60 protein-coding genes (1 of these 60 only partly in view) are annotated in these 57,291 nt (G+C 48.1%); 37 read left to right on the top strand and 23 right to left on the bottom strand.

Features of this window, described 5'->3' with window-relative positions; translation table 11 throughout:
- The 7 genes from priA to rraA all read left to right on the top strand — a co-directional run.
- Positions 1–1,444: the 3' portion of a primosomal protein N' gene (gene priA, locus L4D06_RS15110; protein ID WP_429740305.1), read on the top strand. 752 nt of this gene lie to the left of the window's left edge; 1,444 of the gene's 2,196 nt are visible here — the last part of the coding sequence; the start codon falls outside the window, past its left edge; the stop codon is at positions 1,442–1,444.
- Between the two features lie 154 nt (positions 1,445–1,598).
- A complete protein-coding gene (cytR, locus tag L4D06_RS15105; RefSeq protein ID WP_274164498.1) occupies positions 1,599–2,627 on the top strand; it encodes a DNA-binding transcriptional regulator CytR in 1,029 nt (342 codons plus the stop codon).
- Positions 2,628–2,708: 81 nt separating this feature from the next.
- Positions 2,709–3,284 (top strand): SPOR domain-containing protein, encoded by a 576-nt coding sequence (locus tag L4D06_RS15100; RefSeq protein WP_274164483.1) that lies wholly within the window; start codon positions 2,709–2,711, stop codon positions 3,282–3,284.
- 134 nt (positions 3,285–3,418) lie between these two features.
- Positions 3,419–3,943, top strand: a complete 525-nt coding sequence (gene hslV / locus L4D06_RS15095) for an ATP-dependent protease subunit HslV (protein ID WP_017009572.1) — start codon at positions 3,419–3,421, stop codon at positions 3,941–3,943.
- Between the two features lie 13 nt (positions 3,944–3,956).
- Positions 3,957–5,291, top strand: a complete 1,335-nt coding sequence (hslU, locus tag L4D06_RS15090; RefSeq protein WP_274164482.1) for an ATP-dependent protease ATPase subunit HslU — start codon at positions 3,957–3,959, stop codon at positions 5,289–5,291.
- 180 nt (positions 5,292–5,471) lie between these two features.
- Complete coding sequence (locus L4D06_RS15085; RefSeq protein WP_429740341.1) at positions 5,472–6,377, top strand: 1,4-dihydroxy-2-naphthoate polyprenyltransferase; 906 nt, start codon at positions 5,472–5,474, stop codon at positions 6,375–6,377.
- Between the two features lie 155 nt (positions 6,378–6,532).
- Entirely contained in the window at positions 6,533–7,030 is a 498-nt protein-coding gene (rraA, locus tag L4D06_RS15080; protein ID WP_274164481.1) for a ribonuclease E activity regulator RraA, read from the top strand.
- A gap of 129 nt (positions 7,031–7,159) precedes the next feature.
- On the opposite strand, the gene zapB is transcribed toward rraA, so the two are convergent.
- A complete protein-coding gene (gene zapB / locus L4D06_RS15075) occupies positions 7,160–7,402 on the bottom strand; it encodes a cell division protein ZapB (RefSeq protein WP_274164480.1) in 243 nt (80 codons plus the stop codon).
- Between the two features lie 655 nt (positions 7,403–8,057).
- On the opposite strand from zapB, the gene glpK reads away from it, so the two are divergent.
- Both glpK and glpX read left to right on the top strand, forming a co-directional pair.
- Entirely contained in the window at positions 8,058–9,563 is a 1,506-nt protein-coding gene (glpK, locus tag L4D06_RS15070; RefSeq protein ID WP_429740302.1) for a glycerol kinase GlpK, read from the top strand.
- Positions 9,564–9,738: 175 nt separating this feature from the next.
- Positions 9,739–10,746, top strand: a complete 1,008-nt coding sequence (gene glpX / locus L4D06_RS15065; protein ID WP_429740300.1) for a class II fructose-bisphosphatase — start codon at positions 9,739–9,741, stop codon at positions 10,744–10,746.
- Positions 10,747–10,848: 102 nt separating this feature from the next.
- Here the strand turns inward: glpX and L4D06_RS15060 are convergent, their stop codons facing one another.
- Positions 10,849–12,333 carry a DHA2 family efflux MFS transporter permease subunit gene (locus L4D06_RS15060; protein ID WP_274164496.1) on the bottom strand — a complete coding sequence of 495 codons (1,485 nt, stop codon included), beginning with the start codon at positions 12,331–12,333 and terminating at the stop codon, positions 10,849–10,851.
- A gap of 88 nt (positions 12,334–12,421) precedes the next feature.
- Positions 12,422–13,453, bottom strand: a complete 1,032-nt coding sequence (locus tag L4D06_RS15055; protein WP_274164477.1) for an HlyD family secretion protein — start codon at positions 13,451–13,453, stop codon at positions 12,422–12,424.
- 305 nt (positions 13,454–13,758) lie between these two features.
- Between L4D06_RS15055 and L4D06_RS15050 the strand changes: the two genes are divergently transcribed.
- From L4D06_RS15050 to L4D06_RS15040, 3 genes are all read left to right on the top strand, one after another.
- Positions 13,759–14,379, top strand: a complete 621-nt coding sequence (locus L4D06_RS15050; protein WP_274164476.1) for a helix-turn-helix transcriptional regulator — start codon at positions 13,759–13,761, stop codon at positions 14,377–14,379.
- A 40-nt stretch (positions 14,380–14,419) separates the two neighbouring features.
- Complete coding sequence (locus L4D06_RS15045; protein WP_429740297.1) at positions 14,420–15,163, top strand: ferredoxin--NADP reductase; 744 nt, start codon at positions 14,420–14,422, stop codon at positions 15,161–15,163.
- Between the two features lie 338 nt (positions 15,164–15,501).
- A complete protein-coding gene (locus L4D06_RS15040) occupies positions 15,502–15,840 on the top strand; it encodes a DUF3135 domain-containing protein (RefSeq protein WP_274164474.1) in 339 nt (112 codons plus the stop codon).
- A gap of 101 nt (positions 15,841–15,941) precedes the next feature.
- Here L4D06_RS15040 and L4D06_RS15035 read toward each other — a convergent pair whose 3' ends face one another.
- Complete coding sequence (locus L4D06_RS15035; RefSeq protein WP_274164473.1) at positions 15,942–16,292, bottom strand: 5-carboxymethyl-2-hydroxymuconate Delta-isomerase; 351 nt, start codon at positions 16,290–16,292, stop codon at positions 15,942–15,944.
- Positions 16,293–16,570: 278 nt separating this feature from the next.
- Between L4D06_RS15035 and tpiA the strand changes: the two genes are divergently transcribed.
- Positions 16,571–17,341: a triose-phosphate isomerase gene (gene tpiA, locus L4D06_RS15030; RefSeq protein WP_274164472.1), complete on the top strand. Its 771-nt coding sequence runs from the start codon at positions 16,571–16,573 to the stop codon at positions 17,339–17,341.
- Between the two features lie 128 nt (positions 17,342–17,469).
- The gene (locus tag L4D06_RS15025; RefSeq protein WP_274164471.1) at positions 17,470–17,964 is read left to right on the top strand and encodes a tRNA (cytidine(34)-2'-O)-methyltransferase; all 495 of its coding nucleotides are present in this window, start codon (positions 17,470–17,472) and stop codon (positions 17,962–17,964) included.
- A gap of 86 nt (positions 17,965–18,050) precedes the next feature.
- Here L4D06_RS15025 and L4D06_RS15020 read toward each other — a convergent pair whose 3' ends face one another.
- From L4D06_RS15020 to L4D06_RS15010, 3 genes are all read right to left on the bottom strand, one after another.
- Positions 18,051–19,721, bottom strand: a complete 1,671-nt coding sequence (locus L4D06_RS15020; RefSeq protein ID WP_429740294.1) for a methyl-accepting chemotaxis protein — start codon at positions 19,719–19,721, stop codon at positions 18,051–18,053.
- Between the two features lie 155 nt (positions 19,722–19,876).
- Complete coding sequence (cpxA, locus tag L4D06_RS15015) at positions 19,877–21,250, bottom strand: envelope stress sensor histidine kinase CpxA (RefSeq protein ID WP_429740292.1); 1,374 nt, start codon at positions 21,248–21,250, stop codon at positions 19,877–19,879.
- Entirely contained in the window at positions 21,250–21,945 is a 696-nt protein-coding gene (locus tag L4D06_RS15010; RefSeq protein WP_274164468.1) for a response regulator, read from the bottom strand. The genes cpxA and L4D06_RS15010 overlap by 1 nt, the downstream gene beginning before the upstream one ends.
- 216 nt (positions 21,946–22,161) lie before the next feature.
- On the opposite strand from L4D06_RS15010, the gene L4D06_RS15005 reads away from it, so the two are divergent.
- The 3 genes from L4D06_RS15005 to pfkA all read left to right on the top strand — a co-directional run bounded on the left by L4D06_RS15005 (position 22,162) and on the right by pfkA (position 24,906).
- Entirely contained in the window at positions 22,162–22,644 is a 483-nt protein-coding gene (locus L4D06_RS15005) for a CpxP family protein (protein WP_274164467.1), read from the top strand.
- A 141-nt stretch (positions 22,645–22,785) separates the two neighbouring features.
- Positions 22,786–23,682, top strand: coding sequence for a CDF family cation-efflux transporter FieF (gene fieF / locus L4D06_RS15000; protein WP_274164466.1), 897 nt, complete (start codon positions 22,786–22,788; stop codon positions 23,680–23,682).
- Between the two features lie 261 nt (positions 23,683–23,943).
- Positions 23,944–24,906: a 6-phosphofructokinase gene (gene pfkA, locus L4D06_RS14995; RefSeq protein ID WP_017009551.1), complete on the top strand. Its 963-nt coding sequence runs from the start codon at positions 23,944–23,946 to the stop codon at positions 24,904–24,906.
- A 105-nt stretch (positions 24,907–25,011) separates the two neighbouring features.
- Here the strand turns inward: pfkA and cysE are convergent, their stop codons facing one another.
- The 4 genes from cysE to L4D06_RS14975 form a co-directional block, all read right to left on the bottom strand.
- Positions 25,012–25,854, bottom strand: a complete 843-nt coding sequence (gene cysE / locus L4D06_RS14990; RefSeq protein ID WP_429740289.1) for a serine O-acetyltransferase — start codon at positions 25,852–25,854, stop codon at positions 25,012–25,014.
- Between the two features lie 223 nt (positions 25,855–26,077).
- Positions 26,078–27,109 (bottom strand): NAD(P)H-dependent glycerol-3-phosphate dehydrogenase, encoded by a 1,032-nt coding sequence (gene gpsA, locus L4D06_RS14985; protein ID WP_429740287.1) that lies wholly within the window; start codon positions 27,107–27,109, stop codon positions 26,078–26,080.
- A gap of 24 nt (positions 27,110–27,133) precedes the next feature.
- The gene (gene secB / locus L4D06_RS14980) at positions 27,134–27,601 is read right to left on the bottom strand and encodes a protein-export chaperone SecB (protein WP_274164463.1); all 468 of its coding nucleotides are present in this window, start codon (positions 27,599–27,601) and stop codon (positions 27,134–27,136) included.
- 99 nt (positions 27,602–27,700) lie between these two features.
- Positions 27,701–28,141: a rhodanese-like domain-containing protein gene (locus L4D06_RS14975; RefSeq protein WP_274164462.1), complete on the bottom strand. Its 441-nt coding sequence runs from the start codon at positions 28,139–28,141 to the stop codon at positions 27,701–27,703.
- A 441-nt stretch (positions 28,142–28,582) separates the two neighbouring features.
- Here L4D06_RS14975 and gpmM point away from each other — a divergent pair, with 441 nt between their 5' ends.
- From gpmM to L4D06_RS14960, 3 genes are all read left to right on the top strand, one after another.
- The gene (gene gpmM / locus L4D06_RS14970) at positions 28,583–30,121 is read left to right on the top strand and encodes a 2,3-bisphosphoglycerate-independent phosphoglycerate mutase (RefSeq protein WP_429740285.1); all 1,539 of its coding nucleotides are present in this window, start codon (positions 28,583–28,585) and stop codon (positions 30,119–30,121) included.
- 238 nt (positions 30,122–30,359) lie between these two features.
- Positions 30,360–31,523: a peptidoglycan DD-metalloendopeptidase family protein gene (locus tag L4D06_RS14965; RefSeq protein ID WP_429740283.1), complete on the top strand. Its 1,164-nt coding sequence runs from the start codon at positions 30,360–30,362 to the stop codon at positions 31,521–31,523.
- Between the two features lie 16 nt (positions 31,524–31,539).
- A complete protein-coding gene (locus L4D06_RS14960; RefSeq protein ID WP_429740281.1) occupies positions 31,540–32,259 on the top strand; it encodes a divergent polysaccharide deacetylase family protein in 720 nt (239 codons plus the stop codon).
- A gap of 49 nt (positions 32,260–32,308) precedes the next feature.
- Here L4D06_RS14960 and tdh read toward each other — a convergent pair whose 3' ends face one another.
- The 3 genes from tdh to L4D06_RS14945 form a co-directional block, all read right to left on the bottom strand.
- Positions 32,309–33,349, bottom strand: a complete 1,041-nt coding sequence (gene tdh / locus L4D06_RS14955) for an L-threonine 3-dehydrogenase (RefSeq protein ID WP_028025850.1) — start codon at positions 33,347–33,349, stop codon at positions 32,309–32,311.
- Between the two features lie 7 nt (positions 33,350–33,356).
- Positions 33,357–34,553 carry a glycine C-acetyltransferase gene (locus L4D06_RS14950; RefSeq protein ID WP_429740279.1) on the bottom strand — a complete coding sequence of 399 codons (1,197 nt, stop codon included), beginning with the start codon at positions 34,551–34,553 and terminating at the stop codon, positions 33,357–33,359.
- A gap of 203 nt (positions 34,554–34,756) precedes the next feature.
- A complete protein-coding gene (locus tag L4D06_RS14945; RefSeq protein WP_274164456.1) occupies positions 34,757–35,404 on the bottom strand; it encodes a TetR/AcrR family transcriptional regulator in 648 nt (215 codons plus the stop codon).
- 104 nt (positions 35,405–35,508) lie between these two features.
- Between L4D06_RS14945 and rfaD the strand changes: the two genes are divergently transcribed.
- From rfaD to waaA, 10 genes are all read left to right on the top strand, one after another.
- On the top strand, positions 35,509–36,453 hold the full coding sequence (gene rfaD / locus L4D06_RS14940; RefSeq protein WP_274164455.1) for an ADP-glyceromanno-heptose 6-epimerase: 945 nt from the start codon (positions 35,509–35,511) through the stop codon (positions 36,451–36,453).
- A gap of 66 nt (positions 36,454–36,519) precedes the next feature.
- The gene (gene lpxM / locus L4D06_RS14935; RefSeq protein ID WP_429740276.1) at positions 36,520–37,461 is read left to right on the top strand and encodes a lauroyl-Kdo(2)-lipid IV(A) myristoyltransferase; all 942 of its coding nucleotides are present in this window, start codon (positions 36,520–36,522) and stop codon (positions 37,459–37,461) included.
- Positions 37,442–38,056 carry an acyltransferase gene (locus L4D06_RS14930; protein WP_274164453.1) on the top strand — a complete coding sequence of 205 codons (615 nt, stop codon included), beginning with the start codon at positions 37,442–37,444 and terminating at the stop codon, positions 38,054–38,056. The genes lpxM and L4D06_RS14930 overlap by 20 nt, the downstream gene beginning before the upstream one ends.
- A gap of 2 nt (positions 38,057–38,058) precedes the next feature.
- Entirely contained in the window at positions 38,059–39,114 is a 1,056-nt protein-coding gene (gene waaF / locus L4D06_RS14925; RefSeq protein ID WP_274164452.1) for a lipopolysaccharide heptosyltransferase II, read from the top strand.
- Positions 39,104–40,156, top strand: coding sequence for a glycosyltransferase family 9 protein (locus L4D06_RS14920; protein ID WP_274164451.1), 1,053 nt, complete (start codon positions 39,104–39,106; stop codon positions 40,154–40,156). Before waaF ends, L4D06_RS14920 begins: the two co-directional genes overlap by 11 nt.
- A gap of 84 nt (positions 40,157–40,240) precedes the next feature.
- Positions 40,241–41,119, top strand: coding sequence for a hypothetical protein (locus L4D06_RS14915; protein ID WP_429740273.1), 879 nt, complete (start codon positions 40,241–40,243; stop codon positions 41,117–41,119).
- Positions 41,120–41,189: 70 nt separating this feature from the next.
- Positions 41,190–42,140 (top strand): glycosyltransferase, encoded by a 951-nt coding sequence (locus L4D06_RS14910; protein WP_274164449.1) that lies wholly within the window; start codon positions 41,190–41,192, stop codon positions 42,138–42,140.
- Positions 42,140–42,541 carry a GtrA family protein gene (locus L4D06_RS14905; RefSeq protein WP_429740271.1) on the top strand — a complete coding sequence of 134 codons (402 nt, stop codon included), beginning with the start codon at positions 42,140–42,142 and terminating at the stop codon, positions 42,539–42,541. The genes L4D06_RS14910 and L4D06_RS14905 overlap by 1 nt, the downstream gene beginning before the upstream one ends.
- Positions 42,542–42,557: 16 nt before the next feature.
- Entirely contained in the window at positions 42,558–43,853 is a 1,296-nt protein-coding gene (locus L4D06_RS14900) for a 3-deoxy-D-manno-octulosonic acid transferase (protein ID WP_429740269.1), read from the top strand.
- A gap of 78 nt (positions 43,854–43,931) precedes the next feature.
- The gene (waaA, locus tag L4D06_RS14895) at positions 43,932–45,206 is read left to right on the top strand and encodes a lipid IV(A) 3-deoxy-D-manno-octulosonic acid transferase (protein ID WP_429740267.1); all 1,275 of its coding nucleotides are present in this window, start codon (positions 43,932–43,934) and stop codon (positions 45,204–45,206) included.
- Positions 45,207–45,228: 22 nt separating this feature from the next.
- Here the strand turns inward: waaA and L4D06_RS14890 are convergent, their stop codons facing one another.
- Positions 45,229–45,942 carry a 3-deoxy-D-manno-octulosonic acid kinase gene (locus L4D06_RS14890; protein ID WP_429740265.1) on the bottom strand — a complete coding sequence of 238 codons (714 nt, stop codon included), beginning with the start codon at positions 45,940–45,942 and terminating at the stop codon, positions 45,229–45,231.
- 130 nt (positions 45,943–46,072) lie between these two features.
- On the opposite strand from L4D06_RS14890, the gene L4D06_RS14885 reads away from it, so the two are divergent.
- Together L4D06_RS14885 and L4D06_RS14880 are read left to right on the top strand one after the other, a co-directional pair.
- Entirely contained in the window at positions 46,073–47,131 is a 1,059-nt protein-coding gene (locus tag L4D06_RS14885) for a glycosyltransferase family 9 protein (RefSeq protein WP_429740263.1), read from the top strand.
- Entirely contained in the window at positions 47,128–47,910 is a 783-nt protein-coding gene (locus L4D06_RS14880; RefSeq protein ID WP_429740261.1) for a glycosyltransferase family 2 protein, read from the top strand. The genes L4D06_RS14885 and L4D06_RS14880 overlap by 4 nt, the downstream gene beginning before the upstream one ends.
- A 2-nt stretch (positions 47,911–47,912) precedes the next feature.
- Here L4D06_RS14880 and L4D06_RS14875 read toward each other — a convergent pair whose 3' ends face one another.
- Positions 47,913–48,950, bottom strand: a complete 1,038-nt coding sequence (locus tag L4D06_RS14875; RefSeq protein ID WP_429740259.1) for a glycosyltransferase family 9 protein — start codon at positions 48,948–48,950, stop codon at positions 47,913–47,915.
- Positions 48,951–49,130: 180 nt separating this feature from the next.
- On the opposite strand from L4D06_RS14875, the gene coaD reads away from it, so the two are divergent.
- A complete protein-coding gene (coaD, locus tag L4D06_RS14870) occupies positions 49,131–49,631 on the top strand; it encodes a pantetheine-phosphate adenylyltransferase (protein WP_274164441.1) in 501 nt (166 codons plus the stop codon).
- A 72-nt stretch (positions 49,632–49,703) separates the two neighbouring features.
- On the opposite strand, the gene mutM is transcribed toward coaD, so the two are convergent.
- The 5 genes from mutM to radC form a co-directional block, all read right to left on the bottom strand.
- A complete protein-coding gene (mutM, locus tag L4D06_RS14865) occupies positions 49,704–50,516 on the bottom strand; it encodes a bifunctional DNA-formamidopyrimidine glycosylase/DNA-(apurinic or apyrimidinic site) lyase (protein ID WP_429740257.1) in 813 nt (270 codons plus the stop codon).
- 1 nt (position 50,517) lies between these two features.
- Positions 50,518–51,027 (bottom strand): hypothetical protein, encoded by a 510-nt coding sequence (locus L4D06_RS14860; protein WP_429740256.1) that lies wholly within the window; start codon positions 51,025–51,027, stop codon positions 50,518–50,520.
- 155 nt (positions 51,028–51,182) lie between these two features.
- The gene (rpmG, locus tag L4D06_RS14855) at positions 51,183–51,350 is read right to left on the bottom strand and encodes a 50S ribosomal protein L33 (protein WP_002535344.1); all 168 of its coding nucleotides are present in this window, start codon (positions 51,348–51,350) and stop codon (positions 51,183–51,185) included.
- A gap of 13 nt (positions 51,351–51,363) precedes the next feature.
- Positions 51,364–51,600, bottom strand: coding sequence for a 50S ribosomal protein L28 (rpmB, locus tag L4D06_RS14850; protein WP_016961892.1), 237 nt, complete (start codon positions 51,598–51,600; stop codon positions 51,364–51,366).
- A 187-nt stretch (positions 51,601–51,787) separates the two neighbouring features.
- A complete protein-coding gene (gene radC / locus L4D06_RS14845) occupies positions 51,788–52,462 on the bottom strand; it encodes a RadC family protein (protein ID WP_274164438.1) in 675 nt (224 codons plus the stop codon).
- Positions 52,463–52,686: 224 nt separating this feature from the next.
- Between radC and coaBC the strand changes: the two genes are divergently transcribed.
- The 3 genes from coaBC to slmA all read left to right on the top strand — a co-directional run bounded on the left by coaBC (position 52,687) and on the right by slmA (position 55,198).
- Entirely contained in the window at positions 52,687–53,913 is a 1,227-nt protein-coding gene (coaBC, locus tag L4D06_RS14840) for a bifunctional phosphopantothenoylcysteine decarboxylase/phosphopantothenate--cysteine ligase CoaBC (RefSeq protein ID WP_429740236.1), read from the top strand.
- 31 nt (positions 53,914–53,944) lie between these two features.
- A complete protein-coding gene (dut, locus tag L4D06_RS14835; protein WP_274164436.1) occupies positions 53,945–54,400 on the top strand; it encodes a dUTP diphosphatase in 456 nt (151 codons plus the stop codon).
- Between the two features lie 207 nt (positions 54,401–54,607).
- Complete coding sequence (gene slmA / locus L4D06_RS14830) at positions 54,608–55,198, top strand: nucleoid occlusion factor SlmA (RefSeq protein WP_274164435.1); 591 nt, start codon at positions 54,608–54,610, stop codon at positions 55,196–55,198.
- 68 nt (positions 55,199–55,266) lie between these two features.
- Here the strand turns inward: slmA and pyrE are convergent, their stop codons facing one another.
- Both pyrE and rph read right to left on the bottom strand, forming a co-directional pair.
- Positions 55,267–55,908: an orotate phosphoribosyltransferase gene (gene pyrE, locus L4D06_RS14825; protein WP_429740233.1), complete on the bottom strand. Its 642-nt coding sequence runs from the start codon at positions 55,906–55,908 to the stop codon at positions 55,267–55,269.
- An 89-nt stretch (positions 55,909–55,997) separates the two neighbouring features.
- Complete coding sequence (rph, locus tag L4D06_RS14820; RefSeq protein WP_274164433.1) at positions 55,998–56,714, bottom strand: ribonuclease PH; 717 nt, start codon at positions 56,712–56,714, stop codon at positions 55,998–56,000.
- A gap of 235 nt (positions 56,715–56,949) precedes the next feature.
- On the opposite strand from rph, the gene L4D06_RS14815 reads away from it, so the two are divergent.
- The coding region (locus L4D06_RS14815) for a YicC/YloC family endoribonuclease (RefSeq protein ID WP_429740232.1) at positions 56,950–57,291 on the top strand (342 nt) is incomplete at its 3' end.

Genomic DNA, 57,291 nt, shown 5'->3' with positions numbered 1-57,291 from the left:
TGAAATCGGGTTAACACCACAAACCATCAACCGATTCAAACGTCGCTTTAATGTGCCCGTTGAAGTGATGCACTCAGCGCTTAATGACACTGAGCGACTCAATGCATGGCTGGCAGCCCGAGACAATGAAGCGGCCATTATCATTGGTACGCGTTCGGCCTTGTTTTCACCGTTTAAATCACTCGGCATTATTATTGTCGACGAAGAACACGATGCGTCTTATAAGCAACAAGACTCTTTTCGTTATCACGCCCGCGATCTTGCAGTGATGCGTGCACATGAAGAAAACGTGCCAGTGTTACTTGGCTCCGCCACGCCATGCTTAGAAAGCTTACACAACGCAAAGACAGGTAAATATCACCACCTCACGTTATCCAAACGTGCGGGTAACGCTATTAAAGCGAAACATGGCGTACTCGATATTCGTGGGCTGTATTTAGAGGCGGGATTATCTGCACCGCTGATTGCTGAAATGCGAAAGCACCTTTCTGAAGGCAATCAGGTGATGCTCTTTTTAAATCGTCGCGGCTATGCGCCTGCGCTCATGTGCCATGAGTGTGGTTGGCTGGCTGAATGTAAACGCTGTGACGCGTTTTATACACTGCACCAACAGAGCAGCGAATTGCGTTGCCACCATTGTGGAACGCAGCGCCCTATCCCCCATCAATGTGGCAGTTGTGGGTCAACACAGCTGATCAGCGTCGGCGTCGGCACTGAGCAACTCGAAGCGCAGCTAGAAAGTCTCTTTCCTGAGTTCAAAACCATTCGGATTGACCGTGATAACACCCGCCGAAAAGGGTCACTAGAAGCCTACCTTGATGCCATTCACAACAAGGACTACCAAATCCTCATTGGCACACAGATGTTGGCCAAAGGGCACCACTTCCCCGATGTCACTCTCGTGGCATTGGTGGATGTAGACAGTGCGTTGTTCAGTAATGATTTTCGTGCGCCAGAGCGCCTCGCTCAATTGTTTGTGCAGGTCGCAGGGCGTGCGGGACGCGCAAGTAAACCCGGCTTTGTTTTGTTGCAAACGCATCACCCAGAACATGCCTTGCTGCAGTCGCTCATTCATAAGGGGTATGACAGTTTTGCCACCGAAGCGTTGACTGAGCGACAGCAAGCCAATCTGCCCCCATACAGCTTCTTTGCTCTATTTCGTGCAGAGGCCAACCAAAGTGAGCATGTCGAGCAGTTTCTGCAGCAAATCAGAACCATACTGGATGCGTCCCCCATACCCAATGATGAATGCGCAGCAATGGGCCCCGCGCCTGCGCCGCTTCCACGCCGTGCAGGACGCTATCGCTGGCAATTGATTTTTCAAGCACCAAATCGGCGGATATTACAACAAAGATTGTCTGCCGCATTGCCTGCCATTCGTCAGCTTCCTTTGTCGAAAAAGGTGCGTTGGTCTTTGGATATCGAGCCTCAAGATATGAGCTGAACAAGTTTCATTCACTTAAGCCGACTAAGATCACAGTATTCTTGTAATAACTGTTAACATGACCATGTTTAATACATCGTCATCAGATTAAGATATGACCTGTTAACAAAAAGTCTTATTGCTGAAGGTCCCTAATCGGGAAGCATTGCCATACATTACGAGCAAGAGGAAAAGCACTATGGCGACAATGAAGGATGTTGCCCATCTGGCTGGCGTCTCTACGGCGACAGTATCGCGTGCGTTGATGAACCCGGAGAAGGTATCAGCGTCGACCCGCAAAAAAGTCGAGCAGGCGGTGATGGAATCAGGGTACAGCCCTAACTCGCTCGCAAGAAATCTTCGTCGCAATGAGTCAAAAACCATTGTGGTGATCGTTCCCGATATTTGTGATCCCTACTTTACAGAGATCATTCGTGGTATCGAAGAAGCTGCCATGGAGCACGGTTACTTAGTGCTGCTTGGAGACAGTGGACAGCAAGCAAGCCGAGAAAGCTCATTTGTGAACTTAGTTTTCACGAAACAAGCTGACGGCATGCTCCTTTTAGGGACCGATCTTCCGTTCGATGTCAGCAAACCCGAGCAAAAGAACCTGCCACCTCTTGTGATGGCTTGTGAATATGCTCCAGAGCTCGAATTGCCAACGGTGCACATTGATAACCTTACTGCTGCATTTGAAGCCGTGAACTACCTCACTCAGGTAGGCCACAAGCAGATCGCGCAGATCACAGGGGATCCGAATGCAGCATTGACGCAATTTCGCGTTCAAGGCTACCAGCAGGCACTTCGTCGCGGCGGAGTGACCGTTAATCCGGCCTATACCGTTGCAGGTGATTTCACCTTTGCAGCTGGCGCTCGAGCAATGACGACCCTGTTGTCTCTGCCGACACCGCCAACCGCGGTATTCTGTCACTCTGATGTGATGGCCATCGGTGCACTTCAGCAAGCTAAACGTTTAGGCTTTCGTGTTCCGCACGATATCTCTATCGTCGGTTTCGATGACATCCAGTTTGCAGAGTATTGCGACCCAGCACTGACCACGGTTTCTCAACCTCGCTATGACATTGGTCGTCAAGCCATGCTCATGTTGTTGAAGATACTGAAAGGCAATGATGTTCAAGCTGGTTCACGTTTACTCGATGCACAATTGGTGATCAGAGAAAGTGTGGCACCACCATCACGCTAAACTGATAAGCTAGGTACTGGCGCGCTTTCGAGCAAGCCAGTACCATATAGCCCCAACTCGCAGAAAAAGATATCCGAATCAGTGGCAACCCGAGATTATGTCAAACGCGGAAAAGCACCGCGAAAACCCACCAGAAACAGCAAAAAGCCGCCTCCAAAGTCGGGCTTCCCGATTAAATGGGCGCTGATAGCGTTAGTCTTGGTGGCAAGCTTTGGCTATGGTCTCTATTTTCTAACCACCAGCGAACCACCTGCACAGCCTGAGCCTAAAGAGGCAGTAACCAAACCTGTCAATAAGCCATCAAAACCGCAGAAGAAAGAGGAAAAAGTCATTCCTCCGAAACCTGAGGAGCAGTGGAGCTATATTGAAGAGCTGGAAAATAAAGAAGTGCAGGTTGAAGCGAATGAACAAGAGCTTTCTAGCCGACCTTATTTGATGCAGTGCGGCGCCTATCGCAGTGCCAGCCAAGCGGACGAACGTAAAGCGATGATCGCGTTTCAAGGCTTAGAAAGTCACATCAAAACCAGTCAAGGTGAGAAAGGCATTTGGTATCGCGTTGTCATGGGGCCTTATCCTTTGAAGCGAGAAGCCGAGCGCGACCGAAACCTTTTACGCCGTGCAGGCATAGAGCCTTGCGCTATCTGGTACTGGAACTAATCCGCCTCAATATAAAATCAGGGTAAAGACCGAGTTCTCACTCTCTTTGCCCTTGAATTTATCTTTTCTCATCCCCACTTCCTGCTTAACAACCCATACTGGCTATAGCCAGAGAGCAAAGAAGAGGTTCTTCCGTGACGACTATCGTTTCTGTTCGCCGCAACGGCAAAGTAGTAATCGCCGGTGATGGCCAAGTGTCACTGGGTAATACCGTAATGAAAGGCAATGCCCGCAAAGTTCGCCGCCTTTACAACAATAAAGTATTGGCAGGCTTCGCTGGCGGTACCGCCGATGCCTTCACCCTATTCGAACGTTTCGAGCGTAAGCTGGAAATGCACCAAGGTCATCTGACCAAAGCCGCGGTTGAACTCGCTAAAGATTGGCGTTCTGATCGTGCACTGCGCAAACTAGAAGCCCTGCTTTGTGTGGCTGATGAAACCGCCTCTCTGATCATCACTGGTAACGGCGATGTGGTTCAGCCAGAGCACGATATGATTGCTATTGGCTCAGGCGGTAACTTCGCACAAGCTGCTGCTATTGCTCTGCTTGAAAACACCGAGCTAGATGCACGCGAAATCGCGGTAAAATCTCTGACCATCGCTGGCGACATCTGTGTCTTCACCAACCAGCACCACACCATTGAAGAACTTGATTACTAAGCAGGATCCCAGCATGTCTGAAATGACCCCACGCGAAATCGTGTCTGAACTAGACCGTCACATTATCGGTCAAACTAAAGCCAAACGTGCCGTTGCTATCGCGCTGCGTAACCGTTGGCGTCGTATGCAGCTTAACGAAGATCTGCGTGCCGAAGTTACCCCTAAGAACATCCTAATGATCGGTCCTACCGGTGTTGGTAAAACCGAGATCGCTCGTCGTCTAGCCAAACTGGCCAACGCACCGTTCATCAAAGTCGAAGCCACCAAATTCACCGAAGTGGGTTATGTGGGCAAAGAAGTGGAAACCATTATTCGTGACCTCACTGACGTCGCGGTGAAAATGACCCACCAGCAAGCAGTGGAAAAAGTGAAATTCCGCGCTGAAGAATTGGCTGAAGAACGCATTCTGGATGTCCTACTGCCGCCACCGCGCGATGCATGGGGACAATCAGAAGAGCCAAAGCCCGATTCGAACACGCGTCAAAGCTTCCGTAAGAAAATCCGCGAAGGCAAATTGGACGATAAAGAAATCGAAATCGATGTCGCAGCTCCGCAAATGAGCATGGAAATCATGGCCCCTCCGGGCATGGAAGAAATGACCAACCAGTTGCAGGGCATGTTCCAAAACCTCGGTGGCGGCAATACGTCTAAAAAGCGCAAAATGAAGCTTAAAGACGCGCTAAAAGCCGTGACGGAAGAAGAAGCGGCGAAACTGGTTAATCAAGAAGAATTGAAAGACCAGGCAATCCACATGGTAGAGAACAACGGTATCGTCTTCATCGATGAAATCGACAAGATCTGTAAGCGTGGTGAAAGCTCAGGCCCAGATGTATCTCGTGAAGGTGTTCAACGTGACCTGCTTCCACTGATTGAAGGCAGCACGGTTTCTACTAAACACGGCATGGTCCGTACTGACCACATCCTGTTTATCGCATCAGGCGCATTCCAAGTGGCAAGCCCGTCTGATTTGATCCCAGAACTGCAAGGTCGTCTGCCGATCCGTGTTGAACTGGAAGCGCTATCTGCTGCTGATTTCCAACGTATCCTTGTTGAGCCTAATGCTTCGTTGACTGAGCAATACTCAGCGCTGATGGGAACTGAGCAATTCAATCTGACCTTCACGCCGGATGGCATTGAAGAGATCGCTAACGCAGCGTGGCGTGTCAACGAGCGTACTGAAAACATCGGAGCTCGTCGTCTACACACTGTGATGGAGCGTTTGGTTGATGAGGTTTCATTCGACGCGAGCGAGCGTGGTGGTGAGTCTGTTGAAATCAACGCAGAATACGTGCGTAGCTGTCTAGAAGAGTTGGTTGACGACGAAGATCTCAGCCGCTTTATTCTGTAATCACACAGCATCAATCAAAATCGGGTGGCTTAGGCTGCCCTTTTTTATTACCTTTGCTTTGCCTTTGCCCTGTTTGCTGGTTTTATTTTGCCATCAAATTCAGTTAATCCTGCGCTTTCATTGCCCAACGAAGTAAAAAAACCAATAATGAAGCCAGTTATCACACACGCTTTTTTGGTTATGTCCTCATCCACATTCAAAACTTGGCTTGATGCCGCACGCCCCAAAACGTTGCCATTGGCTGTTGCATGCATATTGTGTGGCAGTGCCGTTGCCGCCAAAACGGGACATTTTTCGATATTGCTCACGGCACTCGCGCTCATCACAGCCCTGCTTTTACAGATCTTATCTAACCTTGCGAATGATTATGGTGATGCCGTAAAAGGCACAGATAATGATGCACGTCTTGGTCCCAAACGCGCGATACAGCAAGGTCTTGTTACGCCACAAACCATGAAAAAAGCCATGGCATTAAACGTGTGCTTGATAGTCACCGTGGGAGCCGCATTGGTCCTCAGTGCGTTTGATAATGCCACGGATATCGTCAGTTTCATTGGACTTGGAGCACTCGCGATTCTTGCCGCCATTTGCTACACCGTGGGTAACAAGCCCTATGGCTATCAAGGTCTTGGTGACCTTTCAGTATTGATTTTCTTTGGTTGGCTCGGCGTGGCAGGAACATATTACCTGCAAGCGGGCACCTTGGATTCCGCCGTACTTCTGCCCGCGACCGCATGCGGTTTACTTGCCGTCGGCGTGCTCAACATCAACAACCTTCGAGATATCGACAACGACCAAGCCTGCGGAAAGTTCACCTTGGTCGTGCGCATGGGCGCTGAATGGGGTCGCACTTATCACCTCGTGCTCTTGATAACCGCCTACCTTTGTTTTGCCTTATTCGCCCTGCTTGAGCACACGGGTATCACCGGTTGGCTATTCACACTATCACTGCCGCTGGCCGTTAAACACGGCAGCGCCGTATTCGCCTCGCAGGACGGTGAATCACTTCGCCCAATGATGGGAGATATGGTCAAAGTTGCGCTCTTAACCAACGTGCTGTTTGCGGCTGGTATCCTACTTCATTGATACACATCAGAAGTGCCTTAATGAATTATGGCGTCAGTCATTGCAATGCCCTACCGTGTCGTTATACTTTTTTGCATAGGGTGGCGTCTGACATCCCTCGGATTGCCACAAATTTGCCAACTCGGCACCGTTAAACCCAAAGAAGAAGTCTGATTATGGAATACAATACCTCAGAGTTGTGCGACACATACTTGGAGCAGGTTGATGTACTGGAACCTATGATGAGCTCTTACGGTGGTCGTAGTTCATTCGGTGGTCAAATCACAATCATCAAGTGTTTTGAAAACAACAGCCTGATCCGTGAAGTTGCGGAGCAAAACGGTATCGGTCGTGTGATGCTAATCGATGGTGGTGGCTCATTGCGTCGTGCACTTATTGACGCTGAAATTGCCACAACAGCAGCAGAAAATGGCTGGGAAGGTTTAGTGGTTTACGGCTGCGTTCGCGATGTCGACTCGCTAGATGAAATTGATATTGGCATTCAAGCTTTGGCGTCATTCCCTGTTGGCGCTGAGAGTTCAGACACCGGAATGGGCGTGGGTGAATCTGATGTACCCGTCAACTTTGGCGGCGTTACCTTCATTCCTGAAGATCACCTCTACGCCGATAATACGGGCGTTATATTGTCTCAAGAGCCCATAGATATCGAGTGAATTGATTAAGTAATAAGACTTATTGACGCTATTGTTGTTGCGCCAATAAACCTTGTGAAATATGTCACCACCCTAAGGTGGAATAGACAATGAGTACATAGAAAAACAGAGCCCATCGGCTCTGTTTTATTATTCTACTTCTTCAATCTTGCCAAGCAGACTACGAATGCGTTGTTGCCATGCGTCTTGGTCGGCACGTAGGCGGGTGTTTTCCTGCTCCAATGCGTCACGATTTTCACGCACAGACTCTGATTCACGACCTAGTGCTTCGTTTTGTTCTTTCAGTTCTTCAAGTTCCATCTGAAGCAGAGAAATGGTATCTACTGCCATTTGAACTTTGGCTTCAAGCTGCTCTAAAATTTCCAATGACATCAAGGCCACCTATGTTTTCCAACGTCTAAGCGCAAATGCGCAATCTTCGTCAAGGCTTGCCCTATAAGGCTTTTCTACCTTGCACGTCCCAGAAAACCTATTCTAACGGGGCATTGCGTCAGTCGCACCTTTCTAATCCACTTTTGGATCACAAGCGAACAAAAAATCACCAATTAACGCCTTTTCACTGCCTTTTAATGCCTAACGCAGAACCAGCCACTTACCTCTAAAACACCAAAATGACTAAAAATGCGACATAATTCAATTTATATTCACTCGTTGCGTGATAGGTTAATAAGGATCGTATCTCTCTTGGAATACTCCAAGACTTGCCGACATCGGCTGGGCTGACACTTCTGTTGTCAGCCTTTTTCTTTTCTACCGACTTTTCACCATTCACATTCGAATACTCATACACTCTGCAATTTGAGACGCTAAATGTTCGAATTCACCCATATAATGCGCAATTAATGAGCGAACGCACATTTTGCAACGCATAGACTTCACGAAAACCGTTTCGCCATTAGAGTAAGTAAAGCGAGCTTGGCGCAAACATCAGAGCAAATCAGCATTCAAGAAACAATGACACACCACCTTGCCTAACACTGACCAAGTCGCACTATGCTTTTTAAAAAGGACCAATAGAGGACGCACCATGAGCACCGAGCAAAAATACGTTGTCGCATTAGATCAAGGAACCACCAGTTCTCGAGCCGTGATCCTTGACCACGACGCAAACATTGTCACGGTCGTCCAGCGGGAATTCCCTCAAATCTATCCTCAGTCAGGCTGGGTTGAACACGATCCGCTAGAAATATATGCCACACAAATGTCCACCTTGGTCGAAGCCGTCGGTAAAATGGGTATCCGCTCAGATGAAATTGCAGCCCTCGGCATCACTAACCAGCGTGAAACCACCATTGTGTGGAACCGTCATACTGGAAAACCCATCTACAATGCGATTGTCTGGCAGTGTCGCCGCACTGCACCTATCTGCGAACAGTTGAAATCCGATGGTTTTGAAGACTATATCCGAGAGAACACGGGCTTAGTGGTCGACCCCTACTTTTCAGGCACAAAAATCAAATGGATTTTGGATCATGTAGAGGGCGCCTATGAATTGGCTGAGAAGGGTGACCTGCTATTCGGTACCGTCGATACATGGCTGATTTGGAAAATGACCCAAGGCAAGGTACACGTTACCGACTATACCAACGCAAGTCGCACCATGCTGTTTAACATCAACACACTCGAATGGGATGAAACACTACTCAAAGCGCTAGGGATCCCTCGCGCCATGATGCCTGAAGTCAAATCCTCTTCTGAGGTATACGGCAAAGCCAACCTCGGCGGAAAAGGCGGCACACGAGTCCCAATAGCGGGTATTGCTGGCGATCAACAAGCCGCATTGTTTGGCCAAATGTGCGTAGAAGCCGGCCAGGCAAAAAACACCTACGGGACGGGCTGCTTTTTGCTCATGAATACCGGCAAAGAAAAAGTGACGTCTCACAATGGCCTCCTAACGACTCTCGCCTGTGGCCCCAAAGGTGACGTGGCCTACGCACTAGAAGGTGCTGTGTTTATGGGCGGCGCGTCGATTCAATGGCTACGTGATGAAATGCACTTAATCAAAGATGCCAAAGACTCCGAATACTTTGCCACCTCAGTGGATACCAGTAATGGCGTCTACGTCGTGCCCGCCTTCACGGGGCTCGGTGCACCGCATTGGGACCCTTATGCTCGAGGCACCATTGTTGGTATCACGCGTGGCGTCAATGCCAACCATATTATTCGCGCAACACTCGAAGGCATCGCCTACCAATCGCTAGATGTATTAACCGCAATGGAAGCCGATTCAGGCATCAAACTCGATTTTCTCAAAGTCGATGGTGGTGCAGTGGCCAACAACTTCCTTATGCAGTTCCAGTCTGACGTGCTTAACACCGAGGTACATCGCCCTAAAGTGACCGAAGTCACCGCATTAGGTTCAGCCTACTTAGCAGGTCTTGCCGTGGGGTTCTGGGGCAGCATTGACGAACTAAAAAACAAAGCAGAAATTGATCGATGCTTTAGCCCAAGTGATGACGACGGAAAACGAGATCGCCGACATCGCGGTTGGAAGCGTGCTGTTGAGTGCTCAAAAGGTTGGGAAGTCGACTAATCCCCACGCTAATGGTCTGACTTTGCATTGAAAAGGGGGCTTGCCCCTTTTTTCTTGCCACAAAAACGCAAACGTTTCCTTTTTGCATATGGTAGAATCCGCGCCGAGTTTTTTCGCTATCAGACAACGATGCTGATGGCTTTTGATTCCACAAAATAATGACACTGGAGATCGGATGAAACGCGATTTAGCGATGGCTTTTTCACGCGTCACAGAGGGCGCGGCACTGGCGGGTTACAAGTGGCTTGGCCGCGGTGACAAGAACGCAGCAGACGGTGCAGCAGTAGAAGTAATGCGTATTCTTCTGAACAAAACCGAAATCGAAGGTGAAATTGTTATTGGTGAAGGCGAGATCGACGATGCACCGATGCTATTCATTGGTGAAAAAGTCGGTTTAGGCGGTGATGCGGTTGATATTGCCGTCGATCCTATCGAAGGCACACGTATGACCGCGATGGGCCAATCCAATGCGCTAGCTGTGCTCGCAGCCGCCGAGAAAGGCAGCTTCTTAAAAGCACCAGACATGTACATGGAAAAACTGTGTGTGGGTCCTGAAGCAAAAGGCATCATCAACCTTGACCTGCCACTGCGTGACAACCTAATCAATGTTGCTAAGGCTTTGGGTAAATCACTGGATGAGCTGGTTGTAACTACGCTGGCAAAACCCCGCCACGATGACACCATCCGCGAAATGCAGGAAATGGGCGTGCGCGTTTTTGCCATCCCTGATGGTGACGTTGCTGCGTCTATCCTGACCTGTATGCCTGACAGCGAAGTTGACCTCATGTACGGCATTGGCGGCGCACCTGAGGGTGTTGTTTCTGCCGCGGTAATTCGCGCTTTAGGCGGTGACATGAATGGTCGTCTACTGCCACGCCACGAAGTGAAAGAAAACAACGAAGAAAACCGCCGCATGGGCGAGATTGAAATCGCGCGCTGTAAAGAAATGGGCATTGAAACCAATGTTTGCTTGAGCATGTCAGACATGGCCAGCAGCGACAATGTTATCTTCTCTGCTACTGGCATTACCAAAGGCGACCTATTGGAAGGCATTACCCGCAAGGGCAACATTGCCACCACCGAAACGCTATTGATCCGTGGTAAGTGCCGCACTATCCGTCGTATTAAGTCCATCCACTACATGGATCGTAAAGACGACGCAGTGAAAGCAATCATCCTATAATCATCGGTTTCCATTGATGCAGAAAAGCACGCCACGGCGTGCTTTTTTATTGCCTGTTTGCCCGCGATTTCGAGCGCCCAATTGCACTGCTTGGGAATCGAATTATGTTTCTTGTTTCAAGTTTGCCTTAACTGGCGGGCGCTTAAAGAGTGCGAGCAAAGGGATCAAAACAATGTAAGACACCATGATAAAACCGAACGAGTAAACAAACGCCAACAACGTCGATTGCTCATGCAATAATTGAGTCACAGAGGCAATGAAGCTTGGATCGGTCACCGTCACGCCCTGAGAGGCAGCAAGTTGCTGAACTGCCGGATTGTCCGGAGTCACTCCGCCGCCTAAGGCGTGCCATTCCTTCTGCTGAATTTGGCTAAAGTAGGTGTTCACGATAGAAATCCCAAACGAGCTACCCAAGGTTCGACAAAGATTGAAGACCACCGCCCCACCGACAGTGTTGTTCGGTGATAACGTGGCATACGCCAACTGGCTGAGCGGTGCAAACACCAATCCCATGCCAGCACCTTGAATGATGCTTGGCAACAATACCCAGTAAACATCAATGTCGAGCGAATAGCTCATCATCATGAAGCTACCGATACCATTGAGCACCAAACCCACGACAATCAGCATACGCGGGTCGAGCCGGTCGATAATGCGAGAAATCGATATCAGCACAATTGCAGAGGCAATACCACGCGGTGCCATCACGAAACCTGTCGTATCAACCGGATAATTCAGCAGTTGCTCTAACATCATCGGCTGCAATTGGGTGATGCCAAACATCCCCATCGAAAATCCCGTCATCACAATGCATGACAACAGCAAGTTTCGGTCTTTTAACAGCCACATAGGCGCAATATCGCCTTTGGTTTTAAACGATCGCAGCAAGAAAAACGCCCACGCTATCATGCTGATGATAAAGGCGAACAAAATCGTATTAGAGCTAAACCAACCATCTTGGTTGCCGCGCTCAAGCACCAGTTGCAGCAAACCAATACCAATCGCCATGCCAAATACCAGCGGCCAGTCCACCGAGGTTTTGTCTCGCCCATCGAGGCGAACAAATATCGCCAACAAACTCAAGCAAAGCAGCCCCACTGGCACATTGACATAAAATATCCAGCGCCAGTCCATGTGTTCGGTGATCACGCCGCCGACGGTGGGACCAAGAATGGGACCGAGCAATATGCCAACCGAGAACAATGCCATGGCCTTGCCGCGCTCCTCCGGCGGATAGATTTGGATCATGATGGATTGAGACAAAGGGATCACCGATGCCCCGAATGCGCCTTGAAGGATTCGAAACACGATCATTTCCGTTAATGAGTCAGCTTGCCCACACGCCGCTGACATCGCCATAAATCCAGCCACTGACACCAACAGCAAACGCCGAGAACCAAAGCGCAGGCTGAAATAACTCGCAAGCGGGATGAAAATCGCTTCAGCCATTGAGTAAGACGTTAGCACCCACGTCACCTGTTCAGACGTCACACCTAACGACCCCATCATATGCGGTAGCGACACATTAGCGATCGTCATGTCGAGCAACACCATGATGGCAGAAAGCATCACTGCCAACGTGATCATTAAACGTCCTGGCCCTGCTGGCAGCGGGCCATGTGCGCTAGGAACCTGCGCACTAGGAGCATGGGGGCTAGAACTTGAGGTGTTAAGGCTACTGGCTGTCATCGCCATTGCCTTCAGCGCGGTTCAATGTATCAATCGTAACCGTTGCGCTAGCGCCGACACGCAAGGGTCGTGTATTGCCCTCCGTTTTAATGCTTAAACGCACGGGAAAGCGCTGCGGCACTTTCACCCAGTTACCCGTAGCATTTTCGGGAGGAAGCAGGGAGAACGAAGAACCGCTCGCTGGAGATATCGCCTGAACAACGCCACTAAACGACGTATCGGAATACATATCCAAGACTATATTCGCCGTCATATCCGCGTCGATACGACCAATGTCATCTTCTTTGTAATTAGCCTCAACCCAGAATGAATCATCCTCTATCAATGGCATGAGCGCCTGACCGGGTGCAACCACACTTCCTGGACGAACTTTCACATCACCCAAGGTGCCCGACGTCGGCGCAACAATCGAGGTATACGAAAGGTTGAGCGATGCTTCAGATAATGCGGCGGCCGCTTGGCGCACGAGAGGTGCGGCAGAGCCAGAAGCGCCTTGCTCACTGATCAGCTGGGACATAGCGGCACGCGACGCATCCAAATTATTCTTGGCTGCGGCGAGTTCCGCTTTCAAATCACTGCCGGCTTGCTTTGGCAGCAACCCCTTTTCTACTAACGCCATATTGCGTCGATATTTGGCTTCCACATCCAGCAACTGCGCAGACGCTGCGCGAATACGGGCACTTGCACCCACAATCGCATCACTGGTTGCCTTGTTAGCTGCGGTCGCATTTTCATAAGCTGCTTGCGCCTGTTCAACACGCGCTTGATAAGCCGACGGGTCAATTCTGGCAATCACCGCACCCTTATCAACATGTTGAAAATCATCCACGTTCACTTCAATCAATTGACCGCTCACCTGCGGCGCAATGTATAAGATATTACCGTGTACGTAGGCATCATCTGTGCTGGGGTATTTCTCCTGATGACGAACGTAGAAATATGCAGCTGCGACCAATACGGCAGCAACCCCAACGAGGATGAAAACGTTACGAAAAGGAAAACCACGTTTTTCAGCCATGAAACCTCCCAGTAAACCCACAATGTGACCTACACACACAGGTCAAGTTGGGAGAGTCTAGTAACAGGCTTCAGCCTTTGCGGTCTCACAAGGCGTAACTCATCAAGTTTCTTATTCAGTTTTTAAAGTTGTGACAGTGCTTCTCACTTTAATGACACCCCAAACCAAGTGGTCTCTTCGTTGACCCTGACCCATGTTGGTTGCCAGCACCACCTTCACAGCTCTTGTAATTCTTAAGTAAAGATATTGCTTTATTTAGCGAGCTCGCTTCATAATGGAACGTAAAGCGAACAAATGAGATCACGATGAAAACAGTCGACAAAATCCTGCACAAGATAAAACGCGAAGGGGCAATCAGTGCGCGCGTATTGGCCGATGAAATGGGCATGACGACCATGGGAATTCGCCAACATCTTCAAACTATGGAAGATGATGGTCTGCTGGATTTTAGTGATATTCGCGTCAAAGTTGGCCGCCCGACTCGCCATTGGTCGTTGACCGCCGAAGGCCACCGTCGATTTGCTGACAGCCATGGCGACCTCGCGATATCAGTGATTGAATCAGTGGAAAGTTTGTTTGGCGAATCAGGACTCACCAAGGTGATTCAGCAACGAGAAGAAAAGACGTTGCAACAATATCGCGATGCGCTCAAAGATTGCCATAATTTAAAGGCTAAACTTGAAACCTTGGCTTATCTTAGAGAGAAAGAAGGTTATATGGCAGAGCTTCAGGAAACCGAAACAGGCTTCCTGCTAGTCGAGAATCATTGCCCTATCTGTCAGGCCGCGAAGCGATGCCCAGCCTTATGCAAATCTGAAAAGCATATTTTTCAAACTGTGCTTGGCGACGAGTATGAGGTCACGCGAGACGAACACATCATAAAGGGACAACGCCGTTGCACTTATAACGTTCAACACAAAAGCTAACACGCGTCATCCCGATAACTATTTTGCTAAAGGAGTGTGTATGTCGACTTGGATCAAAGCGGAAGTCATTGAAAACAGACGCTGGAATAAAGATCTTTTCAGCCTAACGCTGGACGCCGACGTCGCGCCGTTTGCAGCAGGTCAATTTGCCAAGTTGGGCCTAGAGATCGATGGAAAGCTCATTCAGCGTGCATACTCCTATGTCAATCCACCCAGCAGTAAATACCTAGAGATCTATGCCACCCGAGTGGCTGATGGGCTTCTCTCTCCTCGCCTTCATGAGCTGGAGGCAGGCGATACCGTCATGATCACCAAAGAGGCAACTGGCTTTTTCACGCTTGACGACATTCCAGAGAGCGAACATTTGTGGATGATATCAACTGGCACGGCGCTAGGCCCTTTCTTGTCTATCTTACAAGAACAGGAAGTGTGGCAGCGGTTTCGAAAAGTGGTGCTGATCCATGCTGTGCGATTCTCAGCAGACCTGAGTTACCAAGCTGAAATAAATGCGCTGAAGAAAAAGCACAGCGATCAGATATTGGTGCAACCATTTGTAAGCAGAGAGCCCACTGCAGGCGCCTTATCAGGGCGTATAACCCATGCTTTGGAAGACGGAATGCTAGAGCGAGTCGTCGGTTTACCGCTCTCGCCAGAAAAAAGCCACGTTATGTTGTGTGGCAACCCTCAAATGGTAAAAGATGTACGAGCACTGCTCCAACTCAAAGGGCTAGAAAAACACCTTCGTCGTAAGCCGGGGCACATTACCACAGAGCAGTACTGGTAAGCCCAGCAACGGATTCCCTGTTCGATATCATCTCTCGAAGCTCTCATTGCCAGAGGCCGCGATTGACGGTCAACAATGAGAGATTCAGCAAAAAACACCTCATTACTCTTCCCCGCAATCGCCAACAGCACTTTTTACATACATGACTCATTATTGAGACATAAAAATACCGCATGTCGTGTTTTCTCTCCCTATCAAACAATTACCTGTATCAAACTAAAAACACACCAAACCCCACGAACAAGAACGTCTCACTTATGAGTCATTGGTGTGATTGATCGCTCAATTTTTAACCGTATAGTCAAAGGCAAGTCATGCGCAGCCAAAGGAGTAATGCCATGAAAACTCTGCCTTCATTTGATGAATTAAAAGCATTAGCGGAATCCAACCCGCAGGCACTAGAAGCGCTAAGAATTGAGATGAGCGAAGAGATCATCGAAAGTGCAAACGAAAGCATGCAACCACAATTGCGTGCCCAAATGAGCCACATTAATCGTGTGATAAGTTCAGGAAAAAATCCTAACCATGTTAATGCGTTATTGATGAAAGAACTGATGCGTCAGTTTGATCGTTTTGCTACGGCCGTCAATGACCCTTCAGCTTTAACTGAGCGAAGCGCAACCGTCACTACATTGCAACCGAAGCGCGACAGAGAAACTGTTGCCGTGGAGGGATAACTCAGTCTTTACGCGGTGGCTTATTGCCACCGCCTCTTTTTTACATGCCTGATGCAGCAGGCTCAACATGTTGCAGCCTTCTCGCTTCAATAAACCGTGTTTTATTCTTTTGTTGCCTTGGCATACCAGCGCCTGTCCATGTCTCGCACATCCACCGTTAAACTGGCGACTTCCGTCCCGTGCTGTTTGAGAACATCGAGAAACGCGTGGCTCAGGTTATGTTTCTGTTTTTCGTCACGCCCATCAAGTAACCACAAGGTCACATGAATAAAGTTTTCTTGGTTGTCATTTTCCCCGACTAACCATTCGTGACTGGCGTAGGCGCGAGATTTAACATCTGCCGCCCCAAACTCCCCACTGCCTATCGCAGTTTGATGTAAGTCTTCTAGCAATTGACCAATATTGACCCGCTCTGATACCGGATCACTGTACTCCATGACAATATGGGGCATAACTTGCTCCTTGTTACGATATTGAGCCACTTTACCCCAGCATTTCGGACGATTGTTACTGTGATGAGGAAATCTGACCTCAGATCACACCTTGCCAATACCTGATTTTCACGCCAATCCGAAAATTTATAACGAAAATTTGTTACTCAAAGGTTCACATTTCGGCGTAAAACGCGTAAAAACGATGGCATTTATGATTTTGAGCAGGAAATGCTGACAGGTCTGCTGTTATCGTTCCCAGCAATTGATTTTGATAATTGGATTACGGAGAAATTCCTATGCGCCGTCCACTAGTAATGGGTAACTGGAAACTTAACGGTAACAAGACAATGGTAGCTGAGCTTATCAAAGGTCTTGAAGCTGAACTTAATGGTGTAGAAGGTGTTGATGTTGCTATCGCGCCACCTGTTATGTACTTGGATCTGGCAGAGCAACTGCTAGGTAAAGCGGAAAGCAAAATCATTTTGGGTGCACAGAACGTTGACGTTAATCTAAGCGGCGCGTTCACTGGCGATATCTCTCCTGATATGCTGAAAGACTTCGGTGCAACTCACATCATCATCGGTCACTCAGAGCGTCGTGAATACCACGAAGAGTCTGACGAGTTCGTTGCTAAGAAATTTGCATTCCTAAAAGAGAATGGCCTAGTTCCTGTTCTTTGTATTGGTGAGTCTGATGCACAAAACGAAGCAGGCGAGACCGTTGCCGTATGTGCTCGTCAACTTGACGCAGTGATCAACACCCAAGGCGTTGAAGCACTGAACGGCGCAGTTATCGCGTACGAACCAATCTGGGCTATCGGCACGGGCAAAGCAGCAACGGCAGACGACGCACAGCGCATCCACGCAGCAATTCGCGCGCACATCGCTGAAAAGAGCGAAGAAGTGGCGAAGAACGTTGTTATCCAATACGGCGGTTCTGTTAAGCCTGAAAACGCTGAAGCATACTTCGCACAACCAGACATCGATGGTGCATTGGTTGGTGGCGCAGCATTGATCGCTGACAGCTTTGCAGCTATCGCTAAAGCGGCAGCAAAAGCGAAAAACTAATTTCGATTAGTCACACGTTATTCAAGAAAAGGAGAAGCCTCGGCTTCTCCTTTTTTGTTTGTCGCTTTATCCCTACTAACCAGCCAAGGTATACTGCGTTTTTCCCCAACGCACGGTCTCTGAACATCATGTTCCACATTGTCCTTCACGAACCTCAAATCGCTCCCAACACTGGTAATATCATCCGACTCGCAGCCAACACGGGTTGTAAGCTCCATCTGATTGAGCCACTTGGATTTGATTTTGAAGAGAAGAAACTGCGCCGTGCCGGGCTAGATTACCACGACTTAACCAACGTCACCCGCTACCCTAACTATCAAGCATTTCTTGATGCCATGTTTGCTGATGAAGCATCGCCCGATCACGCGTCTGAGCGCCGTATTTTTGCCTGTACCACAAAAGGCAGCCGTCCACATTCTGACGTAACTTATCAAGCGGGAGACATATTCCTATTTGGCTCGGAAACCTGTGGGTTGCCAGATAGTATTCGAGATGCCTTTTCACCTGACCATCGCATTCGCGTGCCAATGATGCCTGATAGCCGAAGCCTGAACTTATCGAATTCAGTGTCAATTATCTGCTATGAAGCATGGCGACAGCTTGGTTTTGATGGTGGTCTATAGGCATAAAAAAAGCAGGCTAGCCTGCTTTTTTTAATCTGAAATTAGCGTTCCGACCTTGATAGCAACGCATTAGCGTTAATCTTTCATTACGCCGTTTTTCCCGTAGATACTTGAAGAGCATTCGATATCTGATTGAGCAGCGATGTGGCCTCAACAAGACGCTCAACTTCCGTCGCGCTTTGCGCTGCCATTTCACTGATGTGGTTTACATTCACGTTAATTTCTTCCACCACACCACTTTGTTGTTCCGCTGCACTGGCCACCAGCATATTCATGTCGGTCACTTCAGATGTTGCATTGCCAGCCTGTGACAGCAGTGTGGAGGATTCTTGCGAAAGCTTGAGTGTCTGGTCGCCCATTTCACAACTCTTTTGCATGGTTTCAACCGCTTCCTTGGTCACACTACTCAACTGCACAATCATGGTTTCGATTTCTGATGTTGAATCATGGGTACGTTGTGCGAGACTGCGCACCTCATCAGCAACAACCGCAAAGCCACGGCCTTGTTCTCCAGCCCGTGCCGCCTCAATCGCCGCATTTAGCGCCAGTAAATTGGTTTGCTCAGCAATACCCTTGATCACATCGAGTACCGAGGTAATGTTTCCGCTGTTTTTCTCAAGCTCAGTCAACGCAACACTACTGAGGTTCAAACTTTCGATCAGCGAGTTGGTTTGTTTCATCGACTCTTGGTTGATACGCATACTCTCGGCTGACTGTTGCGATGCACTCTCTGTTGCCACTTGCGTTTGTGTCGCGTTGTTTGAAATCTCTTGCGCGGTTGCTGACATCTCATTGACCGCCGTTGCCACTTGGGTAATCTCACCACTCTGGGCATCTGAGTTACGCTTTACTGCCTGTGCCGCGGTGTTTAGCATCTCAACCGCTTCGCCCACTTCGCTCGCCACTTTCGCCAACATGCTATTTGTACTCTTACGCGTACCTTCCATGTTCTTTTGTAGTTCACCAATAATGCCAGGCTCATCAACGACCCCTGCATGACTGAAATCCCCTCCGGCTTGGACAGCTAGCGCATCAGACACCTTCGTGAGCCCCGCATAAATACGGTTAAGGATGATCTTCGACATAATGAGCGCCACGAGCAATGCCACTATTACGGAAGAGATCACGACAATCTCTAGTATCACAGCTTTTTCTTCGATATCTATGACAGCTTTTTCCGTGAATTTACCGACGTCAGTCAACAAGCTATCAACCATTTTGGTGGTGGTTTCAGCCTCTTCACCTACCACTGCGTCAAGTAATTCCGCTTCGTGATAGTGCTTGCCTTCGAGCTCTATAAAGACGTCTGCAACATGAACCATCCATTTTGAGTGCAATGCGACGGCATCATTGAGCTTATTATCTGCGACTTTAAATGCCGTTTTCTCTTCCTCTGTGCCAGAAGCTATCCCGTCAGCCAGTAGCGCTTGAATCTTTTTTTTGTCCTTATCGACTTTCTCTCCTAGCTCATAGAAATAGGCTTTTTCTTTGGCATAATTAGCTTCAGCGTTAGGCTCTTGTCCTACTTCAATAGCATATCGAAAAGCCTTGTTATAATGAACACGTTGCTCTAATTGGTGCTCAGTAGCTCGACTGATAGCGGCTAATACCGGAATGTCACGAAGTGCTACCCCCTGCACATGGCTTTCAATATAAGCCAATTTATAGAAAACAAAGGCACCCACTATGATTTGAATACCGCACACTAAAGCAACAAACATGTTCAATCGCTGCTTTATGGTTATTGGTGAAGCCATGGCTCATCTCTCCCTTCGCAACCCAAAGCGCCAAGCATGGCGCTGAGTCAAAATACAATTGCAAATTGCCTTAGGATAAGATTAGCCGCTCAAGTCGAAAATGAGACACTACTCAGTAACATTTCTTTTAATTAATAACCTGTCACATTTCTCACTCACGTCAATGTGAGCGAAAACGTCAGTCTAATCGTCAGTCCACCGTTGTGATTTATCGATGCCTGCGCAGAACCATTATGCTGCCTTACTGCGCTATCTGTGATCGCCAGCCCCAACCCTGTACCGCCACTCGCGCGATCACGGGCTGTCGATACACGATAAAAGGGTCTGAAGATATCAACGAGCATTTCCTCTGGGACGCCCTCACCATCATCAGTCACCATCACTTCTAATGATGTTCCTGTCACTGACATCGTCACATCTATTTGATGATTGGCATATTTTATGGCGTTTCTCACCACGTTTTCCAATGCACTGCAGAGCAATGGCCCATTACCTTCAATGTTTGCTTCGGGTATCGCGCCATAGGTTAGGTGCTTGCCACACTGCTCTGCTTCAAATTCAGCGTCTTCCAACAAGGTCTGCCAAAGCTCTAATAAGGAGTAAACATCGCGTTCGGCGTGACTGTTGATTTGCATGCGCGACAAAGACAACAAATCCGCAATCATTTTTTCCATACGCTCCGCTTCTGTATCAATGCGCGTGAGATTATCGCTTTGTCCTTGCTTACGAATCGCTAGTGCATTCGCCATGCGAAGGCGGGTCAATGGAGAGCGCAGCTCGTGAGAAATATCGGACAACAATCGTTGCTGTCCGCTGATCATTTGATTCAGCGCCGTCACCATTTGGTTGAAACTGGCCCCTGCTTGATGGAATTCGCGCGGGCCTTTTTCTAAATCAGGATCCGTTTCAAAACGCCCTTGTGCGACACGTTCAGCCGCAGCCTGTAAACGACGTGCTGGCCTAGTCACTGCCCAAGCCAGCCACAACAGCAATGGGGTACTCACTAACATGGTAACCAACAGCAATTGGAAAGGCCTGTCCAAGATCCGAACATAAAATGGTGGGGATTCTCGCCACATCTTGCCCACGTACATCAACGCTTGTTGGTTGTTATCTTCAATGGTAAATGGGCCTGCTAGCATCCAACGCCCATAAAGGCGTTGCATAGGTTCGTCTGGATCATCCGCGAGCGTCACAAAGTTTTTTAACGCGCGGCTACTGCCGTGATGACCTCGCCCGAGCATTTCTCCATCCACACTGGTGAAGTAGAGTTTAATCGAACCTCTTTCTGGTTGTTTTCGCTGAAAATTTTTCAGCTTTTGTTGAAAAGAACCATGCCCACTGGTGATTTTTGCAGACACCGCTTCCGCAATTTTCGCGTATTCGGCTTTTGCACTGGCTGGCAAGTCATGCTGTTGCCTAGGGTCGCTGTGTTGTGCCAWTAATACGGCAATAAGCACCAGCATGAGCGTGAGCCAAAAAATAGCAAAGATACGGCCATAAAGGCTTTTTATGGTCGGCAGCTTCATTATGCCTCCACCAGCAAATAACCACGCCCACGCAAGGTTTTAATGCGTGGTTTACCGTCTTCGCGCTCCGGTAATTTCTTACGAATGTTGGATATGTGCATATCGATAGCGCGATCAAATGGCGCGAGTCGTTTACCCAAGACATTCAAGCTGATATCCGCTTTTGCCACAATGGAACCAGGCTGTCTGACCAAATACGTCAGCAACGCCGTTTCCGTGCCCGTCAGGTCAATCAGCTGTTGCTGGCAATACACTTCCATCTTTCCGGGGAAAATCTCGATATCTTGATATTCCAATTTTTCCTGCGTGTCGTCACTGCGTTTGTCGTCGTGGTTTTTGCCTGTACGACGCAAAATCGCGCGCATTCGCGCCAGCAACTCTCTGTCGCTGAAAGGCTTAGGAAGGTAATCATCCGCGCCCAGTTCCAGCCCCATCACTCGGTCGATCTCTTCGCCTTTCGCGGTAAGCATAAGCACAGGAGTCTCCCAGCTTTCACGCAAACGACGCAGCGTCTCCATCCCGTTCAACACAGGCATCATGACGTCCAATAACACCAAATCAATGCTGTCATTGATTTGTTCTAACCCTTGCTGACCATTATTCGCTATATCGACCTCATAACCTTCTAGCTCCAAAAGGTCGCTTAGTAAGCTAGTGAGTTCAGTGTCATCGTCAATCAAAAGGATTTTGCTCATGGTACGCGCCCGTATATAGGTTGATGGGTCTAGTATCTGCCAATCATGTCAGGGACGCCATGAGTAAACATCAGGTTTACCTCCCTTTACATTGCTTTACGCTCCATGAACACCGGTTTACGTCTGGACCAGTAAAGTGAACACATCAACACGAAACACCCAAACCAAATAACAAATCCCAAGCAAATAGCTTGGAAATAAACCGGAGAGAACATCATGAAATTATCAAAACGCATTGTTGCCACTGTTATCGCACTTCCACTAATGATGGGTTCAATGTCAGCGATGGCATTTGGTGGTAAACACCACAATGGCGACGGCATGCATGGTGGAAAAGGCATGATGGGTAAACATCTGCTGCGTGGTATCGACTTAACTGACGAGCAAAAAGACGAGCTAAAAGCACTGCGTGAACAAAGCCGCGATGCGATGAAAGCGAACAAAGGTGAGATGAAAGCTGGCATGATGGCTGACCGTCAAGAGATGCAGGCACTGCTGCTATCAGACAATTTTGACGAATCACAAATTCGCGTATTGGCAGAAAAAATGGCTGACCAACAAGTTGAACGCCGAGTGGCAATGATGAAACGCCAACATGAGATGCTGAATATCCTTACACCAGAACAAAAAGAGGAAGTAAAAGCGAACATGGAAAAAATGGCGGAGCGTCATCAAGAACGCATGAAAAAACACCACTGATCACTGACATCCACTGAGATTCATTGATTCCTCCCTTCATGCCGACATTTGTCGGCATGTCGCATTTCCCTCTTGGTCAGCCGAACAATCCAATAACAAAAACGTTATACTCTCTCCACTTACTCTTAGTTGTACGTGCACATGACTGAAAAATACGCCCGCTTAGTTCAGATGGCCGCATGGGCGGCAACCATTACCGCATCATTTCTTTTGCTGATGAAACTGGGAACCTGGTGGTATACCGGCTCTGTCAGCTTACTGGCATCGCTAGTCGATTCCCTAATTGATTTACTCGCCTCCATTACCAACCTTATTGTGGTGCGTTATGCGCTCCAACCCGCGGATGAAGAACACCGTTTTGGTCACGGTAAAGCCGAATCTCTTGCTGCTCTAGCTCAAGCCGCATTCATCGTAGGTTCTGCCTGTTTCTTGCTTCTCAATGGCGTTGAGCGACTATTTAAACCCACGGAGCTTTTTCACCCTGAAGCTGGGGTCGTAATGAGTGGTATTGCCACCGTGATCACGGCAGGCCTAGTCTTATTCCAAAAATGGGTCGTGCGACAAACGGGCAGTCAGGCCATCGCAGCAGACTCTCTGCATTACCAGTCTGATTTATACATGAACATTGCCATCATCGTGGCGCTAGGTTTAGCTTGGTATGGCTTCCCGATGGCAGATGCTATCTTTGCGATTGGTATTGGCATATTCATTCTTATCAGCGCGTTCAAAATGGCCAACGAAGCAGTTCAAGCGCTCCTTGACCATCAACTTCCCGTTGAAGATCAAGAAAAAATCATGCTACTGGCGTCAACCGTTTCAGGTGTGGAAGGTGTTCATGACCTTCGTACACGACAGGCTGGGGCGACGCGCTTTATCCAGCTTCACCTCGAACTCGACGACGACTTAAAACTGGTCGATGCCCACGTCATTGCCGATGAGGTTGAGGACCGATTAGAAATCGCGTTCCCTGGCGCAGATATCCTTATCCACCAAGATCCAATATCAGTGGTAGGAAAAATCCCTCGTGAGCAAAATTAATACACGAAAAACAAAGAACATTTGCAACGCTTAGTGATATTAATCAACGAAAATACGTAGTGAAATTGTAATAGTCTTTCATAAGTAGGAAAGTTACAGTTTCAAAGACGTTGCCAGCAAGATAAACTGGCACGTCAATGCATGCTGAGACATACCCGCGTTACCTGATAAGACTTTTCAACGAAAAGCAGGGTGCAGATTCGCGGTCTTAACATGCGAAAATGGATTTGAAATTTCAATTCCCAAAGTCAGAGGGTAACCATGGTTAGTAAAATTGGTGTTTTGACCAGTGGCGGTGACGCCCCGGGTATGAATGCAGCCATCCGCGGTGTTGTGCGTGCGGCATTGAGCGAAGGCATTGAAGTGTGCGGTATTTATGACGGCTACCAAGGCCTTCACCAGAACCGTATCGAAAAACTGAACCGCACTAGCGTTTCAGACATGATCAACCGAGGCGGAACTTTCCTCGGTTCTGCGCGCTTCCCTGAATTTAAAGAAGAGAAAGTGCGCGAGCAAGCCATCCAGAACATGAAGATGCACGGCATCGAAGCGCTGGTTGTGATCGGCGGTGACGGTTCATACATGGGTGCGAAAAAGCTGACTGAAATGGGTTTCCCATGTATCGGTCTGCCAGGCACGATTGATAATGATATCCCAGGCACTGACTACACCATCGGTTATTTAACAGCACTGAACACCGTTGTTGAAGCTATCGACCGTCTACGTGATACATCTTCTTCTCACCAACGTATTTCTATCGTTGAAGTGATGGGTCGCCACTGTGGTGATTTGACACTGATGGCTTCGATTGCTGGCGGCTGTGAGTACTTCATCACACCAGAAATCGGCTTAGATAAAGAGAACCTGATCTCTAAAATCAAAGAAGGTATCTACAAAGGTAAGAAACACGCAATCATCGCGATCACCGAGCTAATGACTGACACCAACGAGTTGGCGAAGTACATTGAAGCAGAAACGGGTCGTGAAACGCGCGCTACCATTCTAGGTCACATTCAACGCGGCGGTCAGCCTCGTGCATTCGACCGTATTCTTGCGTCTCGCATGGGTGCATTCGCGGTTGATCTACTGATCCAAGGTGAAGGTGGTCGTTGTGTTGGTATCCAGCATGAACAACTTGTTCATCACGATATCATCGATGCTATCGAAAATATGCGTCGCCCGTTCCGTCAAGACTTGTACGACGTTGCGAACAAATTGTTCTGATCACTAGACAGACCAAACAAAAACGGAGCCTAAGGGCTCCGTTTTTTTATTCTGTTTCCGTGGTGTCTTCTCGGTTTCACACACTCAGAGGCTGAAAGACGGGAGCTAGATACCATCGCCTTCAATAAATTCTGAACTGCTAATGTTCTGGTCCATGTCGAACGAAGGCGTTTCGCTGCTTGGTGTACCAATAATCTTCGCAGGTACGCCCGCGGCAGTGGTATGGGGAGGCACAGGAATAAGAACGACAGAACACGCTGCAATTTTCGCCCCTTCGCCCACTTCAATGTTACCCAGTACTTTCGCGCCCGCGCCAATCATGACACCGGTACGAATTTTCGGGTGACGATCACCGCCTTCTTTGCCCGTTCCGCCTAACGTCACGTCCTGAAGAATAGAAACATCATCTTCAACAACGGCGGTTTCACCGATGACAATACCTGTTGCGTGGTCAAACATGATGCCACGACCAATACAGGCCGCAGGGTGAACATCAACCTGACACGCCACAGAGATTTGGTTTTGCAGGTATACCGCTAACTCACGGCGACCTTTATACCAAAGCCAGTTCGCCACACGAAAGCCTTGTAAAGCGTGGAAGCCTTTCAAATACAAAAGCGGGGTCGAGTAAAGCTCAATCGCGGGATCGCGCTCCACGGTCGCGCAAATATCGCACGCTGCCGACGCAACAATGCTGCTGTCGCCTGCATAGGCTTCTTCCACCACTTCACGCACTGCCATGGCTGGCATGCTCGGCGTGGCAAGCTTGTTGGCAAGGATATAACTGAGTGCTGCAGCTAACGTGTCGTGCTTAATGATGGTGGCATGGAAAAAGCTCGCCAGCATTGGCTCACGCTCTGTCTGCTCTTTTGCTTCACGCTTAATGGCCTTCCAGACTTTTTCTTGCTGGCATTTTTTATCACGGCCTTCACCACACATCCTTTGCATCTTGGTACCTTTTACCCTGCTACTTGTCTTGTCATCAATCTCATGGATTCACGAGATTGTCAGTGTGACATAGATATACAAACAACCCAATATTGAAACCGTCTGCGAAAAGCCTCTTTGGCACCACGATTCTCACGATGCATGCCACTCGTCGCAAAAACAAAAAACGCGAGAAGAGTTCCCGCGTTTTTAAGACTCAATAATAGTAATACGTTAAATATCGCTATTCAGATGTTCTCTGACGCGCTAACAAATCTTGCGCCGCCAAGCGTGCATCTTTGTTTTCGTACAGCACCTGATAGATTTGCTCTACGATCGGCATTTCCACGCCAACACGTTTCGCCAAAACACGGACTTCTTTGGTATTACGATAGCCTTCAACGACCTGACCGATTTCAGTTTGCGCTTCATCTACGCCTTGGCCTTTACCTAACGCCAAACCAAAACGGCGGTTGCGAGATTGGTTATCAGTACAAGTTAGCACTAGATCGCCCAAGCCCGCCATGCCCATAAAGGTTTCACGTTCGGCACCCAAGGCAACGCCTAAGCGAGTTAACTCGGCAAGACCTCGCGTGATCAATGCCGTACGCGCATTCGCTCCAAAGCCAATGCCATCCGACATGCCCGCGCCAATCGCGATGACGTTCTTCACTGCACCACCAAGCTGCATACCGACAAAATCACTGTTGCCATAAACACGGAAAGTGCGGCTACAGTGAATCTTCTCTTGCAGATCAGCGACAAACTCGCCGTTAGGTGACGCTACCGAAATCGCGGTTGGCATACCTGCTGCCAACTCTTTCGCAAACGTTGGCCCAGATAACACCGCCAACGGTATATCATCACCGAGCTGCTCTTTGGCAACATCTTGAAGTAACCGACCCGTTTCAGGCTCCAATCCTTTCGTTGCCCAGCAAATTCGTTGGTCATCACGAAGAAAAGGTTTTACCTGAGCCAATACCATGCCAAATACATGACTCGGCACCACGACCAAAATGTCGCGCGAGGCTTGAACCGCCTCTTGCAGATCCGCACTTAAAATCAATGAGTCTGGAAAGGCGACACCCGGCAGAAACGCTTCATTAGAACGATCTATTTCCAACTGCGCCATATGCGCCGCTTCATGGCCCCACAAGACGACATTCGCGCCGTTTCGAGCCAAAGAAATGGCCAGCGAGGTGCCGTATGAGCCTGCGCCCAATACGGTCATGGCAACATTTGCCATCGCATGAGTGGCTTGGGTATTTTCTGTCATTGGTGTCGACCCTTTTCGCGACGCTTATGCGTCAGCGTTTTCAGTGTTTTGCGTTTGGTTTTGCAGGTAGTTCATGAACAATGCGTCAAAGTTAACTGGCGCAAGGTTTAGTTGTGGGAACGTACCTTTTACCACCAAGCTTGAAATAGTTTCACGAGCGTACGGGAACAAGATGTTCGGGCAGAATGCGCCTAGGCAATGTGCCAATTGCGGAGCTTCCATACCATCAACGCTGAAGATACCGCCTTGTTGAACTTCACACAGGAAGCCATTTTCTTCGCCGTTTTTCACGGTCACAGTCAAACGAAGTACCACTTCGTAAACGCCTTCACCTAGTTCACGGCTTTGCGTGTCTAGATCTAGGTTTACATCAGGGTTCCACTCTTGCTGAAACACGTCTGGAGAGTTTGGCGCTTCAAAAGACACGTCTTTCAGGAAGATACGTTGAATCGCAAAGTTTTGTGCTTGTTGGTTGGTTGCTGCTTCAGCCATAGTGATAAATCCTTGTTAAATAAACCAATGCGTTCTCGCATTCTAAAATAATTCAGGCAGCCTTTGAGAGCTGCCTGTCGTATAGCTCACTGGTTAGCGTTACTTTTTCTTCTTGTTACGAACCAATGGCAGATTCGCTTCATTCCACGAAATCAAACCATCTTTCAGTACGCTAACATTCTCAAACCCAGCTTTTGTCAGCAAATTCGCGCTTTCAATTGCAGTCTGGCCTGTCTTACATACCAGAATGATTGGGTCAGATTTGTGTTTTTCAATCTCACCGTAAGTTTCGGCTTTAATGTCTTTCGCCAAAACGTGAAGTGCGCCAGCAATATGACCTGCGCGATACTCATCACGGCTACGGATATCAACAAACACACCATTTTCACGGTTTACCATCACGGTGGCATCATTTGGTGTGACGATGCGGTACGACGCGGTTTTCTGTTTGATCACAGAGACAACCAGTGCAACGACCAGACCTACCCACACCAGTGACAAAATCAAGTTACTTTGGACAAATTCAATTAACTGCTGCATAGCTCGCTTCTACATTCATGTCGGCAAAAAAATCGACCCCGAGTATAACCTCCCGCGCCCGCAAGTACAGCATGGGCTTGGATTTCCATGCCCTTGCTCACTGGTAACAAAGCGCAAAAATTTGAAATTAATCACACTCACCCACATTTATTGATTATTCGATCATCAACTGAGCGTGCAGCATGAAGATAGGGCATTTGCTGACCAAAAGCTGTTGACTTACTACAACTATTTTCCCGTTCTTGCTCACCAGCACGTATTACTCAGGTGAGAGCACTAAGAGACACACCAGAAGATACGTGAGCTAACCACTTGGCATTACAAATTTTGTTGATATTTTAGCGAAAAAGTTTGCCTACTGCTTAACCAACAAAATGTAGTAAAGTTACGCTAATTGTTTTTCTATTTTAAACATTGAAATCGACATAAAGAGGACACCGTATGTCTGCTAAGAAGCCTTTGGCACTTGTTATTCTGGATGGATGGGGTTATCGCGAAGATAACAGTGATAACGCCATTGCTAACGCTAACACACCCGTTCTTGATGGTTTGATGGCGGGTACCAGCACACTGATCTCAGCATCAGGCATGGATGTTGGTTTGCCAGACGGCCAAATGGGCAACTCTGAAGTTGGTCACACCAACATTGGCGCGGGTCGTATCGTTTACCAAGACCTTACTCGCATTACTAAAGCGATTTCTGATGGCGAGTTTTTCGATAACGCCGTTCTGACTGGCGCTGTAGACAAGGCTGTTAAAGCAGGCAAAGCCGTCCATATCATGGGCCTTATGTCACCTGGCGGCGTGCATAGCCACGAAGATCATATCGCTGCGGCAGTTGAGTTGGCGGTTCAGCGTGGCGCTGAAAACGTATACCTACATTGCTTCCTTGATGGTCGTGATACACCACCACGCAGTGCGAAAAACTCTCTGGCTCGTTTTGACGAGTTGTTTGCGAAACTGGGTAAAGGCCGCACCGCGTCTATCGTGGGTCGCTATTACGCTATGGACCGCGATAACAACTGGGATCGCGTTGAAAAAGCTTACGACCTACTCACTGAAGCAAAGGGTGATTTCACTTTCGCCTCTTCTGTAGAAGCGCTTGAAGCAGCATACGCACGTGAAGAAAACGATGAATTCGTTAAAGCCTCAGAAATCCGTGCTGAAGGCCAGCCTGTTGCGTCTATCAATGACGGTGACAGCCTGATTTTCATGAACTTCCGTGCTGACCGTGCGCGTCAAATCGCTCGTACCTTCCTGCCTACCTTTGACGGTTTCAACCGTTCAAAAGTCGCAGAATTGTCAGATTTCGTGATGCTGACTGAATACGCATCAGACATCGACGCTTCTTGCGCTTACCCGTCAGACAACCTAGTGAATACATTGGGTGAATGGCTATCGAAAGAAGGCAAAACACAGCTTCGTATTTCTGAAACAGAAAAATACGCACACGTGACCTTCTTCTTCAATGGTGGTGCTGAAGACGCATTTGAGGGCGAAGAGCGCTCACTCGTTGCTTCTCCTAAAGTGGCAACCTACGATCTTCAGCCAGAAATGAGCTCAGAAGAACTGACCGACAAACTGGTTGCAGCGATTAAGAGTGGCAAGTTTGACCAAATCATCTGTAACTACCCGAATGGCGACATGGTTGGCCACACTGGTGTTTACGATGCGGCAGTGAAAGCATGTGAAGCGGTTGATAGCTGTATCGCACGCGTCGTTGAAGCGATTAAAGAAGTTGACGGTCAATTGCTGATCACCGCTGACCACGGTAATGCTGAAATGATGATCGACCCTGAAACGGGCGGCATCCACACAGCTCACACCAATTTACCGGTACCATTGATCTACGTGGGTAGCAAAAACATTGAGTTGGTTGAAGGCGGCAAGCTGTCTGATCTCGCACCAACCATGCTGTCTCTGTCTGATGTGACTATCCCATCAGACATGACAGGCAAACCACTTTACGTTCAAAAGTAATCGAGGCTCGCTAAATACCCCTTCGGTATTTAACGAATAGAAGCGCCGAGGCGAAAGGTAGCAATACCTTTTCCTCGGCGCTTTTTTATGGTGTATCGCCTGCTTCCAGTTAACGCTGTCAGTTTCACAAACTGTTTGAATTAAAAGCACTAATATTGACTGTATTTCTTCACGTTCTTGCGACGCTGAGACACTCTCAATAGTGCAGACCCCATATCAGGTTGATATACTGCAACACATGTTAGGAATAAATTTGCGCCTACTTAAAACATTGCGCGCCAGTGCTTTATGCACTGGCGCTTTGCTATGCCTGCTTATCTCACCGTTATCCACCGCCAGTGATGAACAACTCTCGGGCGTTAAAAATGAGATTTCTCGTCAAGAGCAACAACTGAGCAGCAGCAATAAAAAGCTAAACTCCCTTCAAACTGCATTGAAGAAACAAGAACAATCCATCAGTGGCTTGGCGAAACAAATCCGAACCTCCAACGCGACACTGTCGACCCTGCAACAAGATATCGCGTTATTGAATAAAGAAAGCCAACGCCTAGAGCAGCTCAAATTGGGGCAAATGGAATTGTTGAAGGAATTGCTCAACAGCCAATATCGCCAAGGCGAACACAATCAACTCAATGCCATATTGAGTGGGCAAGACACCAACCAATTAGACCGTATGACGGTTTATGCCGAACGCCTATCTAAAGCACGCACCGATGCCATCAATGAATTAGCCGCGACAGATACTGAGTTGCAGCTAAAACGCCACACATTGACTGAGCAAACTGAAAAGCAAAAAATGGTGCTGGCATCCTTGCAGGCAGATAAATCCGCATTGGAAAAAGAACAACGCGCACAGAAAAAAACCGCCAATGCTATTCAACGTCAAATTAGCAGCGATAAGTCCTACCTGACTGAATTGAAAGACAACGAAAAACGCCTGAAAGTCGAATTGGAAAAATCTGCCGAATTGGCGCGTGTTGCAGCCGAACAAGCCAAAGTCAAAATGGATGGGCTGGGTAAGTACAAAGGCAAACTGCAATGGCCAGTAAAAGGCAAAGTGCTTCATAGCTATGGCAGTGCGCAAAGCGGTCAACTTCGCTGGAACGGCATGGTCATTTCCGCCAAAGAAGGAACGGAAGTGAAAGCCGCCCATGATGGCACCGTTGTGCTCTCAAACTGGCTGCGTGGCTACGGTTTGATGGTGGTCATTGACCATGGCAAAGGTGACATGAGCTTCTATGGCTACAACCAAGCTTTGCTCCGAAACGTGGGCGAAACAGTAAAAGCAGGCGATCCAGTGGCGCTTGTCGGCAACAGTGGCGGTCAGGCTTTCTCTGGCCTCTACTTTGAAATTCGGCGCAAAGGTAACGCCACCAACCCTAGCCCCTGGTTAGGCCGGTAAACACGGAAGGTTACAGATGCAAAGGATTGTTACTGTCACCACCCTACTCTTACTTCTTCTGGCACCGACTGTGGCTGCCAAGCCCAAACTCGCACTGATTATTGATGATCTCGGCTATGACTTGATGCCGAGAGACATCGCGAAACTGCCCAGTGAAATCAGCGTATCCGTGATCCCTTTTACCGAATTCGATACCGCAGTGGCGTTAACTGCACTCAGTCAGCAACGCGAGATCTTGCTTCATTTGCCCATGCAAAGCGCTCCACACGCCCCATCAGAGCCTAATCAACTCACGCTTGATATGGACAAAGTAGAAATGCAGAACGCCATATTAGAAGCGCTATATCGTGTTCCTCATGCAGTGGCAGTAAACAATCACATGGGGAGTTTGCTCACGCAGCACAAAGAGCCCATGCATTGGATCATGGAAACGCTTCATACCAAACAGCTCGGCTTTATTGATAGCCGCACCACGCCAAGCACCGTCGCGCAAAAAATCGCAAAACAGCACGGATTAGCCAACAACCGTCGTCATGTTTTTCTTGATCACCTGCAAACGGAAGATTTCATCCTCCAGCAGCTTGAGCTAGCAATCCAGCAGGCCAACCATCGTGGAGTTGCGGTGGTAATTGCCCATCCGCTACCCATCACACTCGACACCCTGCAAAAAGCCCTTCCAGCTCTCCAAGAGCAAGTGGATTTAATTCCTATTTCTCAGGCGCTAGTGCACAAATAGTGATAAAAAAACCCGCCGAAGCGGGTTTGTTAAAGCGTTCAGGTTGGCATTATTTCTGCCAATCAAGAATCACTTTACCTGACATGCCAGAGCACATCTTGTCGAAGCCTTCTTGGAAGTCATCAACACTGTAGTGGTGTGTAATGATTGGGCTGAGATCCAAACCAGATTGGATTAAGCTCGCCATTTTGTACCACGTTTCAAACATTTCACGACCATAGATACCTTTGATCACCAAGCCTTTGAAAATCACTTGGTTCCAATCAATACCCATGTCTGACGGTGGAATACCCAGAAGGGCAATACGACCACCGTGGTTCATGGTTTTCAGCATTGAGTTAAACGCTGACGGGTTACCTGACATTTCAAGGCCCACGTCAAAGCCTTCTTTCATGCCTAGCTCAGCCATGACATCTTCAAGCTTCTCTTCCGCCACGTTAACCGCACGGGTAACACCCATCTTACGAGCAAGATCGAGGCGGTATTCGTTCACATCAGTGATCACGACATAACGCGCACCCACGTGTTTCGCCACAGCTGCTGCCATGATGCCAATCGGGCCAGCTCCGGTGATCAGCACATCTTCGCCAACCAAATCAAACGACAGTGCCGTGTGTACCGCGTTGCCGAATGGGTCGAAAATAGAGGCGAGATCATCAGAGATATCGGCAGGAATTTTGAATGCGTTAAAAGCAGGGATCACCAAGTATTCAGCAAATGCGCCTTCACGGTTCACACCGACACCCGTGGTGTTACGGCAAAGGTGTGTGCGGCCAGCGCGACAGTTGCGGCAGTGACCACAAGTGATATGGCCTTCGCCAGAAACACGGTCACCCACGGTGAAACCGCGAACTTCCTGACCCATAGCAACCACTTCACCCACGTATTCGTGACCGACAACCATTGGTACCGGAATGGTCTTTTGTGACCATTCATCCCAGTTGTAGATGTGTACATCAGTACCACAAATCGCGGTTTTACGGATTTTGATCAAAAGATCGTTATGGCCTACTTCTGGCAGCTCAACCTCGGTCATCCAAATGCCAGGTTCCGCTTTCAGTTTTGCCAGCGCTTTCATTTTGTTCGTCATTGACTGCTTATCCAATCAAGCCCATGTCTTTACCAACTTTGATAAAGGCATCGATAGCTTTGTCTAATTGCTCGCGGCTATGTGCAGCCGACATTTGTGTACGAATACGTGCTTGGCCTTTTGGCACCACAGGGAACGAGAACCCAACCACGTAGATACCTTCTTTCATCATGCGTTCTGCAAATTCAGCGCCCACTTTCGCGTCGCCCAGCATCACAGGGATGATTGCGTGGTCAGCACCAGAAAGCGTAAAGCCCGCTTCGCTCATGCGCGCGCGGAAATGGCTCGCGTTATCCCAAAGTTGGGTACGCAGATTGCCGCTTTCTTCCAGCAGGTCGATCACGCGAATAGACGCAGAGACGATCGCTGGAGCGAGAGAATTCGAGAACAGGTACGGGCGTGAACGCTGGCGCAGCCAATCAATCACTTCTTTCTTGCCCGAGGTGTAACCGCCTGATGCGCCGCCCATGGCTTTGCCTAGCGTACCGGTGATGATATCGATACGGTCAATCACATCGTGATGCTCGTGAGTACCACGGCCATTCGCGCCCATGAAGCCCACTGCGTGAGAGTCATCAACCATCACCAATGCGCCGTATTTGTCTGCCAAATCGCAAATCGCTGGCAGGTTCGCCACAACGCCGTCCATTGAGAACACACCGTCAGTCACGATAAGCGTGTTGCGAGCACCGGCTTCTTTTGCCGCAATCAGTTGCTGCTCAAGTTCTTCCATGTTGTTGTTCGAATAGCGGAAACGCATCGCTTTACAAAGGCGCACACCATCGATGATTGAAGCGTGGTTTAGTGCATCAGAAATAATCGCATCTTCTGCGCCCAAGATGGTTTCGAACAAACCCGTGTTCGCATCAAAGCAAGAGGTATAAAGAATGGTGTCTTCCATACCGAGGAAAGTAGAGAGTTTCTCCTCAAGCTCTTTGTGCGCATCTTGCGTTCCACAGATGAAACGTACTGATGCCATGCCAAAGCCGTGCTCGTCCATGCCCTTCTGCGCCGCTTCAATCAGTGCAGGGTGATTCGCCAGACCTAAGTAGTTATTGGCACAGAAGTTCAGCACTTCGTCACCTGATGTCACCGCAATTTTGGCTTGCTGCGCCGTCGTGATAACACGTTCATCTTTATAAAGGCCTTCAGCTTTCACTTCTTCAAGCTGTTGGCGGATTTGCTGGTAAAAAGCGGTAGTCATCGCTCACTCCATCATGGAAAACAGGAACAAATTTAAGGCATGCCATCAGTAGAGCACTGATAACACAGTATTTATCGCGCACAAGTGAAGCTGATACGTCCACCACATTAAACTAATGCAGTATTACATATCACAATAATGGCTGATAATAGGGTTATGAGGAAGGTTGCGTCTATCGAATTAGCACATCTTATTGCCAGAGATCACGCAGATGCCTCTGTCATTTGCTGTTGGTAGTGCTCAATTAACTCGCCAACAACTGCTCGCCCCTTGTCTGTTGTCATGGGCGATACCATATTGAGTATTTGCAAAACACCTTGATAGATAACAGCTGGCGTTATCTTGGCCTGTGGCGCTTGGGCGCTTTGATAAAATATCCAGCTTGAAGCAACAAGCTTAAGCGTGCTGCACAGCGACGCCAGAGCCTCGTCTTTCATATCTAACCAGCCAGTGTCACGAAATCGCCCCAGCATGGTAAATAAGTTCGCTTTCAGGCTTTGTTGTGCGATGAGGTATTTATTCTGCAATACCGCATCACGTCGCAATATATCGGGCAGATTGGCGTAGAAAAAACGGTAGCGCCACATCAACTGAAACGTGGCATCTAAATACGCAAGCAGACGCTGTTGATCGGATTCAGCTGGCACTTCTGGTTGAAAGCCCACCGTGAGATCGAGCGCGTATTGATCGAAAATACTGTGTATAATCTCTTCCTTATTACGGAAGTGGTAATACAAGTTTCCTGGGCTAATCCCAAGATCAGCAGCAATGTGATTGGTAGTGACATTTGGTTCACCCTGCTCGTTAAACAGTGCCAATGCAGAATGAATAATGCGATCACGGGTTTTCATGGTTAAACTGCTATCCTCAGGCCCAAAAGGGAAAAGTAAATATTACCATAGCCTCCGCAAGAGTGATGGCGGGGTCTTCTCATTGTCAGATATTAGGTAAAAGTATGATTATAGTGACTGGCGGCGCTGGCATGATTGGCAGCAACATTGTTAAAGCCCTGAACGAACAAGGCATCAACGACATTCTAGTGGTTGATAACCTAAAAGACGGTACCAAGTTCGTCAATCTGGTCGATCTAGATATCGCTGACTACATGGACAAAGAAGACTTTATCACCCAAATCATGGCGGGTGATGATTTCGGCCCAATCGAAGCCATTTTCCATGAAGGCGCATGTTCTGCTACCACAGAGTGGGACGGCAAATACATGATGCTCAACAACTACGAGTATTCAAAAGAGCTGCTGCACTTCTGTTTAGAGCGTGAAATTCCTTTCCTATATGCTTCTTCGGCTGCGACCTATGGCGGTCGTGACCACGACTTCATCGAAGAGAAGCCGTACGAAGGTGCATTGAACGTTTACGGTTACTCGAAACAGCAATTCGACAACTATGTACGTCGTATTTGGGCTGACGCAGAAGCACATGGCGAAACGCTGTCGCAAATCACAGGATTCCGTTACTTCAACGTTTACGGCCCACGTGAAAACCACAAAGGCAGCATGGCGTCAGTAGCGTTCCACCTAAACAACCAAATCAAAGATGGTCAAAATCCAAAACTGTTCGAAGGCAGCAACACCTTCAAACGTGATTTTGTTTACGTTGGCGACGTTTGCAAGATGAACCTTTGGTTCCTTGAAAACGGCGTATCTGGCATCTTCAACTGTGGTACTGGTCGCGCTGAACCTTTCCGCGCTGTCGCGGAAGCCGTTATCGCCTACCACAACCAAGGTGAAGTGGAAGAGATCCCGTTCCCAGACCACCTAAAAGGCCGCTACCAAGCCTTCACCCAAGCCGACCTCACTAAGGTTCGCGCTGCGGGTTACAGCGAAGAGTTTAAAACTGTCGCTGAAGGTGTTGCCGAATACATGGCAATCCTGAACAAGTAATTGGCAGGAAAACGGGCCTCGGCCCGTTTTTCGTCTTACCTCTGATTTATCTGTAGTTTCGACTCTATGAGCCAAGAATCAAGCAACACTTCTTATCTACCCAAATTCGAATGGGCATTCCTGCATCCTCGCTACTGGGGTACTTGGTTAGGGATGTTTGTTGTCGCGATCCTCGCGTTTGTCCCTTTCCGTCTACGTGACAAATTCGCAGAGTTTCTCGCCAAACGACTGGTTAAAATGAATAACCGGGCGAAAAAGCGTGCCGTCGTCAACCTTCAAGAATGTTTTCCAGAAAAAACAGAAGAAGAGCGTTTCGCCATTCTTGAACAAAGCTATATTAATGCAGGATGCGTGATGCTTGGCTTTGCCACCATCATGATGCGCAGCAAACGCTATTTGGAAAAACGTACGCTTTTTCGTAACGAGGAAATCCTCACCGAGCTCGTCGAGAATGGTGAAAAGGTCATTCTACTCGTGCCGCACAGTTGGGCAATTGACTACCCTGCCGTGCAACTCGCATCGCGTGGCTTACCTGTCGCAGCTATGGTGAAAAAGCAAAAAAACCGAGTCGTGGATTGGTTGATGAATGTGCAACGTCTCAAGTATGGCGGTCGTACCCACGAGCGCGGTGATGGCGTGAAACCTTTTATCAAATCCGTACGTGAAGGGTTCTTAGGCTATTACTTGCCAGATGAAGATCACGGCCCTGAATACAGTGTCTTCGTGCCTCTTTTTGGTACACAAAAGGCGACACTTTCAGGCCTCGGTAAACTGGCAAAACTCAGCCGAGCGAAAATCGTGCCGCTAATGCCTGTATACAACCGCGAAACCGGTAATTTTGAAGTCATTGTGCAACCACCACTCGCACCGTTCCCAACAGGTAGCGAAGAAGCCGACGCGCGCATGATGAACGAACGTATTGAACAGTTTTTGGAATCCGACCCCGGCCAGTATATGTGGATCATGAATCTGCTCAGATCAAGACCGGATGGTAGTCAGCTATATTAAGAGGTCACCTAACGTGAATACATCCCGACAAGGTGGCCTATTAAATCGTCTCCTTTTCACTCTTCGCAATAAAGTGAAAGTCAAAAATGGCAACACGATCAATGTTGCCTCCGCAACACGGATCCGACAGTGCCATATTTCGATAAAAGGCACGGGCAATAAGTTAATGATTGACGATGGTGCGAACCTAAAAGGCGTGCATATCGAAATCAATGGCAACAACTGCAGCCTCACTGTCGGAAAACACTCTGTGATTGGAGAGGGCTGTTACCTTTCGGCGCGTGAAAATGGCACGACACTCACTATCGGTGAAAACTGTATGTTCTCGCGAAACGTCAAAGTGATGACCAGCGACGGGCATGACATTCTCTGCGCAAATGAACGCATCAATCCAGCAAAGAGCATTACGATAGGCTCACATGTGTGGTTGGCTGATGGCGCAGTTGTCCTCAAGGGCAATGATATTGGTGATCATTCAGTCGTTGGAATCAATGCGGTAGTCACTCATGACGTTCCCACAAACAGTATTGCTGCCGGTAACCCAGCTAAAATCATTAAATCTGACATTTGTTGGGATGAGAAGTTAACGTACTAACCATGAAAATACTCATAATTGGCCCATCTTGGGTAGGCGACATGGTCATGTCCCAAAGCCTCTACAAACGCTTAAAAGACCATCATCCCGATGCGTTGATTGATGTGCTCGCACCTGCTTGGTGCAAACCCATTATTGAGCGTATGCCTGAAATTCACCACGCAATTGAAATGCCGGTCGGACACGGTCAGTTTAATCTCTCAGAACGTTGGAACTTGGGCAAATCATTACGTGAAGAACATTATGATCATGCCTATGTGTTACCTAACTCCGCCAAATCGGCACTGATCCCGCTATTTGCTAAAATCCCTAAACGAACGGGGTGGAAAGGAGAACTTCGATTTGGTCTGCTCAACGATTTAAGACCAGACAGAAAAGTCTTCCAATACATGGTAGAGCGCTATGTTGCTCTCGCACATACAAAACAGGCGATGCTATCGGAAGTTGACATCGAGAGCGTATCAAACCCAGCACTCAACGTTGACAAAGAGAATCAAGCTGCCTGTCTACAGCGATTCGGTATAGCCTCTCACTCGCCCATTATTGGCCTCTGCCCTGGTGCTGAGTTTGGCCCAGCAAAACGCTGGCCCGAACAGCACTATGCCTACATCGCCAAACAATTGATCGCCGAAGGCAACCAAGTATGTCTATTCGGTGGTCCCAAAGACAAAGCAGTCACAGAAAGCATTGTTAGTGCTCTTTCAGAGCATCAAAAATCAATGTGCTTTGATTTAGCCGGAGAGACTTCATTGGTAGATGCGGTGGATCTGCTTGCGGCTTGCCACACTGTGTTTTCAAACGATTCAGGACTCATGCATGTGGCTGCTGCCGTCAACAGCAATATTGTAGCGATATATGGCTCAAGCTCCCCCATGTACACTCCTCCGCTTTCAGATAAAGTGAGAATTGTTAACACCGACATCAAATGCCGCCCGTGCTTCAAACGAGAATGCCCACTTGGACATTTAGATTGCCTCAATAAGCTGATGCCACAGCAAGTACTTAGCGCATACCACGACTTAATCTCTACGCCGCGATGGAAAGACAATGAAATTTAATCAACCAAAGATTTCATCAAAATACGCATGCTTTGAAAAAGGCGCTTACGCATCCAAAGCAGCCAAGCACTACTTGAATAATGAATTTGACCCAAATAAGGTCAAAAAAATTGCGGTCATTAGACATGCGGCTTTAGGTGATCAAGTTATCACTCGACCGTTCTTGATCGAAGCGCGCAAGTTCTTCCCCAATGCGGAAATTACGTTAGTCGCTCTTTCTACCTATCAATACGGAATGCCTTCCGATCTTGCAGATCGCACCGTCGTTCTGCACGGCAGAGATCGTAAAGGGGAAGTGTCATTCGGCGATAAAATGAATAACTTTCGCGAAGTGGGCGATCAGGATGTCATTTTTGATTTGGCGGGAACTAACCGCTCTTACTGGGTAAACATTCTCAACAAAGCCAAATTAAAGATTGGTTTTCCTTACAAGTCTTGGCTCAAAGGCACACTATACAATGCTGCGGTATTTCGCTCTGATCTCCAGCCAGAAGTCGAAACGATGCTAGATATGCTGCGCTTACTTGGCCATATTCCTGCACAACGCCTCGACTTTGGTTATCCCGATCACGCGGAGCTCGTCAGTTCAGAACAACCTTACTTCGTTTACTTTAATGGCGCATCCCAACCAAGAAAGGTGCTAAAAAACGATCAGGTTATCGCGCTAATGGAAATGGCCGTGAAGACCTTTCCTGAGGTTAAGCATGTTTTTCTTGAGGGCGTCAATGAGTCAGAAAAAGGTGACTTTCTTTCACACCTAACGACCTACGATAATTTTGCAATCCAGCCATGCATCCCTCTGGAGGAATTACTCACATTCTGCGCAAAAGCCCAGCTGGTTGTAGCGCCGGATACGGGTGTAAGAAACGTTGCAATATCAACGCACACACCCACTGTCGGTATTTTCTATGCCACAGTTCCATTCCGATATACACCAAGATATGAGCCTATTCACCATATCGTCATGAATGCGTCTTGCGCCGTTCCTACCAATGAGCAAATAGTTCATACTATCTCAACTGCATATACAGCAGAAAAATAACACGATGAATGAAAGTGACTGATTTCTTGGCGGTACTTTCATTCTTCGCTATTTCTGCGGTTGGTTAACTTACGGATAAACGGAATGATTTTAACGCTTCTTACTTTTGGCGACCGCTTAGAAAACCACTATCAAGCTTCTTTTGCCATTCTCACTTATTTGAAAAGTGACCTTATCTCTAAGGTTTGTGTTGTTACTGATCGCCCAAAATACTATGAGTATTTTGGCGACAGTGTTGATGTTATCGAGATTGACCAAAACATCATGAATGAATGGCGTGGAAGTGATGACTTTTTTTGGCGCATAAAAATGAAAGCCATTGAAGCCGCAGCACTGCGTAACCCCGAGCAAGACATTCTTTATGTTGACTCAGATACCTTCTATGTGCGGAATATGGACGTCATTGCTAACGGACTAAGCCAAGGGCAATCTTTCATGCATGAAAATGAAGGAAAACTCTGTGGGATGACAAGTAAAACTCCACGAAACATGTGGAAATCCCTTCAAGGAAAGACCTTTGCTGGCGTCACCATCAATGAAGACACTGAAATGTGGAATGCTGGCGTCATTGCACTTCATCGTAGTCATGCCAAACAGACGATTTCGCTTGCCATCGATATATGTGATGAAATCTGTAAAACAGATTGCCCTAGACGTTTAGTAGAACAGTTCGCTTTTTCTGTCGCCCTCAAACACTCCTCGATCTTAACCGCCGCAGAAAATCAAATCGGTCATTACTGGGGCAACAAGCCGGATTGGAATGCAAAAATCGTCGACTTTTTTATGTTTTCAACATTGTCAGGGTCATCGTTTGAAGAAGATTTAGCTCGAGTACAAACGTTGGAGCTAAGCACGCTGCCGACTGTCTACAAAGAAAAAAGCATTAAAGGCAAAGTAAATAAATTGCTCGACCGCGTGTTCCCACCTAAAGAAGTGCAATACTATAAAGGACGTACTCAATAAAAGTCTTATCAATTTAGGTAGATAGAATGCATTAACGGATGGGTTCACTGACACATGGATGAGGAAATCAATGACCAAGCCAGTTATTTCCATCGTATGCCCCTGCTTTAACGAGCAGGAGGTTATCCACACCTTCACAGATAAAATCACGGAGATATTAGGAGAAACAAATTTCAGCTATGAGCTGTTATTTGTTAACGATGGAAGTCGAGACGACACACTCACCGTGCTCTATGCTCTGGCTGAAAAAGATAAGCACATTCGCGTGCTTAACCTTTCACGTAACTTTGGCAAGGAAGCGGCACTGACCGCAGGCCTTGAACATGCCGAAGGTGACGTCATCATCCCTATTGATGCCGACATGCAAGACCCGCCTGAGCTCATCCATGACTTTATTAGAGAGTGGCAAAAAGGCTATGACGTTGTTGTCGCCAAGCGCATCGACAGAAGCAGCGATACACTGGCAAAAAAAATCACCGCCAATTTATTCTACAAATTTCACAACAGCATTGCTGACGTCGAAATTCCTGACAATGTAGGAGACTTTAGGCTCATCACCCGTCGGGTCGTTCAGGCTATTCAACTGTTACCAGAAAACCAGCGATTCATGAAAGGGATCTTTTCTTGGGTGGGCTTCAAAACCTCAGTGGTTGAGTATGCACGTCAACCTCGCGCAGCCGGAGAAAGCAGTTTTAACGGTTGGCGACTGTGGAATTTTGCCTTGGAAGGGATAACCAGTTTTAGTACTGCGCCCTTACGTGTTTGGCTCTACCTTGGTGTTATATTCTCGGCTATCGCATTTATACTGGGTGCATCTATCATCATAAAAACCTTAGTTTTTGGTGTCGATATCCCGGGTTATGCATCGCTACTTACTATTGTTCTTTTCTTTGGTGGCATACAGTTAATTGGACTTGGCGTCATGGGGGAGTACATCGGACGACTGTACATGGAATCCAAACGAAGACCTGTATATATCCTCGATAGTGATTCAAAAACACCCGAGAGTGACCGTCGATAGTGCACCCAATCGCGAAAAAGCTTTTTCAATACCGGATTATACGTTTCGGCTTAACCGGTGGACTAGCGACACTGATACATGTCGCTATTGCCTTCTGGTTGCTACATTTTTTTGCCGCTAATGTGCTAACCGCAAATCTCTTTGGATTCCTTGTCGCGTTTGGTTTTTCGTATTTCGTACAATCACTGTTTGTGTTTAAACAATCATTGTCACGTAAAAATGCAATACGCTTCTTTGCAGTTCAATTCTCTGCGTTAGTGATCTCACAACTGATCAGTGAACTGTTCAATGATACCAACAGCTATCTACGCGTCTTGCTGGTTGTGTTTATGATCCCCTTGGTGACTTACGTTATTCACCGATTTTGGACATATAGAGAAACAGACTCCTCAACAAACTAGGTTGCACGGATACTTCATGACACCTGACTTTTTCACTCGCTTTGCGCCCTCACTTCAACGTGCTGGATTCTACTTAGGCTTAATGCTCGCCATGTTGTACGCGAGTAATCAAATCCTTACTGGCGACCAAACCCAAATGCTCTATAAGGGCTACCTAGGTGCTTATCAAAATGTCTGGCTGGCATTTGGCAACGCTGCTAGTGCTGTGGGCAATGTGCCTGGATCGTTATCCGCTTGGATTGTCGGTGCTCCACTCTTGTTATGGGATAACCCTTGGGCACCGATGCTCACCATTATCGCGCTACGAGTCATCTCATTCTTTTTGCTTGATGCCGTAGTGAAATCTGTCTTCAGCCAACCGGTCCGCTTTCTATTCATGGTCGCTTATTGGTTGAACCCATGGCTTTTGTACGACAGCTTGCTCTACAACCCTGCCTATTTGTGTTTTTTTACGGCATTGCATTTTTGGTCAGCATTTAAACTTCGAGAGCAATCTTCCTTCGCCTTTAGCTTTCTCCATGTATTGGCAATTGGCGGCGCGATGCAGTTCCATTACTCTTGGCCAGTATTGGCTGTCATCTCTTGCTATCTTCTTTACCGTAAAATGGCACATCCTAATTGGGCGGGTGTCATGGTTGGTGGCATGGTTGTTCTCGCATCCCTTATTCCCTATTTTCAGGAATACATGATTAACGAGAGTATCAGTCGAGAAAGTGATCGTTACATCGGCTATGGTGCGGTTCATGTTTACCCAGTAATTAAAGCTGTGTTCTATTGGGTTCGCTACGGCTCTACGATGTTTTCAAATCGGCTGATCACGGATGTCAGTTTTGACTGGATCACCACCATCAGTTGGCTACAGATGACTATTCAGTATTGCTGGCAGGCACTACTTTATGTGGTAGGCGCGACAACCGTGGTGATCTCCGCAAAAGTAAACTGGCGTGCATGGAAGAGCATCAAGCCCATAATTAAACGCGACAAGCCGATTGCAGATGACACACATTGGCTGCTCTTGTTTGCAGGCGCGACGGTATTAGCCATCATCATCAACGCTATGCTATCCCCCATTACCTTTTCATATTGGCATCTGATCCTTACATTCCCACTGGCTCTCATCCCCATCATGGTGTCAGCAGAAACATGGCGAATCTCAATGCCCACTCGTTTCAATAAAGGCCTCATCGCTTTGGCTGGCTTCTTTCTTCTCGTTAACCTTGTTGCCGCGCATGACAGTGACAAATACTCGTATAAAGTCGACTACGTCGAGCAAGTGGAGCAATACTTGATAGATGAAGGGCTATCGAAATAGGCTAATGTTCCGCTAAAGGGCTCGATTTCGAGCCCTTTGTTGTAAACTAGCCTCAGGTTTTCCAAACAAGGTTTTCGTGTGCGCCTTCTTTATACCCTTTTACTTTTCATCGCTGCCCCTTTTCTTCTTCTGGGTCTCTATCGCGCCAAAGATGGGAAACCTCGTGTTGGTAAGCGCTGGGTTGAGCATTTTGGAAAAACCCCAGCACTTGTAGGCCAACGTCCAATTTGGATTCATGCTGTTTCCGTCGGTGAAGTGATTGCCGCAAAACCGATTATTCTGGCGCTTCGCAAGACATATCCAGACGCTTCGATACTCGTCACCACCACCACGACAACAGGTGCTGCGATTGCAAGCAAGCTTGGCGATGGTGTCGAGCACAGATACATGCCTATCGACTTTTCCTTTGCCGTGAATAGCTTTTTAAAACGCGTCAACCCTCAAGCCATGTTGATCATGGAAACCGAGCTTTGGCCGAATACCTTAACGGCAGTGAAAAAAGCAGGCATCCCAATCATCGTGATGAATGCACGACTGTCGGAAAAGTCGATGCGCGGCTATCAGCGTGTGCAGCCGCTATTCAATCTACTTTCAAACAATATCGACCACATTCTTTGCCAATTCCAGGACGATGCTGATCGTTTCGTTCAACTTGGCGTCAATTCACAGCATGTTTCCGTATCAGGCTCAGTGAAATTTGATTTACCTGAATTTGATGAATCTAACCATGCTGTTGTCGCGCTGAAGCAAGCAATTAAACAACGTCCAGTATGGGTAGCAGCGAGTACCCACCCTGGCGAAGACGAGATTTTACTCGACGCTCATCAAGCGCTATTGGCTGAACAGCCTGATGCATTGATGGTACTTGTTCCACGCCACCCTGAACGTTTCGGTGATGTCGCAGCACTGATTGAACAAAGAGAGTTTTCACTGTCACGTCGCAGCCAATCACAGCCTATTAATGACAATACGCAAGTGTATTTGGGCGACACCATGGGTGAAATGATGACCTTACTTGCCACGTCGACCGTGACCTTTATGGCAGGCAGTTTAATGGGTGAGAAACTGGGTGGGCATAACCTGCTAGAGCCCGCTTCCCTTGGGAAGCCTCAAATCACAGGCCCAAGCTACTTTAATTTTCAGGTCATTGGCGATCAGTTGATTGAAGCCGGCGCTTGTGAGGTGCAAGAAGCGCCCTCAGACATTGCCAATGCGCTATTGAGTTTCATCAACAACCCAGAGAAATGCCAACAAGCAGGAGAAACCGCGCTGAATGTGGTGGAGAGAAACCGTGGCGCGGTCGCTAAAACACTTGAAGCGATAGCACCGTGGATTGATGCCGAGAAGCAATAACTAATAATTTGCAGATCCCAGATTATCTAACTGCTTGCTCTTGATAACCCAGCAACAAAGCATCCCAATCTGATTCCTGCCACTGGATGTGTCGCTTGTTCAGCTCTTTTCGAAATGAGCGAAGCAAGCGGCTGAGATTAGATGCCTTCCAGCCTTCCCCTGCTTTTTTGCCGCATTTATCAAAATCAATTAACCAGCACGTGCCTGTGGCATCGAGCAAAATATTGTGGATATTGAGATCAGTGTGACACACCCCAGCATCATGAAGCTTTCTCACCATGACGCCAATCCGGTGGTAATGGGAAGCGTCGAGCGGGGCTTCCTTCAAGATATCGACCAAATCTTTGGCATCATCGATTTTTTCCACCAGCAAATCCGCTTGGTAGGTCAGCCCATCTCGAATCGCACGCGCTGCGATAGGACGCGGTACTGATATGCCATTTTCACGCAGATAGGTGAGTAACTGAAACTCTTGTGCCGAGCGGGTGTTTCCCCATCCTGTAAACGCATAACTATCACGAACTAATTTCCCGAACAAACCACCGCGGCGATAGTGACGAAGCGCAGCAGGCAACACCTCAGTTTGCACAAACCACGTCGTGCCACGCCCTGTTGCAGAGCCGATGATTGCCTCTTTCTGCTGCCAGAATTCAACATCAAAACATTGCGCAGGATCTTCACGTAACAATGACGCGTCAAACCAAATACGGGTGTTGTTGTCGACTAACTGATCCACGCAAGCTCCTTCAAATATGTCTTATCTTCTCAGTATCTCAAGCATTACTGACAGATACGATGCAGTTGCATTTTACATTGCTGATCGGCAACTGCATAATTTCAACCATCAAAACCCTATAAGCATTCTCATGGCCTTATTTTCTGCCCCACCACAGTCTCTCTGCATTCTACGCCTTTCTGCGATTGGCGATGTTTGCAATGCCATCGCCGCTGTTCAAGCTATTCGCCAGCAATGGCCAGAAACACAACTGACATGGATAGCAGGGAAAGCCGAAGCCGCCCTTCTTACACCGTTGTTACCCGATGTCACCGTGATTGCTTTTGATAAGAAGCAAGGCTTTAAAGGGATGCAAGCTGTCTGGAAAGCGTTAAAAGGCCAACGCTTCGATGCCTTGCTTCATATGCAAAGCGCAATCAGAGCGAGCATGTTATCTGTTGGGATCAAAGCAAAGTACAAACTGGGGTTTGATAAAACCCGGGCCAGTGATTTGCAGCAGTGGTTTACCAATGTAAAAGTTCCATCGCCAGCATCACCGCATGTGCTAGACGGTTTCATGGCCTTCACTGAAGCACTAGGCTTGAAGCCTCAAGTACCGACATGGACACTGCCGCTGTCAGAAAACGACATCACATGGGCAAAAGGTCAGCTATCCACGAAGCCGACCCTCGTGGTTGCCCCTGCCGCGAGCAAAGCCTTTAAAAACTGGACAGCAGAAGGCTACGCAGGTGTCATTGAGCATGCACTCAACAAAGGGTTCGATGTCATCTTAGCGGGTGGCCCTGGCAAGATTGAAATTGAGCTCGGTCAAGCTATAGAGAGCCAACTCTCCCGTCCTGTAAAAAACCTAATTGGTAAAACAACGCTTCTACAATTGCTCGCACTTGAGCAGGAAGCCGATTTAGTCTTGGCACCCGATAGCGGCCCAGCGCACCTTGCCAATGCCGTGAACACACCGGTCATTGGTTTATACGCGCACCACAATCCCGCACGAACCGGGCCTTACAACTGGCGACACTATGTCGTGAGCGTATATGCAGAGGCGATTGAAGCCGAAACAGGCAAATCCGCGAATGAAGTGTCTTGGCGAACACGCGTGAAAGACGATACCGCTATGCAAAGGATAACCATTGATGAGGTGATCTCGCGTTTTGATGAAGTCATCCAAAAAGAGGAAATCGGCTCATGAGCCAGAATCAAACACGCGCCTCAATCAGCGCAATCATCATCACCAAAAATGAAGAACAGATCCTGCCAGAGTGTTTGGCATCCTTAGATTGGGTCGATGAAATCATCGTGGTGGATTCTGGCAGCACAGACAATACCGTCGCCATCGCTGAGCAAGCAGGCGCGAAAGTCTTTGTGAATGCCGAATGGCCGGGCTTTGGTAAACAAAAACAATTGGCGCAAAGCCATGCAACCAAAGATTGGGTGCTTGCCATTGATGCAGATGAAGTCATTACTGATGCGTTGAAAAACAGCATTCTGACAGTATTAGAAAATCCGCCAGAGAAAACCCTGTTCGTGCTCCGTCGCACCACATGGGTATTTGGCCGCTTTCTTAAGCACTCTGGCTGGTACGATAAAATCGTTCGCTTATACCCTCGCGAGTTCACCGGCTACAACGATGCCTTGGTTCACGAAAAAATCATTGAGCCAGAAGGCAGTCAGAAACAAACCTTGAGCGGCGACATGCTGCACTACTCATACCGCGACTTGCACCAGTACCTTGTGAAATCCGCATTCTATGCAAAATCATGGGCAGATGGTCGTCAGGCGCGAGGGAAGAAAAGCAGCATCGGGCAAGGTGTCACTCACGCGATTGGCTGCTTTTTGAAGATGTATTTACTAAAACGTGGATTTCTCGATGGCAAACAAGGCTTCTTGATTGCCGTGCTCTCGGCGCACTCAACGTTCGTGAAATACGCCGACCTTTGGATCAGAGAAAACGACAGCCGCGCACAGTAAACTTAGAGCACGCGCTGCAGAAAGGCTAAGGCGTCAGGCAGGATGCTATCAACGTCGATTTTCGACATGTCTGCCGCCACGTCTTTGTTTTTGTCTGCAGGCGGGGCAAAGGCAAGGTGGCGGCCGTTACTGTTGATAGGTTGCCATCTCAATGGCGTTGCGCTGCGTTTCGCAGGGAAAAAGCCAATCGTCGGCACATCCACCGTTGCCGCTATATGCAACGGCCCGGTTGAGCCCGCGATGAAGGCACTTGCGCAGGCAATTGAACACGTAAAATCTTGTAAACCATCATTCTTATCGTAAATTACCGACTTCACATCACCTTGTGCCAACAACGCTTTCAGCTCTGCCGCTTTTTCTTCTTCACCCGGCCCTGCTGTTAACACTACATCCATAGCAACCTGTTGAACGATACCTGATACCAGCGCCGCGTACTGCTCAAGCGATAAGTTATTCGCCGAACCACCACTGCCAGCATGAACAAATAGCCAAGGTTTATCTGATTCTAGCGAGAGCAAGGTCGTCAGCTTTTGGCGCTGAGCTTGAAGCGTATCAGCGCCAAACGCTAAATAAGGCGCAACGGGTTCAACCGCCTTGATGCCTTGTTTCGCCAAGAAAGCACGCACCAAATCGAGGTTGTATTCATACTCAGGTTTTGCCGATTTGGATCGGCGTTGCTTGATGCGGTGATTATAAAGGAGCTGAGAAATTTTCGTTGCCGGCGCTAAACGAAACGGAATGCCCGCTTTCCAAACCAAAGCCGCATTGTAGCTATCTGAAAATAAACAGATTGAGGCATCAAACTGTTGCGCTTTAATCTCGGTCATCAGCGCTTTTTTACTCAATGTGTCCGACCCTTTCCCACAATCTACCAAAACCTTATCAATTGATGGGCACAATTCCGCAAGCGCTTTGGTGTATGACGGTACCAGTGCAGTGATTTCAGCATCTGGCTGCGATTGCTTCAACATGGCAAAAGCAGGCCACGCCAACATGAAGTCACCGATTTTATCGTTGCGAATGACAAGGATTTTTTTCATTTTGTGCCCTAGTTTACGGTTCTTAATACCGATCATACCGAATAGTACTGATTAAGCCATAGCGAGGTAGTAGGCTAGAGGGCAGAACCTTATTTTCGATGCGCTTGCGTATTATGTTCACCAAAAACACATGATATTTTGGTAGCATGTCGCCAGTATAAAAGATGGCAGGAAAAATCTGTGAGCAAGAAATCCCTGACTCGGGTTATATACCCAGGCACCTTTGATCCAATCACCAACGGTCACACCGAAATCGTTAGCCGTGCCGCGTCCATGTTTGATGAAGTCATCGTGGGAATTGCAGCAAGCCCAAGCAAAAAACCCTTGTTTGAGCTTGAAGCACGTGTCGCCTTTGCCAAAGAAGTGACAAAACACCTCGATAACGTCACGGTAGTGGGGTTTTCTGGCTTACTGGTCGATTTCGCCAAACAGTATCAGGCCAATATTTTGGTTCGTGGTCTACGTGCCGTGTCGGATTTTGAATACGAATTCCAGCTCGCCAACATGAATCGCCGTTTGATGCCTGAGCTAGAAAGCGTTTTTCTGACGCCCTCTGAAGAAAATTCATTTATCTCTTCAACATTGGTTAAAGAAGTCGCCCTACACGGTGGAGACACCAGTGGCTTTGTGCACCCATCGGTACTGAAAGCGATGCAAACGGTGCTCAAAAAGCCGGAATAAGCTAACGCTAACAAACACAAAAAACCCGCTATCGCAGCGGGCTTTTTGATGCGCTTTCTCGGCGTTGTCTGATTAAACCTGACAGTCGGGGCAAAACACCGTGTTTCTCTGTCCAAGCTTCACGCTTTCAAGTTCAGTACCACACACTGGGCAAGGCTTTCCTTGGTTGCCATACACTTGAAGTTCTTGTGCAAAATACCCCGGCTTACCATCTGCCTGCTTAAAATCTTTTAGCGTTGTGCCGCCTTGCTCAATCGCCGTCGCTAACACCGACTTAATGTCCGCCACAAAGCGATTCGCCTCTTCTTGGTTTAGCTGACCGGCTTGGCGTTGTGGGTGAATGCGAGACATAAACAGTGATTCATTGGCGTAAATGTTACCCACACCCACCACCACCGCATTATCCATAATGAATTGCTTGATAGGCGTGCGCTTGTTTCGGCTTCGCTCAAACAGGTACTCACCCGTGAAATCATCGGTTAGAGGCTCAGGTCCTAATTTCCCCAATACAGGGTGGTCTGAGCCATCATTCGGTTGCCAGAGCCAAGCACCAAAACGACGCGGATCGTTGTAGCGGATCATCTCACCCGAGCTTAAGTGCAAATCGACATGATCATGCTTTGCCGGCGGTACGCCTTCAGGGATAACCCGTAAGCTGCCTGACATGCCCAAATGCACCAGTGCGTAGCCCACGTCCGTTTCCAAAATCAGGTACTTAGCGCGACGCGAAACGCTACGAATTACCTGACCTTCCATGTCATGTAACTCTTCTGGCACTAACCACCGCAGCTTAGGTTGTCGCACTTCAATTTTGGTGACCGTTTGGCCTTCCGCATGCGGCCTTATCCCCATGCGGCTGACTTCAACTTCCGGTAATTCTGGCATGTTATTGATTCTGGCTGTCGAATGGGAACAGGTAGTGTTGATCAACCGACACCGCAAGCCAACGGTTTTCCCAATTTTGGATGAGCCAAAATTGAGGAAGTTGGTAATAGGTTAAGCGCAAAGGCTCCATGTGCTGACCACGGTCGACCACTAGCGTGGCAAGAGAGCGCAAACTCGGCTTAAGCTTGTTATAGGTTTCGGTATCGATTTCTGTACCGGATAGATTTAACCAGCGATTGGCCAATTCGGTAGCTGAAACATCCAATCGCTTATCTGTTTGCCAAGGTGTGCCGTTAGTTAGCGTAAACGTTGGGAACTTAAGAGAAAGTACCGACACATCATCCGGCATTAAAGCAATCACACCTTCGGGCAGTACCTGTTCAACATGCTGACTTTGCTCACCTTCCGCCAGTTTAGTGCGAATATAATCGGGCAAATGCATCATCATAAAAAAGAAAAGAATGCCGATGATCAGGAAATTGTTAAAAGTACGACGGGATGGTTTTGCCATAGTGCGCTCACAGCGATTGGACATGACTAAAGTGTATATGTGGAAGTGACTGATTTACAGTGATATGCCCAAGCAACCTGCAGATGAATGTCTCAAATTACAGGTATAAAAAAACCCAGCCTAAGCTGAGTTTTTTTAGCAAAGCAAAAAACCAATTACTTGATTTTAGCTTCTTTGTACATAACGTGTTGACGAACAACTGGATCAAATTTCTTGATCTCAAATTTGCCCGGCATGTTACGTTTGTTTTTATCAGTAGTGTAGAAGTGGCCTGTACCAGCAGATGATACTAGACGGATCTTCTCACGAATGCCTTTAGCCATTCTTTAAATCCTCTTAAACGTTCTCACCACGGGCGCGGATGTCTGTAAGAACAGCATCAATGCCTTTCTTGTCGATGATGCGCATACCTTTAGGGGTAAGACGCAGTTTAACGAAGCGGTTTTCGCTTTCTACCCAGAAACGATGAGTTTGCAGGTTCGGCAGAAAACGACGCTTGGTGGCGTTACGTGCGTGCGAACGGTTGTTACCCGTTACAGGACGCTTGCCAGTTACTTGGCATACTCGTGACATGAATGTCTCTCCAAATCGTTTCAGCTCGATATCAACCTTGTCCACCAGTCCTGCAAACAAGGTCAGGCTCTAGGTCAAGGCTATCAAAGGTGGCGCATTATACTAACTGTATTTGCATTGCTCAAGTCCCGAGCAGATCCTTTTGTCATTTATTTGATCGTTTTTTAGCAGCTTTTACCTGAAAAGCTTATATCCAGCCGCGTTCAGCAAAGGAGACAACTTCTCCATCGCCTATCACCATGTGATCGAGCAGCCTGATATCCACTAACGACAAAGCATCCGCAATGCGTGATGTTATATGACGGTCGGCAGGACTTGGTTCGGCAATACCAGATGGGTGATTATGAGCCAAAATCACCGCATTTGCATGCACTTCCAGCGCACGACGCACAACTTCTCGAGGATAGACCCCTGCTGCATTGATGGTTCCTTCGAAAAGAATCTCATCTGAAATAGGTCGATTTTGGTTATCTAAATACAGGACCAGAAAGGCTTCTCGGGGTCTGTCACGCAATTGTGCAGAGAGATATCTCGCCGTATGAGAGGGGCTCGTTAGCGCATCTTCATAAGACATAATTTCTTTAAAATGTCGCTTACTCAGCTCCAAAACCGCCTGCATTTGTGCATATTTTGCCGATCCCAGCCCTTTTCTTTGGCTAAATTGCGCTAAGTCTGACTGCATTAGCTTCCGCAAAGAGCCAAAATCCTCCAGCAGATAACCTGCCAGTTCAATCGCATTCATGCCTGATACGCCAGTACGAAGAAAAATGGCCAACAATTCCGCGTTCGTTAATGACTCAGGCCCTTTGGCCAATAATTTTTCTCTCGGACGGCAATCTTGCGGCAAATCCTTCAATGACATGACCAAGCCTCACAATTAAAAAGGCAGCCTCATCTCTGACGTACTTTTAAGCAACCCATCGCTTATCAGCGTGCGATTAATGCGTGTAAGACATTTTATGAGTAGCTTCTTTATTACATTTCAATTTGTGGTACCTCTGCTTTCACAATCCTCTGAGTACAACACGTGATTAGGCGGTCTTTTATGTTATCTTTCTCTTAATTACTTCGTAGGCTTACTTGGTTATGGTTCAGAAAATTACCCAATCCCTAACAGGAAAACGCATCGTGTTAGGCATAGGCGGTGGTATTGCCGCGTATAAATGTGCAGATCTTACTCGCCGCCTCATTGAACGTGGTGCAGATGTCCGTGTTGTCATGACGCACGCAGCAAAAGAATTCATCACCCCTCTCACCATGCAAGCCGTGTCCGGTCACCCTGTGGCTGATAGTTTGCTCGACCCAGCCGCAGAAGCATCGATGGGACACATCGAAATTGCCAAGTGGGCAGACTTAGTGGTTCTTGCACCAGCAACAGCAGATTTAATCGCTCGCGTCACTGCTGGCATGGGGAACGACTTACTCACCACACTTTGCCTTGCAACCGATGCCCCCGTTGCGATTGCACCCGCGATGAATCAGCAGATGTATCGTGCTGTCGCGACCCAAGAAAACCTCGCGACGCTTAAACGCCGGGACTATCCAATCTGGGGGCCTGCGAGTGGTGAGCAAGCGTGTGGCGATGTTGGCCCAGGCAGAATGCTAGAGCCACTTCAATTGGTGGCATTGGTAGAAGACCATTTCTCTGAGGGCGATCTGACGGGTACGTCTTTTTTGATTACTGCAGGACCAACACGCGAAGCCATTGACCCTGTCCGTTACCTAAGCAATCACAGCTCCGGCAAAATGGGATACGCCATTGCACAAGCGGCGGCGAAGCGCGGGGCAACGGTGACACTCGTGAGCGGCCCAGTGAACTTGCCAACGCCTGCTAACGTCTCACGTGTCGATGTGCAAAGTGCAGAAGATATGTACGACGCAGTTCAACAACATGCGGGGTCACATCAAATATTCATTGCCTGTGCCGCCGTGGCGGATTTCAGACCTGCTCATGTCGCTGAGCAGAAAATGAAGAAAACAGATGGTCATGATGAAATGAGCATCGCGTTGGTGAAAAACCCTGACATTGTTGCCTCTGTTGCAGCCATGACTCAACAACGCCCTTTCACCGTGGGCTTTGCGGCTGAAACCCAAGATGTGGAACAATATTCTCGCGGTAAATTAGCCAAGAAGAATCTTGATCTCATTTGCGCCAACGATGTGTCTCGCGAAGGCCAAGGCTTTAACAGCGATCAAAATGCCTTGCACCTTTATTGGCCAAACGGTGATAAACCGTTACCGCTTGCCAGCAAGGCTGACATTGGCAACCAATTGGTTAGCGAAATTACTACCCTATTTAATGCCAGCAAATAAATTCAGTGGAAAACAATCATTGGAAAACAAAATGAAAAAAATTGACCTGAAAATTCTCGACCCACGCGTCGGCAATGAATTCCCGCTTCCCGCTTACGCCACTGAAGGTTCTGCAGGATTGGACTTACGCGCAATTCTGGACGCACCAGTAACACTGGAGCCGGGGCAAACCGAACTACTGCCAACGGGGCTCGCGATTCATATCGCCGATCCGTCACTGGCTGCGACTATTTTGCCGCGTTCGGGTTTAGGGCATAAACACGGCATCGTGCTAGGCAACTTGGTGGGCCTTATCGACTCAGATTATCAAGGTCAGTTGATGGTTTCTTGCTGGAACCGTGGCAACACCACATTCACTATCGAGCCGGGCGAACGTATTGCGCAACTGGTATTTGTCCCTGTTGTTCAAGCAGAGTTTAATATTGTTGAAGATTTTGATGCCACAGAGCGTGGTGCCGGTGGTTTTGGACACTCTGGTACAAAATAGCAGCAATTTCAGTGTGTAATACATAGATACGCCGCCAATCTGCGGCGTTTTTAACGTCTTATTCACGCTTTCTAACATTCTTATGTGCGTCGACAATCCCAAAGGTGCATTATCCTTTTAATACAGATGGCGCACCGCTAAAATAGAGACCCTTCAGCCGAGATTTTGGGTCCGAGACCCCGATAACAACAAAGGAAACATCTATTCATGGCTGTCCAAAAAAAGCAAAACCGCCGCGAAGAAATTCTTCAGGCTCTCGCTCACATGCTGGAGTCTAATCAGGGCAGTCAACGGATTACAACCGCCAAACTTGCGGCTCAGGTTGGTGTATCGGAAGCCGCGCTATATCGCCACTTTCCGAGTAAAGCGCGCATGTTTGAGGGGTTGATTGAATTCATTGAAGAATCACTGTTCACCCGTATCAATCGAATTCAAAGCGAAGAAAAAGACACCCTGACGCGTCTTCGTCTGACGTTGCAGCTTCTCTTGGTGTTTGGTGAACGCAACCCAGGTTTAACCCGAATCATGACAGGCCATGCGCTCATGTTCGAACAAGACCGCCTGCAAGGTCGCATTAATCAGTTGTTTGAAAAAATAGAAAGTCAGCTACGACAAATACTTCGTGAGCGTCGCCTTCGTGAAGGTAAAGGCTTTCCGGTTGAAGAATCTATTCTTGCTGCGCAGTTACTAGGGCAAGTAGAAGGTAGCTTAAACCGCTTTGTTCGTTCGAGCTTCAAATACCCGCCAACGGCTGACTTTGATCAGTACTGGCTGCTATTGAGCGCACAACTGGACTAATTGAGTCGCGAAAAGCATTAAAAAAGGCTGCATCATGCAGCCTTTTGCGTTTCTGTGGCACAGGAAAGTCAGATACCGTATTCAGCGCGGTAAGCTTTTACCGCATCAAGATGTTCAGGGTTACCACCTTGCTCTTCAAGGTAAGTCACCAAGTCGCCCAAGCTAACAATAGACACCACTTTACAACCAAAGTCGCGTTCAACTTCTTGAATGGCCGACAACTCACCTTTACCGCGCTCTTGGCGGTCAATAGCGACCAATACACCCGCCAAATCAGCGCCGTTCGCTTGAATGATTTCCATCGATTCACGAATGGCAGTACCCGCAGTGATCACATCATCAACAAGCATCACGCGGCCTTCAAGCGCGCTACCGACAAGGTTGCCACCTTCGCCATGGGTTTTCGCTTCTTTACGGTTAAAGCAATATGGCGTGTCAATATCGTGGTGTTCAGCCAAAGCAACCGCCGTGGTGGTTGCGATAGGAATACCTTTGTACGCAGGGCCAAACAACAAATCGTAATCAATGTTCGCGTCCACTAGCGCTTCTGCATAGAAACGACCAAGACGCGCCAAATCACGACCCGTGTTAAATAGACCTGCATTAAAGAAGTATGGGCTCTTACGACCTGACTTCAGGGTGAACTCACCGAATTTCAAAACTTGTTTTTCCAATGCAAACTCGATGAACTGACGCTGATAGGCTTTCATTTTTTCTCCTGACTCACTCTTCGGCTTTCTGGCCGTTACTTGTGTATTTTGGTTAAAAAAAAGCGGCTCCAATAGAAGCCGCTCTTTCATCAATCAATTAACGATGCTTTCTGAATCACGATGATGTCTTCAATGCCCTTATTGGCCAGAGCCAGCATGGCATTCAATTCTTCCGCCGTGAACGGTTCGCCTTCTGCGGTGCCCTGCACTTCAATCATGCGGCCATCTTCCAGCATCACCACGTTCATGTCAGTTTCAGCGGCAGAATCTTCAACATACTCAAGGTCGCAAATTGGCGTGCCTTCAAAGATACCGACAGACACAGCAGCAACGTGACCTTTCATTGGGTTCGCTTTCAGTTTTCCTTCAGCAACCAGCTTATTCAGTGCATCGGCCATTGCCACGCTTGCACCTGAAATAGACGCAGTACGCGTGCCGCCATCAGCTTGAATAACGTCACAGTCAACGGTAATTGTGAAATCACCCAGTTGATCAAGGTTCACTGCAGCGCGGAGGCTACGTGCGATCAGACGCTGGATTTCCATGGTGCGACCGCCTTGCTTACCGTTCGCCGCTTCACGACGGTTACGAGTGTGGGTCGCACGTGGCAACATGCCGTATTCAGCAGTGATCCAACCTTGGCCCTTCCCTTTAAGAAAACGTGGCACGCCTTCTTCAACGGTCGCGGTACAGATAACTTTCGTGTCGCCAAACTCCACCAGAACAGAGCCTTCCGCATGTGCGGTAAAATGACGTGTCATGGTAACTGGACGAATTTGACCAACTTCTCTTCCGCTAGGACGCATATTGTTCCACCTTTAATTGTGCTGTAGTTGTGCTATAGCTGTACAGTCGTTGTGTAAGCGCGACTGAATTTCGTTAACCAGCGATTATAGCGACTTCACCTAGGCCGCGCTAACACAAACCTAGCTCCGGCGCTTTTTTCTTCAACATCTGCTCTCATGGTTAATAAGAACAGACTAACAAGAAGGCGAACAACTGCGTATAATCAGAGCAACATCGATAAATGAGTGAATATCAATGATCCACAGTATGACTGCCTACGCCCGCCGCGAAGTAAAAGGCACATGGGGCACAGCCGTTTGGGAAATCCGTTCGGTAAACCAACGTTACCTAGAAACTTACATCCGCATGCCAGAGCAGTTCCGTGGCCTTGAACCAATCATTCGTGAACGTTTCCGCCAGCGCCTTGCTCGCGGCAAAGTCGAATGTAACCTGCGCTTTGAAGCCAATGCTTCTGCAAACACAGAGTTGAAAATCAACGAAGAGTTGGCAAAACAGGTTATTCACGCCGCCAAGTGGGTCAAAGAGACCTCAGGTGAAGGCAATATCGGTCCTTTCCAAGTCCTGCAATGGCCGGGC

The sequence above is a fragment of the Enterovibrio makurazakiensis genome, from assembly GCF_050336585.1.
Lineage (GTDB): Bacteria > Pseudomonadota > Gammaproteobacteria > Enterobacterales > Vibrionaceae > Enterovibrio > Enterovibrio gelatinilyticus.
The sequence above is the reverse complement of the archived record's forward strand: the minus strand, read 5'-3'. Positions and strand labels throughout refer to the sequence as shown.

What these genes read in the sequence shown, in the direction of transcription:
- rraA (WP_274164481.1), top strand. Translation starts at nt 6,533, where the DNA reads ATGGAATACAATACCTCAGAGTTGTGCGACACATACTTGGAGCAGGTT.
- dut (WP_274164436.1), top strand. Translation starts at nt 53,945, where the DNA reads ATGAAAAAAATTGACCTGAAAATTCTCGACCCACGCGTCGGCAATGAA.
- pfkA (WP_017009551.1), top strand. Translation starts at nt 23,944, where the DNA reads ATGGTTAGTAAAATTGGTGTTTTGACCAGTGGCGGTGACGCCCCGGGT.
- rpmG (WP_002535344.1), bottom strand. Translation starts at nt 51,350, where the DNA reads ATGGCTAAAGGCATTCGTGAGAAGATCCGTCTAGTATCATCTGCTGGT.
- rpmB (WP_016961892.1), bottom strand. Translation starts at nt 51,600, where the DNA reads ATGTCACGAGTATGCCAAGTAACTGGCAAGCGTCCTGTAACGGGTAAC.
- L4D06_RS14975 (WP_274164462.1), bottom strand. Translation starts at nt 28,141, where the DNA reads ATGCAGCAGTTAATTGAATTTGTCCAAAGTAACTTGATTTTGTCACTG.
- cysE (WP_429740289.1), bottom strand. Translation starts at nt 25,854, where the DNA reads ATGCAAAGGATGTGTGGTGAAGGCCGTGATAAAAAATGCCAGCAAGAA.
- tdh (WP_028025850.1), bottom strand. Translation starts at nt 33,349, where the DNA reads ATGACGAACAAAATGAAAGCGCTGGCAAAACTGAAAGCGGAACCTGGC.
- L4D06_RS14950 (WP_429740279.1), bottom strand. Translation starts at nt 34,553, where the DNA reads ATGACTACCGCTTTTTACCAGCAAATCCGCCAACAGCTTGAAGAAGTG.
- L4D06_RS14915 (WP_429740273.1), top strand. Translation starts at nt 40,241, where the DNA reads ATGATTTTAACGCTTCTTACTTTTGGCGACCGCTTAGAAAACCACTAT.
- L4D06_RS15060 (WP_274164496.1), bottom strand. Translation starts at nt 12,333, where the DNA reads ATGATCACGTTGGCAGTGATGCTTTCTGCCATCATGGTGTTGCTCGAC.
- L4D06_RS14900 (WP_429740269.1), top strand. Translation starts at nt 42,558, where the DNA reads ATGACACCTGACTTTTTCACTCGCTTTGCGCCCTCACTTCAACGTGCT.
- L4D06_RS15035 (WP_274164473.1), bottom strand. Translation starts at nt 16,292, where the DNA reads ATGCCCCATATTGTCATGGAGTACAGTGATCCGGTATCAGAGCGGGTC.
- glpX (WP_429740300.1), top strand. Translation starts at nt 9,739, where the DNA reads ATGAAACGCGATTTAGCGATGGCTTTTTCACGCGTCACAGAGGGCGCG.
- L4D06_RS14910 (WP_274164449.1), top strand. Translation starts at nt 41,190, where the DNA reads ATGACCAAGCCAGTTATTTCCATCGTATGCCCCTGCTTTAACGAGCAG.
- pyrE (WP_429740233.1), bottom strand. Translation starts at nt 55,908, where the DNA reads ATGAAAGCCTATCAGCGTCAGTTCATCGAGTTTGCATTGGAAAAACAA.
- zapB (WP_274164480.1), bottom strand. Translation starts at nt 7,402, where the DNA reads ATGTCATTGGAAATTTTAGAGCAGCTTGAAGCCAAAGTTCAAATGGCA.
- L4D06_RS14945 (WP_274164456.1), bottom strand. Translation starts at nt 35,404, where the DNA reads ATGAAAACCCGTGATCGCATTATTCATTCTGCATTGGCACTGTTTAAC.
- L4D06_RS15005 (WP_274164467.1), top strand. Translation starts at nt 22,162, where the DNA reads ATGAAATTATCAAAACGCATTGTTGCCACTGTTATCGCACTTCCACTA.
- glpK (WP_429740302.1), top strand. Translation starts at nt 8,058, where the DNA reads ATGAGCACCGAGCAAAAATACGTTGTCGCATTAGATCAAGGAACCACC.
- hslU (WP_274164482.1), top strand. Translation starts at nt 3,957, where the DNA reads ATGTCTGAAATGACCCCACGCGAAATCGTGTCTGAACTAGACCGTCAC.
- L4D06_RS14960 (WP_429740281.1), top strand. Translation starts at nt 31,540, where the DNA reads ATGCAAAGGATTGTTACTGTCACCACCCTACTCTTACTTCTTCTGGCA.
- coaBC (WP_429740236.1), top strand. Translation starts at nt 52,687, where the DNA reads ATGGTTCAGAAAATTACCCAATCCCTAACAGGAAAACGCATCGTGTTA.
- L4D06_RS14965 (WP_429740283.1), top strand. Translation starts at nt 30,360, where the DNA reads ATGTTAGGAATAAATTTGCGCCTACTTAAAACATTGCGCGCCAGTGCT.
- L4D06_RS14930 (WP_274164453.1), top strand. Translation starts at nt 37,442, where the DNA reads ATGGTAGTCAGCTATATTAAGAGGTCACCTAACGTGAATACATCCCGA.
- L4D06_RS14875 (WP_429740259.1), bottom strand. Translation starts at nt 48,950, where the DNA reads ATGAAAAAAATCCTTGTCATTCGCAACGATAAAATCGGTGACTTCATG.
- L4D06_RS15010 (WP_274164468.1), bottom strand. Translation starts at nt 21,945, where the DNA reads ATGAGCAAAATCCTTTTGATTGACGATGACACTGAACTCACTAGCTTA.
- L4D06_RS14885 (WP_429740263.1), top strand. Translation starts at nt 46,073, where the DNA reads ATGGCCTTATTTTCTGCCCCACCACAGTCTCTCTGCATTCTACGCCTT.
- gpmM (WP_429740285.1), top strand. Translation starts at nt 28,583, where the DNA reads ATGTCTGCTAAGAAGCCTTTGGCACTTGTTATTCTGGATGGATGGGGT.
- L4D06_RS15085 (WP_429740341.1), top strand. Translation starts at nt 5,472, where the DNA reads ATGTCCTCATCCACATTCAAAACTTGGCTTGATGCCGCACGCCCCAAA.
- fieF (WP_274164466.1), top strand. Translation starts at nt 22,786, where the DNA reads ATGACTGAAAAATACGCCCGCTTAGTTCAGATGGCCGCATGGGCGGCA.
- L4D06_RS15020 (WP_429740294.1), bottom strand. Translation starts at nt 19,721, where the DNA reads ATGGCTTCACCAATAACCATAAAGCAGCGATTGAACATGTTTGTTGCT.
- gpsA (WP_429740287.1), bottom strand. Translation starts at nt 27,109, where the DNA reads ATGACAGAAAATACCCAAGCCACTCATGCGATGGCAAATGTTGCCATG.
- secB (WP_274164463.1), bottom strand. Translation starts at nt 27,601, where the DNA reads ATGGCTGAAGCAGCAACCAACCAACAAGCACAAAACTTTGCGATTCAA.
- tpiA (WP_274164472.1), top strand. Translation starts at nt 16,571, where the DNA reads ATGCGCCGTCCACTAGTAATGGGTAACTGGAAACTTAACGGTAACAAG.
- rfaD (WP_274164455.1), top strand. Translation starts at nt 35,509, where the DNA reads ATGATTATAGTGACTGGCGGCGCTGGCATGATTGGCAGCAACATTGTT.
- L4D06_RS15055 (WP_274164477.1), bottom strand. Translation starts at nt 13,453, where the DNA reads ATGGCTGAAAAACGTGGTTTTCCTTTTCGTAACGTTTTCATCCTCGTT.
- L4D06_RS15045 (WP_429740297.1), top strand. Translation starts at nt 14,420, where the DNA reads ATGTCGACTTGGATCAAAGCGGAAGTCATTGAAAACAGACGCTGGAAT.
- L4D06_RS14880 (WP_429740261.1), top strand. Translation starts at nt 47,128, where the DNA reads ATGAGCCAGAATCAAACACGCGCCTCAATCAGCGCAATCATCATCACC.
- L4D06_RS15025 (WP_274164471.1), top strand. Translation starts at nt 17,470, where the DNA reads ATGTTCCACATTGTCCTTCACGAACCTCAAATCGCTCCCAACACTGGT.
- mutM (WP_429740257.1), bottom strand. Translation starts at nt 50,516, where the DNA reads ATGCCAGAATTACCGGAAGTTGAAGTCAGCCGCATGGGGATAAGGCCG.
- lpxM (WP_429740276.1), top strand. Translation starts at nt 36,520, where the DNA reads ATGAGCCAAGAATCAAGCAACACTTCTTATCTACCCAAATTCGAATGG.
- L4D06_RS14920 (WP_274164451.1), top strand. Translation starts at nt 39,104, where the DNA reads ATGAAATTTAATCAACCAAAGATTTCATCAAAATACGCATGCTTTGAA.
- L4D06_RS15040 (WP_274164474.1), top strand. Translation starts at nt 15,502, where the DNA reads ATGAAAACTCTGCCTTCATTTGATGAATTAAAAGCATTAGCGGAATCC.
- waaF (WP_274164452.1), top strand. Translation starts at nt 38,059, where the DNA reads ATGAAAATACTCATAATTGGCCCATCTTGGGTAGGCGACATGGTCATG.
- radC (WP_274164438.1), bottom strand. Translation starts at nt 52,462, where the DNA reads ATGTCATTGAAGGATTTGCCGCAAGATTGCCGTCCGAGAGAAAAATTA.
- rph (WP_274164433.1), bottom strand. Translation starts at nt 56,714, where the DNA reads ATGCGTCCTAGCGGAAGAGAAGTTGGTCAAATTCGTCCAGTTACCATG.
- slmA (WP_274164435.1), top strand. Translation starts at nt 54,608, where the DNA reads ATGGCTGTCCAAAAAAAGCAAAACCGCCGCGAAGAAATTCTTCAGGCT.
- L4D06_RS14860 (WP_429740256.1), bottom strand. Translation starts at nt 51,027, where the DNA reads ATGGCAAAACCATCCCGTCGTACTTTTAACAATTTCCTGATCATCGGC.
- L4D06_RS15050 (WP_274164476.1), top strand. Translation starts at nt 13,759, where the DNA reads ATGAAAACAGTCGACAAAATCCTGCACAAGATAAAACGCGAAGGGGCA.